Annotated in this window: 56 protein-coding genes and 2 tRNA genes (2 of these 58 running past the window's edge); 21 read left to right on the top strand and 37 right to left on the bottom strand. The window is 58.7% G+C overall.

Translation table 11 applies throughout. The annotated features are described in order from the left end of the window. From ACTJKV_RS00280 to ACTJKV_RS00300, 5 genes are all read right to left on the bottom strand, one after another. On the bottom strand, window positions 1–660 hold the beginning of the coding sequence (locus ACTJKV_RS00280; protein ID WP_111850253.1) for a type II and III secretion system protein family protein. 921 nt of this gene lie to the left of the window's left edge; the window shows 660 of its 1,581 coding nt (coding positions 1–660); the start codon lies at window positions 658–660; the stop codon falls past the left edge of the window. After that, window positions 657–1,463 carry a Flp pilus assembly protein CpaB gene (gene cpaB, locus ACTJKV_RS00285; protein WP_111850252.1) on the bottom strand — a complete coding sequence of 269 codons (807 nt, stop codon included), beginning with the start codon at window positions 1,461–1,463 and terminating at the stop codon, window positions 657–659. Before cpaB ends, ACTJKV_RS00280 begins: the two co-directional genes overlap by 4 nt. 141 nt (window positions 1,464–1,604) lie before the next feature. After that, on the bottom strand, window positions 1,605–2,117 hold the full coding sequence (locus ACTJKV_RS00290; protein ID WP_111850251.1) for an A24 family peptidase: 513 nt from the start codon (window positions 2,115–2,117) through the stop codon (window positions 1,605–1,607). Window positions 2,118–2,201: 84 nt separating this feature from the next. Further along, window positions 2,202–2,411, bottom strand: coding sequence for a Flp family type IVb pilin (locus tag ACTJKV_RS00295; RefSeq protein WP_111850250.1), 210 nt, complete (start codon window positions 2,409–2,411; stop codon window positions 2,202–2,204). Between the two features lie 340 nt (window positions 2,412–2,751). Beyond that, the gene (locus tag ACTJKV_RS00300; protein WP_274101095.1) at window positions 2,752–2,910 is read right to left on the bottom strand and encodes a hypothetical protein; all 159 of its coding nucleotides are present in this window, start codon (window positions 2,908–2,910) and stop codon (window positions 2,752–2,754) included. Here ACTJKV_RS00300 and ACTJKV_RS00305 point away from each other — a divergent pair. Then, the gene (locus tag ACTJKV_RS00305) at window positions 2,852–3,208 is read left to right on the top strand and encodes a pilus assembly protein N-terminal domain-containing protein (RefSeq protein WP_312930589.1); all 357 of its coding nucleotides are present in this window, start codon (window positions 2,852–2,854) and stop codon (window positions 3,206–3,208) included. The genes ACTJKV_RS00300 and ACTJKV_RS00305 overlap by 59 nt on opposite strands. Before the next feature lie 342 nt (window positions 3,209–3,550). Here ACTJKV_RS00305 and ACTJKV_RS00310 read toward each other — a convergent pair. Together ACTJKV_RS00310 and ACTJKV_RS00315 are read right to left on the bottom strand one after the other, a co-directional pair. Next, window positions 3,551–3,637: transfer RNA gene (locus ACTJKV_RS00310), tRNA-Leu, on the bottom strand. Between the two features lie 206 nt (window positions 3,638–3,843). Beyond that, a complete protein-coding gene (locus ACTJKV_RS00315) occupies window positions 3,844–4,152 on the bottom strand; it encodes a SelT/SelW/SelH family protein (RefSeq protein WP_062427328.1) in 309 nt (102 codons plus the stop codon). 124 nt (window positions 4,153–4,276) lie between these two features. Between ACTJKV_RS00315 and ACTJKV_RS00320 the strand changes: the two genes are divergently transcribed. The 6 genes from ACTJKV_RS00320 to dnaJ all read left to right on the top strand — a co-directional run bounded on the left by ACTJKV_RS00320 (window position 4,277) and on the right by dnaJ (window position 11,833). Next, on the top strand, window positions 4,277–4,726 hold the full coding sequence (locus ACTJKV_RS00320) for a DoxX family protein (RefSeq protein WP_274101052.1): 450 nt from the start codon (window positions 4,277–4,279) through the stop codon (window positions 4,724–4,726). Between the two features lie 159 nt (window positions 4,727–4,885). Next, the gene (locus ACTJKV_RS00325) at window positions 4,886–6,004 is read left to right on the top strand and encodes a PAS domain-containing protein (protein WP_062599113.1); all 1,119 of its coding nucleotides are present in this window, start codon (window positions 4,886–4,888) and stop codon (window positions 6,002–6,004) included. Window positions 6,005–6,006: 2 nt separating this feature from the next. Next, complete coding sequence (locus tag ACTJKV_RS00330; RefSeq protein ID WP_274101091.1) at window positions 6,007–6,417, top strand: response regulator; 411 nt, start codon at window positions 6,007–6,009, stop codon at window positions 6,415–6,417. After that, complete coding sequence (locus ACTJKV_RS00335) at window positions 6,417–8,444, top strand: PAS domain-containing protein (RefSeq protein WP_274101051.1); 2,028 nt, start codon at window positions 6,417–6,419, stop codon at window positions 8,442–8,444. The genes ACTJKV_RS00330 and ACTJKV_RS00335 overlap by 1 nt, the downstream gene beginning before the upstream one ends. 264 nt (window positions 8,445–8,708) lie before the next feature. After that, window positions 8,709–10,613 carry a molecular chaperone DnaK gene (dnaK, locus tag ACTJKV_RS00340; RefSeq protein WP_062443267.1) on the top strand — a complete coding sequence of 635 codons (1,905 nt, stop codon included), beginning with the start codon at window positions 8,709–8,711 and terminating at the stop codon, window positions 10,611–10,613. A gap of 89 nt (window positions 10,614–10,702) precedes the next feature. Then, a complete protein-coding gene (gene dnaJ / locus ACTJKV_RS00345; protein ID WP_062599114.1) occupies window positions 10,703–11,833 on the top strand; it encodes a molecular chaperone DnaJ in 1,131 nt (376 codons plus the stop codon). Between the two features lie 64 nt (window positions 11,834–11,897). On the opposite strand, the gene ACTJKV_RS00350 is transcribed toward dnaJ, so the two are convergent. The 11 genes from ACTJKV_RS00350 to ACTJKV_RS00400 all read right to left on the bottom strand — a co-directional run bounded on the left by ACTJKV_RS00350 (window position 11,898) and on the right by ACTJKV_RS00400 (window position 24,262). Continuing rightward, window positions 11,898–12,452 carry a DUF924 family protein gene (locus tag ACTJKV_RS00350; protein ID WP_274101050.1) on the bottom strand — a complete coding sequence of 185 codons (555 nt, stop codon included), beginning with the start codon at window positions 12,450–12,452 and terminating at the stop codon, window positions 11,898–11,900. Between the two features lie 46 nt (window positions 12,453–12,498). Next, the gene (locus ACTJKV_RS00355) at window positions 12,499–12,711 is read right to left on the bottom strand and encodes a SlyX family protein (protein WP_062427231.1); all 213 of its coding nucleotides are present in this window, start codon (window positions 12,709–12,711) and stop codon (window positions 12,499–12,501) included. 115 nt (window positions 12,712–12,826) lie between these two features. Beyond that, on the bottom strand, window positions 12,827–14,332 hold the full coding sequence (locus ACTJKV_RS00360; protein WP_062427230.1) for a tripartite tricarboxylate transporter permease: 1,506 nt from the start codon (window positions 14,330–14,332) through the stop codon (window positions 12,827–12,829). A 9-nt stretch (window positions 14,333–14,341) separates the two neighbouring features. Further along, a complete protein-coding gene (locus ACTJKV_RS00365; RefSeq protein ID WP_062427229.1) occupies window positions 14,342–14,803 on the bottom strand; it encodes a tripartite tricarboxylate transporter TctB family protein in 462 nt (153 codons plus the stop codon). 134 nt (window positions 14,804–14,937) lie between these two features. Beyond that, a complete protein-coding gene (locus ACTJKV_RS00370) occupies window positions 14,938–15,921 on the bottom strand; it encodes a tripartite tricarboxylate transporter substrate-binding protein (protein ID WP_274101049.1) in 984 nt (327 codons plus the stop codon). Window positions 15,922–16,138: 217 nt separating this feature from the next. Then, a complete protein-coding gene (locus tag ACTJKV_RS00375; protein WP_111850242.1) occupies window positions 16,139–17,500 on the bottom strand; it encodes a sigma-54-dependent transcriptional regulator in 1,362 nt (453 codons plus the stop codon). Next, the gene (locus ACTJKV_RS00380) at window positions 17,497–19,320 is read right to left on the bottom strand and encodes a sensor histidine kinase (RefSeq protein ID WP_274101048.1); all 1,824 of its coding nucleotides are present in this window, start codon (window positions 19,318–19,320) and stop codon (window positions 17,497–17,499) included. Before ACTJKV_RS00380 ends, ACTJKV_RS00375 begins: the two co-directional genes overlap by 4 nt. Window positions 19,321–19,539: 219 nt before the next feature. Then, window positions 19,540–19,725: a 50S ribosomal protein L32 gene (rpmF, locus tag ACTJKV_RS00385; RefSeq protein ID WP_016556742.1), complete on the bottom strand. Its 186-nt coding sequence runs from the start codon at window positions 19,723–19,725 to the stop codon at window positions 19,540–19,542. 188 nt (window positions 19,726–19,913) lie between these two features. Continuing rightward, window positions 19,914–20,636 carry a DUF1868 domain-containing protein gene (locus ACTJKV_RS00390; protein ID WP_274101047.1) on the bottom strand — a complete coding sequence of 241 codons (723 nt, stop codon included), beginning with the start codon at window positions 20,634–20,636 and terminating at the stop codon, window positions 19,914–19,916. Between the two features lie 153 nt (window positions 20,637–20,789). Then, on the bottom strand, window positions 20,790–23,783 hold the full coding sequence (gene polA / locus ACTJKV_RS00395; RefSeq protein WP_440598377.1) for a DNA polymerase I: 2,994 nt from the start codon (window positions 23,781–23,783) through the stop codon (window positions 20,790–20,792). A gap of 176 nt (window positions 23,784–23,959) precedes the next feature. Further along, on the bottom strand, window positions 23,960–24,262 hold the full coding sequence (locus ACTJKV_RS00400) for a hypothetical protein (protein ID WP_440598378.1): 303 nt from the start codon (window positions 24,260–24,262) through the stop codon (window positions 23,960–23,962). A gap of 296 nt (window positions 24,263–24,558) precedes the next feature. Here ACTJKV_RS00400 and ACTJKV_RS00405 point away from each other — a divergent pair, with 296 nt between their 5' ends. Together ACTJKV_RS00405 and ACTJKV_RS00410 are read left to right on the top strand one after the other, a co-directional pair. After that, a complete protein-coding gene (locus tag ACTJKV_RS00405) occupies window positions 24,559–24,993 on the top strand; it encodes a MarR family winged helix-turn-helix transcriptional regulator (RefSeq protein ID WP_274101045.1) in 435 nt (144 codons plus the stop codon). A 183-nt stretch (window positions 24,994–25,176) separates the two neighbouring features. Then, window positions 25,177–26,568: a M20/M25/M40 family metallo-hydrolase gene (locus ACTJKV_RS00410; RefSeq protein WP_274101044.1), complete on the top strand. Its 1,392-nt coding sequence runs from the start codon at window positions 25,177–25,179 to the stop codon at window positions 26,566–26,568. A gap of 527 nt (window positions 26,569–27,095) precedes the next feature. On the opposite strand, the gene ACTJKV_RS00415 is transcribed toward ACTJKV_RS00410, so the two are convergent. Beyond that, on the bottom strand, window positions 27,096–27,305 hold the full coding sequence (locus ACTJKV_RS00415; protein ID WP_027674583.1) for a cold-shock protein: 210 nt from the start codon (window positions 27,303–27,305) through the stop codon (window positions 27,096–27,098). Window positions 27,306–27,869: 564 nt separating this feature from the next. On the opposite strand from ACTJKV_RS00415, the gene ACTJKV_RS00420 reads away from it, so the two are divergent. The 3 genes from ACTJKV_RS00420 to ACTJKV_RS00430 all read left to right on the top strand — a co-directional run bounded on the left by ACTJKV_RS00420 (window position 27,870) and on the right by ACTJKV_RS00430 (window position 32,197). Next, a complete protein-coding gene (locus tag ACTJKV_RS00420) occupies window positions 27,870–28,328 on the top strand; it encodes a YbaK/EbsC family protein (RefSeq protein WP_274101043.1) in 459 nt (152 codons plus the stop codon). Between the two features lie 140 nt (window positions 28,329–28,468). After that, on the top strand, window positions 28,469–30,784 hold the full coding sequence (locus ACTJKV_RS00425; protein ID WP_274101042.1) for a transglycosylase domain-containing protein: 2,316 nt from the start codon (window positions 28,469–28,471) through the stop codon (window positions 30,782–30,784). Window positions 30,785–31,093: 309 nt separating this feature from the next. Continuing rightward, a complete protein-coding gene (locus ACTJKV_RS00430) occupies window positions 31,094–32,197 on the top strand; it encodes a glycoside hydrolase family 25 protein (RefSeq protein WP_062443233.1) in 1,104 nt (367 codons plus the stop codon). 9 nt (window positions 32,198–32,206) lie between these two features. Here ACTJKV_RS00430 and ACTJKV_RS00435 read toward each other — a convergent pair whose 3' ends face one another. Continuing rightward, complete coding sequence (locus tag ACTJKV_RS00435; protein ID WP_274101041.1) at window positions 32,207–33,070, bottom strand: DMT family transporter; 864 nt, start codon at window positions 33,068–33,070, stop codon at window positions 32,207–32,209. A 102-nt stretch (window positions 33,071–33,172) separates the two neighbouring features. Here ACTJKV_RS00435 and ACTJKV_RS00440 point away from each other — a divergent pair, with 102 nt between their 5' ends. After that, on the top strand, window positions 33,173–34,585 hold the full coding sequence (locus ACTJKV_RS00440) for an aminotransferase-like domain-containing protein (protein ID WP_274101040.1): 1,413 nt from the start codon (window positions 33,173–33,175) through the stop codon (window positions 34,583–34,585). A gap of 77 nt (window positions 34,586–34,662) precedes the next feature. After that, on the top strand, window positions 34,663–34,992 hold the full coding sequence (locus ACTJKV_RS00445; protein WP_062443225.1) for a hypothetical protein: 330 nt from the start codon (window positions 34,663–34,665) through the stop codon (window positions 34,990–34,992). A gap of 57 nt (window positions 34,993–35,049) precedes the next feature. Here the strand turns inward: ACTJKV_RS00445 and ACTJKV_RS00450 are convergent, their stop codons facing one another. Continuing rightward, entirely contained in the window at window positions 35,050–35,508 is a 459-nt protein-coding gene (locus tag ACTJKV_RS00450) for an Rrf2 family transcriptional regulator (RefSeq protein WP_274101039.1), read from the bottom strand. A 124-nt stretch (window positions 35,509–35,632) separates the two neighbouring features. Here ACTJKV_RS00450 and ACTJKV_RS00455 point away from each other — a divergent pair, with 124 nt between their 5' ends. Continuing rightward, window positions 35,633–36,532 carry an NAD(P)/FAD-dependent oxidoreductase gene (locus ACTJKV_RS00455; RefSeq protein ID WP_274101038.1) on the top strand — a complete coding sequence of 300 codons (900 nt, stop codon included), beginning with the start codon at window positions 35,633–35,635 and terminating at the stop codon, window positions 36,530–36,532. A 61-nt stretch (window positions 36,533–36,593) separates the two neighbouring features. On the opposite strand, the gene lepA is transcribed toward ACTJKV_RS00455, so the two are convergent. The 3 genes from lepA to ACTJKV_RS00470 all read right to left on the bottom strand — a co-directional run bounded on the left by lepA (window position 36,594) and on the right by ACTJKV_RS00470 (window position 39,957). Next, window positions 36,594–38,432: a translation elongation factor 4 gene (lepA, locus tag ACTJKV_RS00460; protein WP_062427323.1), complete on the bottom strand. Its 1,839-nt coding sequence runs from the start codon at window positions 38,430–38,432 to the stop codon at window positions 36,594–36,596. A gap of 62 nt (window positions 38,433–38,494) precedes the next feature. Beyond that, complete coding sequence (locus ACTJKV_RS00465; protein WP_274101037.1) at window positions 38,495–39,364, bottom strand: carbon-nitrogen hydrolase family protein; 870 nt, start codon at window positions 39,362–39,364, stop codon at window positions 38,495–38,497. Next, window positions 39,361–39,957 (bottom strand): GNAT family N-acetyltransferase, encoded by a 597-nt coding sequence (locus ACTJKV_RS00470; protein WP_274101089.1) that lies wholly within the window; start codon window positions 39,955–39,957, stop codon window positions 39,361–39,363. The genes ACTJKV_RS00465 and ACTJKV_RS00470 overlap by 4 nt, the downstream gene beginning before the upstream one ends. 77 nt (window positions 39,958–40,034) lie before the next feature. On the opposite strand from ACTJKV_RS00470, the gene ACTJKV_RS00475 reads away from it, so the two are divergent. Continuing rightward, the gene (locus ACTJKV_RS00475; RefSeq protein WP_274101036.1) at window positions 40,035–40,436 is read left to right on the top strand and encodes a nuclear transport factor 2 family protein; all 402 of its coding nucleotides are present in this window, start codon (window positions 40,035–40,037) and stop codon (window positions 40,434–40,436) included. A 91-nt stretch (window positions 40,437–40,527) separates the two neighbouring features. Here ACTJKV_RS00475 and ACTJKV_RS00480 read toward each other — a convergent pair whose 3' ends face one another. Genes ACTJKV_RS00480 through ACTJKV_RS00490 form a run of 3 tightly spaced genes read right to left on the bottom strand, consistent with a single transcriptional unit; the run spans window position 40,528 to window position 43,735 of the window. Beyond that, on the bottom strand, window positions 40,528–40,890 hold the full coding sequence (locus tag ACTJKV_RS00480; RefSeq protein WP_274101035.1) for an MmcQ/YjbR family DNA-binding protein: 363 nt from the start codon (window positions 40,888–40,890) through the stop codon (window positions 40,528–40,530). Continuing rightward, a complete protein-coding gene (gene coaBC / locus ACTJKV_RS00485) occupies window positions 40,887–42,092 on the bottom strand; it encodes a bifunctional phosphopantothenoylcysteine decarboxylase/phosphopantothenate--cysteine ligase CoaBC (protein ID WP_274101034.1) in 1,206 nt (401 codons plus the stop codon). Before coaBC ends, ACTJKV_RS00480 begins: the two co-directional genes overlap by 4 nt. A 59-nt stretch (window positions 42,093–42,151) precedes the next feature. After that, entirely contained in the window at window positions 42,152–43,735 is a 1,584-nt protein-coding gene (locus ACTJKV_RS00490; protein WP_274101033.1) for a peptide chain release factor 3, read from the bottom strand. A gap of 90 nt (window positions 43,736–43,825) precedes the next feature. Between ACTJKV_RS00490 and dut the strand changes: the two genes are divergently transcribed. The 3 genes from dut to cysK all read left to right on the top strand — a co-directional run bounded on the left by dut (window position 43,826) and on the right by cysK (window position 46,095). After that, window positions 43,826–44,296 (top strand): dUTP diphosphatase, encoded by a 471-nt coding sequence (gene dut / locus ACTJKV_RS00495; RefSeq protein ID WP_274101032.1) that lies wholly within the window; start codon window positions 43,826–43,828, stop codon window positions 44,294–44,296. 69 nt (window positions 44,297–44,365) lie between these two features. Beyond that, entirely contained in the window at window positions 44,366–44,983 is a 618-nt protein-coding gene (locus ACTJKV_RS00500; protein WP_274101031.1) for a LysE family translocator, read from the top strand. A 143-nt stretch (window positions 44,984–45,126) separates the two neighbouring features. Then, the gene (cysK, locus tag ACTJKV_RS00505; RefSeq protein WP_062427208.1) at window positions 45,127–46,095 is read left to right on the top strand and encodes a cysteine synthase A; all 969 of its coding nucleotides are present in this window, start codon (window positions 45,127–45,129) and stop codon (window positions 46,093–46,095) included. A gap of 40 nt (window positions 46,096–46,135) precedes the next feature. Here the strand turns inward: cysK and deoA are convergent, their stop codons facing one another. From deoA to ACTJKV_RS00555, 10 genes are all read right to left on the bottom strand, one after another. Further along, on the bottom strand, window positions 46,136–47,446 hold the full coding sequence (gene deoA / locus ACTJKV_RS00510) for a thymidine phosphorylase (RefSeq protein ID WP_274101030.1): 1,311 nt from the start codon (window positions 47,444–47,446) through the stop codon (window positions 46,136–46,138). Window positions 47,447–47,452: 6 nt separating this feature from the next. After that, window positions 47,453–48,226, bottom strand: a complete 774-nt coding sequence (gene deoC, locus ACTJKV_RS00515; RefSeq protein ID WP_274101029.1) for a deoxyribose-phosphate aldolase — start codon at window positions 48,224–48,226, stop codon at window positions 47,453–47,455. A 2-nt stretch (window positions 48,227–48,228) separates the two neighbouring features. Further along, window positions 48,229–49,029, bottom strand: a complete 801-nt coding sequence (locus ACTJKV_RS00520) for a purine-nucleoside phosphorylase (protein ID WP_274101028.1) — start codon at window positions 49,027–49,029, stop codon at window positions 48,229–48,231. A 1-nt stretch (window position 49,030) separates the two neighbouring features. After that, window positions 49,031–49,432, bottom strand: coding sequence for a cytidine deaminase (locus ACTJKV_RS00525; RefSeq protein WP_112955415.1), 402 nt, complete (start codon window positions 49,430–49,432; stop codon window positions 49,031–49,033). 3 nt (window positions 49,433–49,435) lie between these two features. Next, window positions 49,436–50,407 (bottom strand): ABC transporter permease, encoded by a 972-nt coding sequence (locus tag ACTJKV_RS00530; RefSeq protein ID WP_062427203.1) that lies wholly within the window; start codon window positions 50,405–50,407, stop codon window positions 49,436–49,438. A 4-nt stretch (window positions 50,408–50,411) separates the two neighbouring features. After that, window positions 50,412–51,515, bottom strand: a complete 1,104-nt coding sequence (locus ACTJKV_RS00535; RefSeq protein ID WP_274101027.1) for an ABC transporter permease — start codon at window positions 51,513–51,515, stop codon at window positions 50,412–50,414. Window positions 51,516–51,525: 10 nt separating this feature from the next. Then, window positions 51,526–53,031, bottom strand: a complete 1,506-nt coding sequence (locus ACTJKV_RS00540) for an ABC transporter ATP-binding protein (RefSeq protein ID WP_113266373.1) — start codon at window positions 53,029–53,031, stop codon at window positions 51,526–51,528. 82 nt (window positions 53,032–53,113) lie between these two features. Beyond that, on the bottom strand, window positions 53,114–54,106 hold the full coding sequence (locus ACTJKV_RS00545; protein WP_062443185.1) for a BMP family lipoprotein: 993 nt from the start codon (window positions 54,104–54,106) through the stop codon (window positions 53,114–53,116). 215 nt (window positions 54,107–54,321) lie between these two features. Then, the gene (gene msrA, locus ACTJKV_RS00550; protein ID WP_274101026.1) at window positions 54,322–54,972 is read right to left on the bottom strand and encodes a peptide-methionine (S)-S-oxide reductase MsrA; all 651 of its coding nucleotides are present in this window, start codon (window positions 54,970–54,972) and stop codon (window positions 54,322–54,324) included. Between the two features lie 64 nt (window positions 54,973–55,036). Continuing rightward, entirely contained in the window at window positions 55,037–55,354 is a 318-nt protein-coding gene (locus tag ACTJKV_RS00555; RefSeq protein WP_062427198.1) for a hypothetical protein, read from the bottom strand. A gap of 222 nt (window positions 55,355–55,576) precedes the next feature. Between ACTJKV_RS00555 and ACTJKV_RS00560 the strand changes: the two genes are divergently transcribed. After that, window positions 55,577–55,666 (top strand) — tRNA-Ser (locus ACTJKV_RS00560). A gap of 233 nt (window positions 55,667–55,899) precedes the next feature. Next, window positions 55,900–56,025, top strand: partial view of an efflux RND transporter periplasmic adaptor subunit gene (locus ACTJKV_RS00565; protein WP_274101025.1) — the 5' end (the start) only. The gene runs 1,161 nt beyond the window's last position; 126 of the gene's 1,287 nt are visible here — the first part of the coding sequence; it begins with the start codon at window positions 55,900–55,902; its stop codon lies off the right edge, out of view.

Raw genomic sequence — 56,025 nt, forward strand, 5'->3', positions numbered from 1 at the left:
GATCGTCAGCATATTGACGATTGACGACTTCTGGCGGTTTTCCGCGAAGATCGCCACGGCACCATCGCCGTTGCTTTCGCTGGTCGCCGTGATGTTGCGGGTTGTGGCTTCACCGCCCTGAAGGAAGGCTGTGGCAAGTTGCACTGCACGTGCGGAATCCTGAGGGGTACGGACACTGCCCGAGAGAACAATGTTGTCCGATACGATTTCAACCCGGATATCCGAATCCGGGATGAAGCGGCGTAGATTGGCCTCAAGGCCGGTGATATCGCGCTCGACCTCAAGATCAAGGCTGACGATCTCTTCGCCATGGGCGCCGAAGATGAAGATGTTGGTCTGCCCGACCGACTTGCCGAAGAGATAGATACGGCGCGACGTGCGTGTCACCGCATCTGCCATGCTCGGATCGGCAACGAGAATATCGTGGGCATCCTGCGGAAGATCCACAACGAGGGCCTTGTTCAGACCAAGCTTCACGCGCTTGCGCACGCCCGTGCCACTTTCAGAAATCCGAAGAATGCTGGCACTTTGGGCCAGCGCATCAATGGTGCCGATCCCAAAGTGGGATGCACCGGGAACGCCTGCAAAGCCAATGCTGAAGGCGATGCCACCAATGAGCGCCGCCTTCAGGCCATGTCGGATCGAGTTCGTCTTGCTCATTGTGCGGCTCCCTCATTTTCTCGCACGATCGAGCCAGACTTGATGATCTGGATCGCCGGTCTGCCGGATTCGCCGCTGAGTAGATAATCTGCAGATGCTGTGTCGCTATCCTGCACATCCGCAACGGAGCGGAGCGACAAGGTCAGGCGGTCCGCCATCTGGTGTGCGACGGTGATGATCTTGGCCTGCTCAGGCGTCAGTTCCAGTGTCGCGGTGGCGCCAATGACAGACGGCGTACCGTCAGGCCCTTCTTTGATCTGCTGGTCGATCGCCAGAACGCGGACATTGTTGAGGACGTTTTCGGTCAAGAAGCCGCCGCCCTCATTTTTGCGCACCATGATGACATCGACGCGGTCATTGGGAAGAACGAAGCCGCCAGCACCGGTGGCAACAGATATTTCGGTGGACACAGCCCGCTTTCCGGCGGGCAGAAGCGAGGACATGATGCGCGTGCTGGAATCGACCACCTTTTCGGAGCGAAGCGGCTCGCCTTCGAAAAGCGGGAGGCGAACGATCGCGCCCGTCAATTCGGCGATCGCATCAGGCCGTTTTTCCTCGGTGACATAACTGTCATTGACGCTGCCTTGCGGCCATCGCGCCCAGCGCACGGAACTTGTGTCGAGCCTGCTACCCACGGGCAAATTGACAGCCGAGACCAGAACGCTAACGGTCGGCTCTTTCTGGATAATGGCTTCTGCCTTCTCCACCACCGCTTGCGGCGCAGCAATCTGCATGGCCAGCAGGCCCGCAAGACCAGCAGCCACAACGGCAACGGAGAGGATAACGACACGTGAGGACTTCATGCTGGGCCTTTGGAGTAGAATCTCTGCCCAGAGGATGGCCTGCCATTCGTGTAATTATGGTTAATAAGAAGTGATTGTTTTGGGTTAATCAGAAATTAATATGCTGTATTAGCAAGTTTAAATAGTGCTTTTGAGCGTCTGTCACAGAACGGCGCGCATTGCGGCCTGTACGATGGGTGCTTCCGGGTAACACAACAGACCCGCGACCGCTATGGCGATACCATATGGAACCTTTTTTGCGACCAGCAACGAGTCAGGAATAGGGAGGCCGCTCGCCATTATCTCTTGAGAGCGCGAACGCAAGAGAAGTATGCCAAGGGTCAAAACGCCTCCGATAATGGCCACTGCGATCAAGAACGTCGCGAGAGAGCCGTTGAACCCGAACCAGACAGCGCAAGCTGTGAGGAGCTTTGCATCTCCCCCTCCCATGACGTTGAGGGCAAACATCGAGAAGCAAACAAGGAAAACGACTAGTCCAGCGGCAAAGCTCAGACCAAATGTCTGCCAGTCCATCCCAGATGCAAGTGCTACCACGATGAAGGTCCCCATAAGAATGACGGAGATTCTGTTCGGAATCGTCATCGAAAAGAGGTCCGTCAATGCTGCCAGCGCAAGGCAAAGCGGGAATACGAGAAAGATAGAAGCGGTGATCATGCTTTACCTCAAATGCGGCAGGTAGCTCTTCTTCTAAAGAAAATGCCGCCCGGAGGGCGGCACTTTGTTCGAATGTCGCTGCAATCAGCCGCCACCATTACCACCCGTGGCGGCGCCGGCAGCGCCGGAATTTGTCAGCTTGGTACCGATGTTCTCGAATGTTGATGTGAGTTTGCTGCCTATGGTCTGCGCACCCCCAATAATAGCCACCGAAATCAGAGCCGCGATCAGGCCATACTCAATGGCAGTGGCGCCGGACTCGTCCTTCAGGAACCGAGCGAAAATCTTTGTCATGCGGATTCTCCTAATTCGTTGTGGTCAGCACGCCGACAACTGTTTCTCGTTGTTCGGTTGAGGCAAACCTACAAAATCTCGATTGCCAAGCGTTTAAAAAACGGGCTTAACGTAACGTTAAATGAGTAATGTCGAACGTTTGGTAAACAAAGCCAAAGATTAAAAGATAAAATACGATTGATGGAGAGAACGTCTGAAGAGTATAGGATAGTGCGAGCCTATCTTGCCTGAAATTCATCGCAACATCGCTGGTATTGTGCGGTTATGCGACAGGCTGTAGCGACGTCGGATTGTATTTGATCGCGCGGCACTTTCTCATTTTGGAGCGCCGTTTAAGTCTTCATTCACCATTCCCGTTCATGGTGGTGACGATGAAATGCGCCAAGCATAACCAAAGGTCTGTTCCGCTCATGCTGTCTTCCACCATCAAAAGATTTGCAATTGCTGCAGCGGTCTTAGGTTTTGCGCCTGCTTTTGCACTCTCTGCGGATGATGACATGCTCCGCGTCTCGATGAATCAGGCGCGTGTGCTGAAACTTGATCGCGCCGTGAGCAAAGTCATTGTCGGTAATTCGAAGGTCGCAGATGCGACGGTTGCCGATGCTACGACGATCGTGCTGACCGGACGCAGTTTCGGCACCACCAATCTTGTGCTGCTGGATGCCGAGGGAAACGCAATCGTCGATGAACGCGTTCTGGTGTCGATTGATGAAGGCAACACGGTCAGGGTCTATCGCCAGACCTCACGAAGCGTTCTGTCCTGTTCGCCCTCCTGTGAAGAGCACGCGCAGAACTAAAATCGCGTATGCCAGCATGACTCGCTTCAGAGTGTTCTTCGTTCAGCCCGCGTTCGCTGAACACATCTGCTGACTTCGGCGTTTGGACGCCACACGCACTGCACTCAAAAACGGCTTTCCCTTTTGCTCAAACAGAAGTTTCGCAGGAAAAACACGGCCATCAATACGTGCGTAGAAGCGTGCCTGCATGCGAAGAGCCTCTGCCTCGCACAGCGCTCATCGACACCCAATTCGTGAGTGAGGATCGGCAATCCTAAAGCTAAAAGTACCGCCCCCTGAGGGGAGATTACAATTTCGATTTTTTTAGCTAAGTGATTGATCTGGCTAGGATCAAATAAGGAATGGTGCCCAGAAGAGGACTCGAACCTCCACACCCTTGCGAGTACCAGCACCTGAAGCTGGCGCGTCTACCAATTCCGCCATCTGGGCGACGAGGAGCCATGTACGGGGGCAGGCGGCTGGTGTCAACAGGGATTTTGAAGTTTTGTGACGATCCTTGTTTTTTCATCAAAAAACATCGTTGCTGGGCCTGGTTGGATACTGGAATGTCAGTCGATCAATCAACTATTGGGCCGTCGACCATGCACCGTCCATGCGCTGATTCCTGATAGCGGCCAGCCGGCTTGCTTGTAGTATTACGTATCCAGCCCCTCATTCTTCTGCCGGTCGAGATGGCCGAGATCCCGGTCCGGGTCGATCATGTCGCGCAGGCGCTGTTTCAACTCCTTGGGGCCCGGAAAACCGCCATCGCGTTTCCGCTCCCACAACAGTGCCCCATCCACGGTAATTTCAAAGCGGCCGCCCGTGGCCGGAACCAGCGCCACCTCTGCGAGACTGTCCGAGAAGGTGCTGAGCAGCTCTTGCGCCATCCAAGCAGAACGCAGGAGCCAATTGCACTGTGTGCAGTAGGTGATCGAAACGCGGGGTTTTACAGTGCCTTCCATCTCAGCCGTCCTCATATAAGCTCACGGAAATATTACTTAGTTTGTCATGTTTTGAACGAGCGCAACTTGCGCGAACGGCAGCTTGTTGCAGATGGTCAGGAATTGCAATCAGCGGAGTATTCTTGTGCCACATAATGAGCTTTCTCGTGAACGATTGATCGTCCCGGCTGTCGCGCCGGTCTATAACGGCACCTATGAACTTGTGGAAACGGTTCTGCGTGTCGTTGCCGGCGTGCTTCTCGTCACGCATGGCTTCGGCAAAATCACAAATCCCTTCGGCGCTGTCGGCATGGTGGAAAGCCTGGGTTTCTATCCCGGCGTCTTCTGGTCGCCGCTTCTGGCAGCGACGGAATTTTTCGGCGGCATCCTTGTCGCAATCGGTCTCCTTACGCGTCCTGCAGCTTTCGCCGCCTTCATCGTCTTGATGGTGACGGTTTATTTCCATTGGATCGTCAAGTCGGAAGGGCTCGGCGGGGCAGAGAAGTCCATCCTGTGGTCGGCAATTTTTCTGTTCTTCGCGGTCAGAGGCGGCAACAGGCACTCCATCGATGCCAAGCTGCGGAAAGTCTTTTGAAGCAGAGACAATGTGGAGGCGACACTGCGTATTAGCAGCGCGCCTCCACGCAAAATTCCGTCGTCCAACGAGCACATGACGAGGCGGTGAAAATAATCTTCAGCCGGGAACTTTCCTGCCGCAAGCGGATTACGCATGGGGTGAAGTGCGGAAAAATTCATGGTCGATTATTTGCTGCCTCTGGAAGCGCGTAGAGCCGGTGAGCGTTTGCTTGCCGATCATGCATCGGAAGACCCTTTTGCGGCAGCATTCAAGGCAACCCGCATGCCGATGATCATCACCAATCCGAAGCAGGACGACAATCCGATCATCTTCTGCAACAAGGCATTCAATGACCTCACAGGCTATAGCAGCGATGAGTTGATCGGCCGAAACTGTCGTCTTCTCCAGGGCGAGAGGACCGATCCACAGGCGGTCGCCAAAATCCGCGACGCTATCAGTGCGCAAACCTCGGTCTCCGTCGACATATTGAACTATCGAAAAGACGGAACGCAGTTCTGGAATGCTCTCTTCGTCAGCCCCGTCTGGGATGATAAGGGAGAGGTGATCTACTATTTCGCCTCGCAGCTCGATTTCACCCGCATCAAGGATAAGGAAGCTGAGCTCGCCGAAGCCCGTAACCTTGCCGAAGAAGAAGTCAGTCGCCGCACCAAGGATCTTCGCGATGCACTGGACGCAAAGACCATGCTGGTCCACGAGGTCGATCACCGCGTCAAGAACAACCTGATGACGATGGCGTCGATCGTGAAGCTTCAGGAGCGGATGACGGAGAACGAAACGGCCAGCGCGACGCTGAAATCGGTGCTGAACCGCATTGAGGCCCTCAGCACCGTTCACCGCAAGCTGTTCACGTTCGACAATATCGCCCGCTTTGATGTTGCCGATTTCGCCGAAGATCTCGTCGTCAATCTGACAAGCCAGCTGAAGCGCACCGATATCAATGTCACGCTGGATCTATCCCCGGTCTATGTGCCCGCAGACAAAGCATCGCCTTTGTCGCTCATCGTCAACGAGTTGGTGGGCGATGCCGTCAGGCGTGGGCTTGGTGATGGTGGCGGTGACATCAAGGTGACGGTGAAGAGGCTGAACGGGCATTTCCTCATTCAGGTGACCGATACGACCGATCCGGTCGAGGTCGATGAGGAAGAACAGCGTTTCAGTCAGATGTTGCTGGAAACATGCGCACGCCAAGTCAGTGCGGAAATCAAACGAGAACAAAATGGCCGGCAGACGATCGTCAGCGTGACGCTGCTGGTGGGACATGAAAAGGAATCATGAATTTGCGCATTATCATCGTGGAGGATGAGGCACTCCTGGCGCTTGAACTGGAAAGCGAAGTCGAGGCCGCCGGACATACTGTCATCGGTGTCGCGGCCGATAGCGCTTCGGCCATGACCTTGATCGAGAAGGAAAGTGCGGACTTCGCCTTTGTCGATATTCATCTCCTTGACGGTCCGACCGGCGTGGATGTCGGGCGGTTTCTTGCCAGCAAAGGCATCCCTTACGTGTTCGTCAGCGGCAATGTGAAACGCATCCCGCCGGATTTTGCCGGTGCTGTCGGCGCCATTGAAAAACCCTATACGGTCAATGGCTTACAGAACGCGCTCGAATATCTGGATGCCATGATCAGCGGCAAAGACGCTCTGATTGTGCCGCCGAACCTGATCATGCCCGCAACAACGACTCCGTAATGGCTATGACTGTGACGAGTAATACCGGCAATATCGGTCCGATTCTGACCCAGCTTTTCGAACAGGCGCCGACCTTCATTGCGCTTTTGCGCGGACCAGACCACCGCTTCGAGCTTGCCAATCCAAGCTATCTGAACCTTGTTGGACGGCACGATATTTTAGGGCGGACGGTGGCCGAAGCGCTTCCTGACGCCGCCGCGCAAGGCTTTGTCAACATTCTCGACGACGTTTACCGGACCGGCACACCCTATAAGGCTCTCGGCGCGCTCTTCGTCATTCAGACGGAAGAGGGTGGACCCGGCAGAGAATGCTATCTCGACTTCCTCTATCAGCCGATCCGCGATGAGAAGGGAGACGTCTGTGCCATCTTCGTCGAGGGCTCGGACGTCACGGAACGCACGCTCTCCGAACGTGCGAGACGCGAAAGCGAAGACCTCTACAAAGGCCTCTTCGATGCCATTGATGAGGGCTTCTGTATCATCGAGTTTATGGATGGGCCGCATGGGCCGGATAGCGACTATGTGCATATCCAGGCAAACGATGCCTATGCCCGTCACGCAGGGATCCCGAATGTGGTTGGCCAAAAGCTGCGCGAGATGGTGCCGGACGAGGCCGATGCCTGGATCGCGCGCTATGGTGCGGTTCTCAAAACAGGGGAGCCCATTCGTTTTCAGCAGGAGCTGGTGGCCACAGGCCGCTATCTCGAGCTTGCGGCCGTTCGCATCGAGCCGCAGGAGCGGCGCCAGGTCGCCGTTCTTTTTCAGGATATTACCGCGCGCAGACGTGCGGAGCTCGCGCTGGAAAAGCTGAACGTCACTTTGGAGCAGCAGGTCGAGGAGCGCACCGCCGAGCTGATGGTGGCGGAAGAAGCTCTGCGCCAAGCCCAGAAGATGGAAGCCGTTGGCCAGCTGACCGGCGGATTGGCCCATGATTTCAATAACATCCTGGCTGGCATCAGTGGCAGCCTGGAGATGATGAACACCCGGCTTGCACAGGGTCGGGTTGGAGACCTATCACGCTATATCAATGGTGCCATGGGGGCTACCAAGCGGGCCTCCGCACTGACCCAACGATTGCTTGCCTTCTCGCGCCGCCAGACGCTCGATCCGAAGCCGCTCAACATCAACACGCTGGTCGATAGCATGCTGGACTTGGTGATCCGCAGCGTCGGGCCGGAAATCAAGGTGGAGACGGTGGGGGCGGCCGGTCTCTGGCCGACATTCGTCGATACCAGCCAGCTCGAAAATGCGCTTCTCAATCTCTGCATCAATGCGCGAGACGCCATGCCGAATGGCGGCAAGCTGACGATCGAAACCGGAAATCGCTGGATGGACGAGCGCGCGGCCCGGATGCGCGGGCTGGAGCCGGGACAGTACGTGTCACTTTGCGTCTCGGACACCGGAACGGGCATGTCGCAGGACATTATCGAGCGTGCCTTCGATCCGTTCTTCACCACCAAACCGATCGGTCAGGGCACAGGGCTCGGCCTTTCCATGGTCTATGGTTTTGCCGGTCAATCGGGCGGTGCTGCGCGCATCTATTCCGAACTCGGCAAAGGCACGATGATCTGCATCTATCTGCCGCGCTATTCCGGCTCCATCGATACGGCCGATCCGGAAGCGGAGGCCAGCATCGATGCACCGCGGGCGGATGGCGACGAGACGATCCTGGTGGTGGATGATGAGCCTCTCGTCAGAATGCTTGCCGTCGAGGAGCTTCAGGATTTAGGATACTCCGTCATCGAAGCGGAAGACGCGCCGTCTGCTCTACGTCTCCTCAATTCCAATAGGCAAATCAGCCTGTTGATCACTGATGTCGGCTTGCCCGGAGGCGTGAATGGCCGACAACTGGCGGATGCCGCGCGCACCAACCGTCCGGATCTGGAAGTGCTGTTCATCACCGGTTATGCGGAGAATGCGGTGTTGAACCACGGCCATCTGGAGCATGGCATGCATGTCATGACCAAGCCCTTCCAGCTCGATGTTTTCGCCCAAAGAGTCAAGAGCCTGATCAAGCCGCAGGGTTAAGGGCTGTCCGACTGCTATAGCACGATCCCTTGTGTGGATCGTGCGCCTGTCACACCAGCTTTAGAAGCTTGATGAAGAAGTTCAGCAAATCTTTCTTTTTGCTGCCTTCGCTGACGCCATTCGCCTTGCAGCAAGAAAATTCGCTCCTTATATACGCCGCATACCAGCAGAAATGCTGACAAAAAGGCAAGACCATCCAAGTCAAGGAGTCGTCAGTGGAATGCCTCCCGGGGTTCCGATGACTCGCTTCAAGGAGAGAAGAAAATGGCAAAAGTAATCGGCATTGACCTCGGCACGACCAATTCCTGCGTCGCAGTGATGGACGGCAAGGACATCAAAGTAATCGAAAACGCGGAAGGCGCGCGCACCACCCCTTCCATGGTCGCGTTCAGCGATGATGGCGAACGTCTGGTGGGTCAGCCTGCAAAGCGCCAGGCCGTCACCAACCCGACCAATACCCTGTTTGCGGTAAAGCGCCTCATCGGCCGTCGTTACGACGATCCGACCGTTGAGAAGGACAAGGGCCTGGTCCCCTTCGACATAGTCAAGGGTGACAATGGCGACGCTTGGGTACAAGCGCAGGGCAAGGGTTATTCCCCGTCGCAGATCTCCGCGATGATCCTTCAGAAGATGAAGGAAACCGCTGAATCCTATCTCGGTGAAAAGGTCGAAAAGGCCGTCATTACCGTTCCGGCATACTTCAACGACGCCCAGCGTCAGGCCACCAAGGATGCAGGTCGCATCGCTGGCCTCGATGTGCTGCGCATCATCAACGAGCCGACAGCTGCCGCGCTTGCCTATGGTCTCGACAAGAAGGAAGGCAAGACGATTGCCGTGTACGACCTTGGTGGTGGTACCTTCGATATCTCCATCCTGGAAATCGGCGACGGCGTCTTCGAAGTGAAGTCCACCAATGGCGATACCTTCCTCGGCGGTGAAGACTTCGACATGCGTCTGGTCGAGTACCTCGCAGCCGAATTCAAGAAGGACAACGGCATCGACCTGAAGTCCGACAAGCTGGCTCTGCAGCGCCTCAAGGAAGCTGCCGAAAAGGCAAAGATCGAGCTGTCGTCTTCGCAGCAGACCGAAATCAACCTGCCCTTCATCACGGCAGATGCTTCCGGTCCGAAGCACCTGACGCTGAAGCTGACCCGCGCCAAGTTCGAAAGCCTGGTCGATGACCTGGTTCAGCGCACTGTAGCGCCGTGCAAGGCAGCGCTGAAGGATGCAGGCGTGTCCGCTTCCGAGATCGACGAAGTCGTTCTGGTCGGTGGTATGAGCCGCATGCCGAAGGTGCAGGAAGTCGTCAAGCAGCTGTTCGGCAAGGAGCCTCACAAGGGCGTCAACCCGGACGAAGTGGTTGCCATGGGCGCTGCCATTCAGGCAGGCGTTCTGCAGGGCGACGTCAAGGACGTTCTGCTTCTCGACGTAACCCCGCTTTCTCTCGGCATCGAAACACTGGGCGGCGTCTTCACCCGTCTGATCGACCGTAACACGACGATCCCGACGAAGAAGAGCCAGACCTTCTCGACCGCCGAAGACAACCAGTCTGCCGTGACCATCCGCGTCTCGCAGGGTGAGCGCGAAATGGCAGCCGACAACAAGCTGCTCGGCCAATTCGACCTCGTTGGCCTGCCGCCATCTCCCCGTGGCGTTCCGCAGATCGAAGTGACCTTCGATATCGACGCGAACGGCATTGTCCAGGTTTCGGCCAAGGACAAGGGCACCGGCAAGGAACAGCAGATCCGTATCCAGGCCTCTGGTGGTCTCTCCGACGCCGACATCGAGAAGATGGTCAAGGATGCGGAAGCCAATGCTGAAGCCGACAAGAAGCGCCGTGCGGGCGTAGAAGCCAAGAACCAGGCGGAAAGCCTGATCCACTCCACCGAGAAGTCGGTTCAGGAGTATGGTGACAAGGTTTCCGAAACCGACCGCAAGGCAATTGAAGATGCCATCGCTTCCCTCAAGACGGCTGTTGAAGCATCCGAGCCGGATGCAGACGACATCCAGGCGAAGACCCAGACCCTCATGGAAGTGTCCATGAAGCTCGGTCAGGCCATCTACGAAGCCCAGCAGGCGGAAGCCGGTGAAGGCGGCGCAGGCGGCAAGGACGATGGTGTGGTCGACGCCGACTATGAGGAAATCAAGGACGACAAGAAGTCCGCTTAAGTGTGGTTCTTGCTCTTGAACTTGGGTAAATGAGACTGACTCCGGCTGCCTCGTGCAGCCGGAAATCCATTTCGGGGTGTGTTATCTTCATGGCGAAAGCAGACTTTTACGAGACATTGGGCGTGAGCAGATCCGCCGATGAAAAGGAGCTGAAGAGCGCCTTCCGCAAACTTGCGATGAAGTATCATCCGGACAAGAATCCCGATGACGCTGAATCCGAGAAGAAATTCAAGGAAATCAACGAAGCCTACGAAACACTGAAGGATCCACAGAAGCGCGCGGCTTACGATCGCTTCGGCCACGCGGCTTTCGAGCATGGTGGCATGGGTGGCGGTGGCGGCGGCGGTGGTTTTGCCAGCGGCGGTTTCTCCGACATCTTCGAAGACATCTTCGGCGAGATGATGGGTGGCGGTCGTGCGCGCCGGTCTTCGGGCGGTCGCGAGCGCGGTGCCGATCTCCGCTACAATATGGAAATCTCGCTGGAAGAAGCCTTCACCGGCAAGACCGCGCAGATCCGGGTGCCGACATCCATAACCTGCGATGTCTGTTCCGGTTCCGGTGCGAAGCCGGGTACGAGCCCCAAGACTTGTGGCACCTGCCAGGGTTCAGGCCGCGTGCGTGCCGCGCAAGGGTTCTTCTCGGTCGAGCGTACCTGCCCGACCTGCCATGGCCGCGGCCAGACGATTACCGATCCCTGCACCAAGTGCCACGGCCAGGGCCGTGTAACGGAAGAGCGGTCGCTGTCTGTCAATATCCCGGCCGGTATCGAAGACGGAACGCGTATTCGTCTGCAGGGCGAGGGTGAAGCGGGCATGCGGGGCGGTCCTTCGGGAGATCTCTACATCTTCCTTTCGGTGCGTCCGCACGAATTCTTCCAGCGCGATGGCGCCGACCTCTATTGCGCAGTGCCGATCTCGATGACGACGGCAGCGCTCGGTGGCACCTTCGATGTCACGACACTGGACGGAACGAAGTCGCGCGTCACCGTGCCGGAAGGGACGCAGCCGGGCAAGCAGTTCCGATTGAAGGGTAAGGGAATGCCGGTTCTGCGCTCGGCGCAGACGGGTGATCTCTACATCCAGATCCAGATCGAGACGCCGCAGAAGCTGACCAAGCGTCAGCGCGAACTCTTGCAGGAGTTCGAGGAAATCTCATCGAAGGACAACAATCCGGAATCGACGGGCTTCTTTGCTCGGATGAAGGAATTTTTTGACGGCTGACGCCGCCTTCAGCTCACAAGTCTTCTAACGCCGCCATCCATCTGGATTGGCGGCGTTTTGTTGATCAGCCTGCAAACCCGCCTTCGGCAAGGAAGGCGCGCTCTTCAGCCGTCGTCTCGCGAAGCAGAATGTCGTTGCGGTGCGGGAAGCGGCCAAAGCGCGCGACGATATCGCGGTGCTCGATCGCGAAAGGCAGGTAGCGTTCGCCAAGAGGCTCGCAAAGCTCGCAGCAAAGCTCCTGGTCAGCCAGCTCTTCGGAATGCATGAAGGGCAGGTAGAAGAAAATCCGCAGTTCGGGATCGATCGTCTCATCATGACCGCGCGAAATGGCGTCGCGGGCGTAGTGAAGCGCCAGTGGATCGGTCGCATACATATGCGCCGTGCCGCGGAAACAGTTGCGGGGAAACTGGTCGAGCAGAAGCAGGAGGGCGAGGCTGCTCTCCGGCGCATTCAGCCAGTCGGTCAATTCCTGACGGGCCGCCGCGAAGTGCAGATCGTGAAAGCGGGCGTGGAAGGAACTGTCGAAATGGGCGTTCTTCTCGAACCATTTTTCCGGGCCTGCCTCGTTCCAGAAGGAAAGGACCTCGGCGGCTGGCGTCGGTATCGCGGTATCTATCATCTCAGCTCCTCAATATCTTGGTCTGCGCTGGCGCGTACCGACGCTATCAGTAATGCGGCGGCTTGGTTATGGCTGGCGCGTCGAGCGACTGCTCCTCGAGGCTCAAGAACCGCTCGGTGAGACGATCGAGCTTCGCACGGGTCTGCTCGACGACCTTCCACTGCTCAGCCAACTGATCGGACAGCTCCTCGATCGTCTTGGCCTGGTATGCCACCGTCTCTTCCAAAGCGACGATCCGCGCTTCATTGTGATCTGCCATGAAGACCTCCGTTATCACTCACGCGGCTTTCGCAGTTTTATAAAGCATAAACAAGACAAAGGCCGGACACATGGTGCCCGGCCTTTGATGGTCTGCTGAAAAGCGTGAGACTACATCAGCCTTCGTCCTGGAAAACCTCTTCGCGTTTCTTCTTGACGCTTGGCAGGAAGACGACAACGAGAACCAGCACGGCGATCAGAAGCAGCGTGGCGCTGATCGGCCGGGTGACGAAGGTGCTCGGATCGCCACGCGACAGGATCATGGCGCGGCGCAGGTTCTCTTCGAGGAGCGGTCCAAGCACGAAGCCGAGCAGCAGCGGTGCCGGTTCGCAGCGCAGTTTCACCAGGGCGTAGCCGATGAAGCCGAAGAAAGCGACGGCATAGAGATCGAAGACGTTGGAGTTGACGCTGTAAACCCCGATGGCGCAGAAGGCCATGATGATCGGGAAGAGCACGTAGTAAGGGATCGTCAGAAGCTTCACCCAGAGCCCGATGAGCGGCAGGTTCAACACCACCAGCATCAGGTTGCCGATCCACATGGAGGCGATGATGCCCCAGAAGAGCGCTGGCTGCTCGGTCGCAACATTAGGGCCGGGAACGATACCCTGGATGATCATTGCACCGACCATCAGCGCCATGACTGGGTTGGCAGGAATGCCAAGCGTCAGAAGCGGGATGAAGGAGGTCTGAGCACCGGCATTGTTGGCCGATTCGGGGCCGGCAACGCCGGCGATCGCGCCATGGCCGAATTCCTCCGGGTTCTTCGAGACGCGCTTTTCCACCGTATAGGAGGCAAAGGCTGCGAGGATGGCGCCGCCGCCCGGCAGGATGCCGAGTGCCGAGCCGATGGCCGTACCGCGCAGGACCGGCCCCACCATCTTCTTGAAGTCGTCCTTGGTCGGCAGAAGGCCGGAAACCTTGGCCATCAGCACGGTACGGGTGCGCTCGTCTTCCAGATTGCGCAGGATTTCGGCGATACCGAAAACACCGACGGCAACGGCAACGAAGTTCAGGCCATCGGCATATTCGCGAATGCCAAGGGTGAAGCGCGGCGTGCCGCTATAGATGTCGGTACCGACGAGGCCGAGCAGCAGGCCGAGCACGACCATGGCGAGAGCCTTGACGATGGAGCCATGTGCCAGTGCGATGGACGAGACGAGACCGACGACCATCAGCGAGAAATATTCCGCCGCGCCGAACTCAAGAGCAATTGACGTCAGTGGCGGAGCGAAGACCGCTACGAGGAAGGTCGCAACAGTGCCGGCAAAGAAGGAGCCGATGGCAGCGATTGCAAGAGCTGCCCCCGCCTTGCCCTTGCGCGCCATCTGGTAACCGTCGATGGCCGTTACGGCGGATGAGGACTCGCCCGGCATGTTGATCAGGATCGCCGTCGTCGAGCCGCCATATTGCGCGCCGTAATAAATACCGGCCAGCATGATCAGCGAGGAGACGGGCTCCAACTGGAAGGTGATCGGCAACAGCATGGCAATAGTGGCTGTAGCACCGATACCCGGCAAAACGCCGATCAGCGTTCCGAGAAGCACGCCGATCAGGCAGAAGAACAGATTGTGAAGCGTGGAGGCCGTATAAAAGCCGAGCGCCAGATTATCGAAGAGTTCCATGACGCGACCTCAGAAGTTGAGCCAGGGGCCAAAGCGCTGGAAAGGCAGGCCGAGACCGTAATTGAAGACGAGAACCGAAAACACCGTGATGGCAGCCGATAAAAGCACGGCCATCATTGGTTTCATCTTGTGCGATGCAAAGGACGCAATCAGCGCACTGAGAAACAGCGATGGCACGAAGCCCAGCCCACGCACCGTCAGCCCGAAGAAGATCGGTGCCGGAAGGATGAAGAAGATGCCCCGCCACGCGATGGAGGTCATCGGCTCGTTTGCAACTTTGCCGGCGCGAAGAAAAATGACGCCGCCGAGCAATATGAGGATCAAGGACAGGACGAGCGGAAAATAGCCCGGCCCCATGCGGAATGTCGTTCCCAGATCCAGATCATAGGCTTGCCAGGCAAAGAAGATGCCGAGGCAGATGAAAATTGCGCCGCAGATGGCTTCTGTGGCATCGAAACTAACTGATTTCATGGTCGTCCCCGCCTGTGCATCGGTGCCGCCTTTGGCCCGATGTCTGTAGAGTTCGATGTAAGGTCTTCAAGGATAACTGTCGTCTGCAAGGCGAAGCCGGGGACGACATACGTCATCCCCGGCCTGAAGCAGGATTAGTCAGCGTATTGGCCGGCAGATTCGATCACAGGCTTCCAGCGAGCAATTTCGCTTTCAAGCTTGGCCTTGAGCGCGGCTGGCGTCGCATCTGCTTCTGGCGAAGGCGTGGTGCCGAGTTCGGCAAAGCGTGCAGCGACGTTCTGGTCCTTCAGGGCCACCTGAAGCGCCTTGGACAAACGCTCATTCACAGCCGCAGGCGTGCCCTTCGGTGTGTAGATGCCGTGCCAGATACCGACTTCGAAGTTGGGCAGGCCGGCTTCCGTTGCGGTCGGCACGTTCGGCAGGACGCTCAGACGCTGAGGCGTGGTGACCGCGTAGGCCTTCACGGTGCCACCCTGGATCTGCTTGGTGGTGTTGGTGGTCTGGTCGCACATGATGTCGACCTGGCCGCCGAGAAGGTCGGTCATGGCCGGACCCGTTCCCTTGTACGGAACGGTGACGAGCGGCGTTTCGATGGCGCTCATGAACAGCATGCCGCACAGGTGAGAGGCAGCGCCGATGCCGGCATTGGCAACCGTCACCTTGTCCTTGTTCGCCTTGGCGTAGTCGATGAGGCCCTTGAGGTCAGTGGTTTCAAGGTTCTTGCGCGACAGGATCGTCATCGGAACTTCGGTGACGAGGCCAACATAGTCAAAGGCGTCGAGCGTCTTGTAGGCCAGCTTGCGGTAGAGAGTATCGCTGGTGGCCATGCCAATGTGATGCAGAAGGATGGTGTAACCATCCGGATCGGCAGATGCCACGCGACCTGCACCAAGCGTGCCGCCAGCGCCGCCGACATTTTCGACGATGATCTGCTGGCCGAGATCCTTGGACATGGATTCTGCAACAAGGCGTGCCACGGTGTCCGTCGGACCGCCTGCGGAGAACGGCACGACCATGGTGATGTTGCGGCCAGGATAATCCTGTGCGGCTGCAGAAAGCGCAAAGAGCGATACGGCGGCGGCAGCGACTGCACCCGTGACGGATTTCAGAAGTTTCATCTTTTCCTCCCGATGAATATGGCCTCAGCGACGAGACGCACTCCTCTGCGCTCGCCGGGGTGAGATCATTTGCAGTCGAGATCGCGCGTCACGCAATCGAGGGAAGAAAACAATTCGTTAAAAGAGTGTCGGCTAACGGCCCGAATGGGTGGAATCCGAAACATCGCCTTAATGGCGTGGGTGGATTCTTACCCATGACAAGAAAAGAAAACAGAACTCAGGAGCTTGTCATGTCCTCATCGATGGGGGCATGCTTTGTTAGTGCGTATTTTTGCATCTTTTCATAGAGCGTCTTGCGCGATATTCCGAGCGTCTCATAGACGGCTTTCAGATTGCCTTTATGGCTCGCGATTGTTCTTGCGATGATGCCCTTTTCAAACTCTGCCACCTTGGCGGAGAGGCCATGACCAGCAAGCGGATCGCTTTGCGGCCCTTCGCCGGAGCGTCCATCCAGTCCAAGAACGAACCGGTCCGCCTCGTTTCTCAGCTCGCGCACATTGCCGGGCCACTCGCGCATAGCCAGCGATGAAATGATGCTGGATGGCACCTCCATGTCGTCGCGGCCATATCGCGCTGCGGCTTCTCTTACGAGATGCAGGAAAAGCAGGGGAATATCGCTTTGCCGTTGTGCAAGCGACGGGACGTGGATCGTTGCGACGTTCAGACGATAGAGAAGATCCTGGCGGAAGCGCCCGGCAAGGGCCTCATGCGCCAGGTCCGTCTTGCTGGTGGCAATGAAGCGAACATCGAGTTCCACGGTCTCGTTGGAGCCAAGCCGCGTGATGGTGCGCTCCTGAAGCACGCGCAGCAGCTTGCCCTGCATATCGGGCGGCATGGAGCCGATCTCGTCGAGCAGGATGGTTCCACCGCGCGCATGCTCGAACTTGCCGTAGCGTGCCCTCAGTGCCCCTGGAAAGGCCCCTGCCTCGTGGCCGAAGAGTTCGCTCTCGATCAGATGCTGGGGAAGGGCGGCGCAGTTAATGGCGACGAATGGACGGTCGGCGCGCGCGCTGACATCATGCAGCGCCCGCGCCACCACTTCCTTGCCGGCCCCCGTATCGCCGATGATCAGCGTATCGGCATCCGCGGCCCCTATGGCACGGATACGGTAGCGCAGATCGACCATCACCTGCGTGCGGCCTGGCAGGCGCGTTTCCAGATCGTCACGTTTTCCGGCAACCGCGCGCAGGCGCCGATTTTCCAGCACCAGAGAACGCCGATCCATGGCGCGTTTGATGATGCCGGCTAGGTACTGGATGCTGAAGGGTTTTTCGATAAAGTCGTAAGCACCGTTGCGCATGGCACTGACCGCAAGCTGCACATCGCCATGGCCGGTCACGAGGATCACCGGAATTTCGGCATCCAGCTCCCGCACCTTCTGCAGCAGGCTCATGCCGTCGATGCCGGGCATGCGGATATCGCTGACGATCACGCCATCGAAACTGTAGCCGATCAGCTCAAAGACATGGTCGGCATTGTCGATGGTCACGACATCGAGGCCTGCAAGCTCCAGCGCCTGGGCTGTGGAAAGGCGCAAATCCTCTTCGTCATCGATCAGCAATACGCGGGACACGCTCATTCCGCGGCAATCTCCATCGGTGTTTCTGCGTCGAGTTCAATATCGAATCGCGCGCCGCCGTCCTCCAGATTGGTAACGACAAGCCGCCCGCCAAAATCCTTGACGATATTATAGGAGATCGACAAGCCAAGACCCAGGCCCTTACCGACGCCTTTCGTCGAAAAGAACGGGTCGAAGATGCGCTCCATGATCGCGGGCGGCACGCCGGGGCCACGATCGCGCACCGAAACGATCACCTTGTTGTCGCTCTTTTGCGCGGTGAGATCGATACGCCGGTCGTCCAGCCCCTCTACCGCATCTGCGGCATTGGAGATGATGTTGACGAGCACCTGCTGCAGACGCACCGGCCCGGCCTTGACGAAAAGCGTTTCCGGTCCAAGCGCCACATGCAATTGCGCATCTGCCGCTTTCAACCGGGCGCTGACGATTTCGAGCGTATCGGCCACCACCGTGTCGAGCGGAACCGGGCCGACATGTTCGTTGGGCTTGCGGGCGAAGTTGCGGAGATGCCTGCTGATCGAGGCCATTCTGTCAATCAGGGCGGAGATGCGGGAGAGATTGGAGCTCGCCTCCTCGACGCGCCCTCGTTCGATCAGCAGAGAGGCACTTTCGGCATAGGTCTTGGCAGCGGCAAGCGGCTGGTTGAACTCGTGGGAAAGGGCGGCCGACATCTGGCCAAGGGCTGCAAGCTTGCCCGCCTGGATCAAATCCTTCTGCGTTTTTCGCAGCTGCTTTTCCGTCTGGCGGCGTTCGGCAACCTCGCGTTTGATGTCGCGGTTGACCCGCGCCAGGTCTGCGGTGCGTTCCTCCACCCGCCGCTCCAGCTCTGCCTGGGCTTCCGCCTGATGCACCAGCCGGTCCTGCAGGCGCCTGCGTCTTTGAAGCATGGCCGCAAGCAGCGCGCCTGCTAGGCCAAAGCAGAGCAGGGCCGCCAGCATCGTCGTCTGCACCTGCGTGCGCACCGAGCCGGTATCCATCAGCACATTCACCGTCCAGCCCGCTTCCGGCATGGGTTGCGAAAGGACGAGATATTCCCTGTCCTGCTGCCCTTCACGGATCGTCATCAACCGATGACTGCCGAAGATGCCTTCGGTCACCGGCAACTGGCTGAGCCTGGCATCCGCATAGCGGCGCGAGGCTTCGGTTCTGGCAATTCTATCGGGCGTCAGCGGCAGGATCGCCGAATAGAGCCATTGCGGCACACCGGTCATGAAGATGATGCCTTCCGGATCGGTGACGACGATGCGGTTTTCGCCGGTACCGAAGGAGGCCTCGATGCCTTCAATATCCACCTTGAAGACGATGACGCCTTTGATGACGTCGTTGAACAGGATGGGAGAGGCGAAATAATAGCCGCGCTTATGTGAGGTGGTCCCAAGTGCGAAGAAGCGCGACTGAAGGCCCTTGGCGGCATCCTGGAAGTACGGGCGGTAACTGAAATTCTGCCCGATGAAGCTTGCCGGCCCATCATAATTGCTGGCGGCAATCGTCTCGCCGTCCAGCGTCATGATGTAGATGTCAGAGGACTTCAAAAGGTCGTTGATCGACTTCAGATAGATGTTGGCGCGCTGCCTGAGGCGCTGGTCCTCCGGATGGGCAACCAGCTCCTCGATATCGTCGTGGTCGGCCATCAGTGCGGGAAGCGGCTCGTAGCGGCTCAGATGCCCGCCAAGGGCAGAGACCGCGAGCCGTAACGTCGTTCCACCCTGTTCGGCAGCCTCGTTGAGATAACTCTCCGCCAGCAGTTCCCGACCCTTGGTGAAGGCAAAGCCGCACAGACCAAGGCAAAGCAAAAGGATGCCGACCCACCGATATCTCACTCAAACCCCTCCACCTGACGGTTTTTTCTGTCACATGTCGTTGGCGCAAAAGCGGTGACCACTTTTGCGCGACATGCTGCAAAAAACCGTCCTCCTGCTGAGGATAGTATGTGCGGGTTCGTTTTTTTCCAAGCGGCATTGCGACGGAAGCAGAAGGCAACAAAAAAGCCGACCCAAAGGCCGGCTCGTTCGTCATGCAATCGCATCAAGAAGCGCTGATTATGCGCTTTCCTTCGGCGTCAGAACCTGACGGCCGCGATACATGCCTGTCTTCAGGTCGATGTGGTGCGGGCGACGCAGTTCGCCGGAGTTCTTGTCTTCGACGTAGGTTGCTGCCTTGAGGGCGTCTGCCGAACGGCGCATACCGCGCTTGGACGGGCTCGTTTTTCTTTTAGGAACTGCCATTTGTGTTACTCCACTGAAGCGGCGAAACACGGGAACCGGCCAGAACCATAGGCCGAATGTCGCATGTCTCGATATCGGAAATTTGGCGCGCTTATACATGTCCTGCGGGGCTTTGACCAGCCCCGACGCACATTTTTTCGCGAGATACCGACGCAATCGAAAATCGGCATCCGTCCGACCCATCCATATCAGATGGGATCGAAGACAAGCAACTCCTCAAAGTGGTTCATGTCGGCAAATGCACAGAAGGCTGGCGGGCGCATTTCGATGACCGGCGCTGACGCACGCAATTCTTCAAGGCAGTCATCCAGCATCGCCTGCCAGCGTGGCAGGCACTCCGGCTCGAACCAGCGGCGGGCATAGGCAAATGTAATGTGGAATTCGTAGGTCTCGTGATCGGGATGACGATAGCCGAAGGCCTCGGCAAAGGCGTCGCGCCATGCGGCGATGATCCTGTCGTCCACCTCTGTTACCCCTTTCAGGATCAGGCCGAGCGGCGTGACGGATGTTGCCTGCATGTTGAAGGCTGGCAGCTTCGGAAATTCTGCGAGGCGCTCAAGGTAGAAGTCCGTCATCGCGTCGATCGCGCTGTCTTCCGGCATCTCCTTCGGCCAGTACGGCCAGGCGCGGCGATGCTCGATGATGCCCTGAAACACCGTCATGTGCAGGCTGGAGACGGGTGTGAAGGCGAGGTGGGTCGAAGCCTCGGGCATGTCGAGAAGCCGCTGACGGGCGGCAATGACCGCCTGTTGAGACGGCGAACCCTCGACCAGATGGCAGACGACCGTGTTGCCCGGCTCAGGCAGAAAGTCTCCCTCGGGAGAATAGCGCGTTCCCAGATGCCGGGGCGGTGCGGTGTGATGGGTGGTCGAGAAGGCGGAAAGTTGTGGCGAAACGAACGGGGCGTGCATGGGAGGGCTCCTTGATAGAAGCCTTCCCCTACGCCTCATGGGCGACAGGCACATGACATTCGAAATGTTACAGTATCGGCCCGAAAATCGGACCCGATTTTCGGTTCAAAAAGTTAGAGCGGCCTTCCTGTGTCCAATAGGACGCACGGCGCTTTAGTGCGCCTCGTCCCAGTTGCTGGCGGCCCGGGCATCCACTTGGAGCGGCACCCTCATGTCGATGGCCGGCATGGCGGCGTTTTCCATGATGGAGACGACCACAGGCAGCGTCTTTTCGATTTCGCTGTCTTCGACCTCGAAGATCAGTTCGTCATGCACCTGAAGCAGCATGCGGGCGGAGAGTTTCGCCTGCTCTAGTGCCGGTTCCATGCGGATCATCGCCCGGCGGATAATATCGGCCGCAGACCCCTGGATCGGCGCATTGATCGCTGCGCGCTCGTTGAATGCCCTTACCGACGGGTTGGACGACTTGATTTCCGGGTAGTGAATGCGGCGGCCGAAGATGGTCTCGACATAGCCATGCTCGCGGGCATAGGCCTTCGTGTTTTCCATATAGTCGCGAATGCCGGGGAAGCGCTCGAAGTATTTCTTGATATACTCACCCGCTTCAGAGCGGCCGATGCTGAGCTGATTGGCAAGACCGAAAGACGAAATGCCGTAGATGATGCCGAAATTGATCGCCTTGGCGCGGCGACGCACTTCCGATGGCATGCCTTCCACCGGCACACCGAACATCTCCGATGCTGTCATCGCATGAATATCGATGCCGTTCTCGAAGGCATTTCTCAACTGCGGGATATCGGCGACATGCGCCAGCACACGCAATTCGATCTGACTGTAGTCGGCCGAAAGAAGCTTGTTGCCGGGCGTGGAAATGAAGGCGGTCCTGATCTTGCGCCCTTCCATCGTGCGCACCGGAATGTTCTGAAGGTTCGGTTCCGACGAGGAAAGGCGACCAGTCGTGGTCGATGCCAGCGAATAGGAGGTGTGGACGCGCTTGGTATCCGCATGGATATAGCCGGGCAGCGCATCCGTATAGGTGGATTTCAGCTTGGTCAGCTGGCGCCAGTCAACGATCTTGCGCGGCAGTTCCATGCCTTCGGCAGCAAGGTCTTCCAAGACGGAGGCGGAGGTCGACCACTGTCCGGTCTTCGTCTTGGAACCGCCGGGCAGCCCCATTTTGCCAAACAGGATATCGCCCAGCTGCTTTGGCGAGCCGATATTGAATTTCTCGCCCGCCAGTTCGTAGATCTCGTCCTCGAAGGCGGCAGCCTTCTGCGCCAGCTCGCCGGAAAGCCGCGACAGGATTTGCCGGTCGACGGATATGCCGCGCTCTTCCATATGGGCGAGCACTGGCACCAGTGGTCGTTCCAGTCGCTCATAGACAGTGGTCAGACGGTCGGCGACGAGGCGGGGTTTCAGCACCATCCATAGGCGCAGCGTCACATCGGCATCTTCGGCAGCGTAAGCGGTGGCCTTGTCGATATCGACGAAGTCGAAGGTAACGCCGGATTTTCCGGAGCCCGCAACATCCTTGTAGGCGATCGGCTTGTGGCCAAGCCAGCGCTCGGAAAGCGCGTCCATACCATGCGCGCCTTTGCCGGCTTCCAGCACGTAGGAGAGCAGCATCGTGTCGTCATAGCTCTGCATCACGATGCCGAGGCGCTTGACCAGCAGGTAATCATATTTGAGGTTCTGCGCCACTTTCAAAACGGCTGGGTCTTCCAGCAGGTCTTTCAGCCGCGAAAGTGCCAGATCGAAGGTGATCTGGTCCGGCGCCAGCTTGATGCCGTCGCTGAAGAGATCGCCGCCAGAGCCGGTCTTGTGGGTGAGCGGCACATAGGCGGCGATGATGTCCGAGCCGCTGGCATTCTTGCTGTTATCGGCAATCGCAAGCGAAAAGCCGACAAGCTCCGCCGTCATCGGGTCGAGCGAAGTTGTCTCGGTATCGAAGGCGACGACGCCGGTCTCGCGCGCCATGGCGACCCAGCGATCCAGTTCCTCGATTGAGCGGATCGTCTGGTAAGCGGTCGTATCGATCTTGGCGGCGGCAAAGATCGTCTCGCGCGCGGAGGCAAGCTCCTGTGGCGTATCGCCTTCCGTCTTGGACAGCACGGCACCGACATCCGACACCGAGGCTTCGCCAAGCGGAACGGATGGAGAATCGCTGCCCTTATCGGTGCCAGCATCGAGATCTGGTCCGTGGGCTTCCGCCCCGCGCTCGACCGGAACATGAGCGGCTTCGATGGCAGACGCGTCCGCACCGGTCGCCTCTGCGACGCGGCGGGTGAGCGTGGTGAATTCCATCGCTTTCAGGAAGGCAATCAGCTTCGGTCCGTCCTGGACTTCAAGTGTCAGCGCATCCAGCGCTAACTCCAGCGGCACGTCGGTGCGGAGCGAAACGAGCTGGCGGGAGAGGCGCGCCAGCTCCGCATTGGCAATGATGTTTTCGCGGCGCTTCTGCTGCTTGATTTCGCCTGCGCGCTCCAACAGCGTATCGAGGTTGCCATATTCTTCCAGCAGCTGCGCTGCCGTTTTCGGCCCGATGCCGGGAATGCCCGGAATATTGTCGGTGGAATCGCCGGTCATCGCCTGCAGGTCGATCATCTTTTCCGGCGGTACACCCCATTTTTCGATGACGTCCGGAACGCCGATCTGCTTGTCCTTCATCGCGTCGTACATATGCACATTGGGCGTGACGAGCTGCATCAGGTCCTTGTCGGAGGAGATGATGGTGACATCCGCACCGATCGCCTCTGCCTGGCGGGCATAGGTGGCGATGATGTCGTCGGCCTCGAAACCTTCGGTCTCGATGCAGGGAAGATTGAAGGCGCGGGTCGCGTGGCGGATCAGACCGAATTGCGGAACGAGATCTTCCGGCGGCGCCGAGCGATTGGCCTTGTAGAGGTCGTACAGCTCGTTGCGGAAGGTCTTGGAGGAATAGTCGAAGATCACCGCGAAATGCGTTGGCGTCACCCCCACATCGGTGTTGCGCGCATCCTTCAACAGCTTCCACAGCATGTTGCAGAAGCCGGACACGGCGTTGACCGGCAATCCATCGGATTTGCGGTTGAGCGGAGGGATGGCATGGAAGGCGCGGAAAATGAAACCGGAGCCGTCCACGAGGAAGAGATGATCGCCTTTTTTCATGGGAAGCATGGATAGCGCGACACGGCAGAAAGGTCTATCGTTGCCCTTAAGTACCCAGCAAGTTTCTTCCATGGTCTCGCGAGGTTCTTCATGCGCAGGATGCCGCCCGCAACAGCGTGGCTCGTTTCGATCACCCTGATGGCAGGTGTGGCTGCAACGTCCTGGTACCTCGGCGATCAGGCTGCGGTGACCGTGGCAAAGTAGCCATCGTTCCCCTCTACCTTCTTGCGACAAAAGGGCTTCGGGCGCACTTCCAGGATAGCTCCCTGGAGGACGCGGATTTCAAGGCGGTTGCGAGATTTCAGTTCTCGGATGCAGCACTGCTCGCCGCCTTTGTCGTCATCGTCGCGGCGCATGCCGACAGCGCTGCGGGCCGCATGGTGATGGATTTTGTTTGGATCGCGGCGCTGACAGGCGGAACGCTGACAGTGGCAATCTGGCTTCGACAGAAGCGTCAAAATGACGCCCAGTAATCTCACCGGAACGTTACCGATTTGTAATTCGATGTTCCCTTGAAAAGCCGCATTTGCGGCCTCATTTCTTAGAGGACGGCGACTGATCACGCCGTAGTCTGATAGCTGGCTCGTCCCCCGCCGCGTCAGACCGGACAAAGGCCTTTCCCCCTCTCCGGGCCTTTGTCCCTCAATATGCCGCCATGACCGTCCCCTCCCGGTCATGGCGGTTTTCTTTTGCGCAAATGGTTCTACCCGCATGCCTCGCGAAAGCATGACCGTCTACATCGCACGATATGTAAATGATCCGGACGATGTGCCCGATGGGATTTTCTCGACAGGACTCTGCAGCCTATCTCGCGGCGCAACTGGCCAAGGGTTTTTCCCAGGCTCTGCTGAAGCGTGCCGGTGGCCTCGGCTTCTCGCCCGGCCAATTTCCTGTCCTGCTGGAACTCTGGCAGGAGGACGGGCTGACGCAGCGCCAATTGCTGGACAGGGTCGACATCGAACAGGCGACACTTGCCAACACGCTGGCGCGCATGGCGCGTGACGGGCTGATTAAGCGCCAACCTCACCCGACAGATCGCCGTTCGCAGATCATCACATTGACGGAAAAAGGTGCCGCGCTTGAAGAGGCCGCCATTGCTGCATCGAAAGAAACGGAAGAGGCGCTTCTCAAGGATCTGTTGAAGTTCGAGCGGCAATTGCTGCTGGAATATATGAGCCGCGCCATCAGCGTGGCTAAATCGGAAAAGTAAGTTTTCCGGCTCGAAACCGTCTCGTATTTGCTCTATCGTCCTGCCATCTGGCGCATTGGCGCGATGACCATTGCTGTCGTCGTCACGCCTTTGCGGAGATTTAAAGAGGTGGAACCCGCCTTGCTCAGTGAAATGATGACTGGCGCTCCACACGTGACAGGCCAGACATGACAGGATCATGCAATGACAGATATTTCCCCGGTTCTCTCGGCGGTTGACGACAATCTTCCCTCCAGCCTTGAGAGACTTTTTGAACTCGTCCGCATCAAGTCCATCTCCACCGATCCAGCCTATAAGGCGGAATGCCGCAAGGCCGCCGAGTGGCTGGTGCGCGATCTGACGAGCATCGGTTTCGACGCGTCGATCCGTGATACCGCCGGTCACCCCATGGTCGTCGCGCATCATGATGGCGCAACCGCCGACGCGCCGCATGTGCTGTTTTACGGCCATTACGACGTTCAGCCTGTCGATCCGATCGATCTGTGGCAGGACGATCCCTTCGATGCCAAGCTGAAAGATATCGGCGAGGGTCGACAGGTGATTTCGGGCCGTGGAACGTCGGATGACAAGGGCCAGTTGATGACCTTCGTCGAGGCGTGCCGGGCCTATAAGCAGGTCAGCGGATCGCTGCCGATCCGCGTCACCATCCTCTTCGAAGGCGAAGAGGAATCCGGTTCGCCGTCGCTCAAGCCATTCCTGGACGCAAACTCGAGTGAGTTGAAAGCCGATTACGCTCTGGTCTGCGACACCAGCATGTGGGATCACGAGACGCCCGCGATTGCCGCGGCACTGCGCGGCCTCGTCGGTGAGGAAATCGTCATCACCGCTGCCGATCGCGATCTGCATTCCGGCCTCTTCGGTGGTGCTGCCGCAAACCCGATCCATATTCTGACCGATATTCTCGCCGGTCTGCATGATGAGACGGGACGCGTGACCTTGCCCGGCTTCTACGATGGCGTTGAGGAAACACCCGCCAACATCAAGGCATCCTGGGACAACCTCGGCCGAACAGCCGAATCCTTCCTCGGTGAAGTCGGGCTGTCCATTCCAGCAGGTGAGAAGGGACGCTCCGTCCTCGAACTGACCTGGGCGCGCCCGACGGCGGAAGTCAACGGCATCACCGGCGGTTATACAGGCGAGGGCTTCAAGACCGTCATCGCTGCCAAAGCCTCTGCAAAGGTCTCCTTCCGCCTCGTCGGCCGCCAGGACCCGGCTGCGATCCGCGAAAGCTTCCGCGCCTATGTGCGCTCGAAGATCCCGGCGGATTGCTCGGTCGAGTTCCACGAGCACGGCGGCTCACCGGCCATCCATCTGTCGTATGATTCGCCGGCCTTGACCAAGGCAAAGTCGGCGCTCTCGGATGAATGGGCAAAGCCTGCTGTCGTCATCGGCATGGGCGGGTCGATCCCGATTGTCGGCGACTTCCAGAAGATGCTTGGCATGGATTCGCTGATGATTGGCTTCGGCCTCACCGACGACCGCATTCACTCGCCCAATGAGAAGTACGAGTTGAAGTCCTTCCACAAGGGCACGCGCTCTTGGGTGCGGGTTCTGTCGGCCTTGAGTGCGAAGTAATCGAGGTTGGGAAAAGGCGGTGCCGCGCGTTAGCGGCACTGCTCCACGGGAAACTAAGCCCAAAAAACAAAAAGGCCGGGCAAGCCCGACCTTTCATTTCCGTTTGTGCGATCAGTGCCAGTACATCCGTGGTCAAAGTGCAAAACGGTATGTGTCTCAGCACGGCGCCAGCTTTTTGGCTGTCGCTCATGTCTTCCCTTTCATCATTGCGCGCCTAGGTTAATTTTTCATTAACGAGGGTACAACGCGGCGGCTCATCAAAGCCTCATCGGGAACTGCTGTAACACTGATGAACCCTATATCGGTGCGCATCATGTCTTTTACAAGGCCAGCCCGAGATTAATTGTAACGGGCATTACAGCATCGGCCTGAAAATCGGACTCGATTTTCGGAAAGCACGATGCGTAAGTCAAAGAAGATAGAGCGCCGTGCGTCCAGTAGGACGAGGGGCGCTCTAAAAATAAAAAGCCGGAACGCGAGGTCCCGGCTTTTCAACTGACAGGCTGGACGAACCAGCCAAATCGTAATTAGGCAGCAACGATGCTGTCGGCAGACATCTTGCCAGAACGACGGTCCTGAACGAGTTCGTAGGAGATCTTCTGACCGTCCTTGAGACCGCTCATGCCAGCGCGCTCGACTGCAGAGATGTGTACGAACACGTCCTGTGCGCCGTCATCAGGCTGAATGAAGCCGTAGCCCTTGGTTGCGTTGAACCACTTAACTGTACCAGTAGCCATAACGAGTTCCTTCCGTTGGCATATTACTTTTGCGCTGAGAATCAGCGCGGTGTTGGTCGAATTTGAAGGAAAGAAAGATCGTCTGTGCGTCTTTGGAACGCCGAAGCTCTGGTCGTCAAACAAATATCGATGCGAGAGAAGTAGGGCGAGGAAGCAAATAAGTCAAGTTTCCCTCAAGCATGGTTTTGCGACAAATCTCACGGACGATTTTCAGTAGAGCCGTTCGCAGCACTCTGAATGCGCAAGGACAAAATCGCGCTCTTCAAGACGAAATTCCGGCGCGTCGAATGATGGTCTGCGTGCGGGAGGTCGCCGTTCAGGCAATAAAAAACCCGGCGCGGGAGGAGGTGCGCCGGGTTTTTAAAACTGACTGACAACTGGGAGGAGGAGTGCTGTCAGTCCAATCGGGCGACGCTGGGAGGAGGAGTGCGTCGCTTCGATGCTTGTAAGATACAGGAGTTCCCGTTCGAAAACAGACATATCATTGCAGCGCAGCATTGCGTAAAATGCATAGCTAGGGCCAGTCCCATTGCCTTCAGCATCAAGTGCGCCTAAAGATTGCGCATGAGCCTTCGTTCCGTCCAAGATTTTTTCGCCACCCATGCCCCAGAGATCAAGGTGCTGGAGACCGAGACCAGTTCCGCAACAGTGGCGCTGGCAGCCGAAGCGCATGGCGTCGATCCCGATCGGATTGCCAAGACCATTTGCCTCAAGGCGGGCGATAACATTCTGCTGGTAGTGACGGCCGGTATGAAGCGGCTCGACAATCGCAAATTCAGGGATCGATTTGCTGCAAAGCCGCGCATGCTGGGCGCCGAAGAGGTGGTTAAGGTGACGAGCCATCCCGTTGGTGGTGTCTGCCCTTTCGGCCTGCCATCCGATCTACCGGTCTATTGCGATGTGTCGCTCAAAAATTACGCCGAGGTCGTTCCTGCAGCGGGTGCCATCAATGCCGCGGTGCGCATCTCGCCCGAGCGCCTGGTGCAATTGACAAAGGCCGAATGGGTCGACGTCTGCCAATAAGCGGGGGCGCGGTGACGCCAATGTGAGGGGCTCTGCGCCTTAACGCCACCTTAAATCGCCGCATTTAAGCTTCAACGGGACATGTGTTGAATGACAGCATGTCCGTCGCGGCATCATGATCACGGAGCAGTTTCTGACAGATGGCAGGTAGTGGAAAATCACGCCAGAGAGTTGAACCTTCTTTTGGGGATTTTCACGATTCCGGCGACGACCTGCGTCTTGATGCCAGTGATCGCGTTGCCGGCACCAATGGTGGTGGCCGGAAGTCTGGTCCCTCCGATGCACCGCCGTCGAAAAAGCGCGGAAGCAAGCCTTCGAAATCGAAATCAAGACGTGAGACGCGCGAGCGCGGCGGCATTACCGGCTTTTTCCGCAGGATTTTCTACTGGTGCATCGTGCTTGGTATCTGGGGCGGCATCGCGGTGGCTGGCGTCGTCATCTATTATGGCGCACGCATGCCGAGCGCCAGCACGTGGGCCATTCCTGAACGCCCGCCGAACCTGAAGATCGTCGCCGTCGACGGCACGGTTCTGGCCAATAGAGGCACCACGGGCGGCGAGGCTTTGTCGCTTGAGGACATGTCGCCCTATATCCCGCAGGCCGTGATTGCCATCGAGGATCGGCGTTTCTACTCCCATTTCGGCGTCGATCCGTTGGGCCTCGGGCGCGCTGTGGTCACCAATCTTCTGCATGGCCGCACGGTTCAGGGCGGCTCGACCCTGACGCAGCAATTGGCCAAGAACCTGTTCCTCTCTCCGGAGCAGACGCTGGAGCGCAAGATTCAGGAAGCGCTGCTCGCCATCTGGCTGGAGCAGAAATACACCAAGGACCAGATCCTCGCGATGTATCTGAACCGCGTCTATTTCGGTTCGAACGCCTATGGCGTCGAGGCCGCCTCGCGCCGATACTTCAACAAGTCGGCACGTGACGTGAACCTTGGTGAAGCCGCGATGCTGGCAGGGCTCCTGAAGGCGCCGTCGCGCCTGTCTCCTGCGCGTGACCCGCAAGCAGCTGAAGAGCGTGCGCAGGTGGTGCTGCAGTCTATGCGCGATGTCGGCTTCATCTCGGAAGACGAAATCAAGACCGCCATGTCTCAGCCGCCCACCAAGGCGAAGCGCTTCTGGTCGGGTGCGGAGCACTACGCGGCCGACATGGTCATGGATGAGGTCAAAAGTCTGATCGGCGACGTGAAGCAGGATCTGACGATCGACACCACGATCGACCTCAATCTTGAGAAGGATGCCGAGAAGGCGCTCAACGACGTGCTGAAGAGCGAAGGCAAGAAGCTCGGAGCGTCGCAGGCCGCGCTCGTATCGATGGACGGCTCGGGTGCGGTCCGCGCCGTCGTCGGCGGTGCCGACTATGCCGAAAGCCAGTTCAACCGCGCCACCAAGGCCAAGCGCCAGCCAGGCTCCGCCTTCAAGCCCTTCGTTTATATTGCCGCTCTCGAATCCGGCCTGACACCCAACTCGGTGCGCAACGATGCGCCGGTCCGGATCGGCAACTGGACGCCGGAAAATTACGATCAGAAATATCGCGGCGAAGTGACGCTTGCCACCGCGATCGCCAATTCGCTGAACACGATTGCCGCCCAACTCGTCATGGAGGTCGGTCCCAACAAGGTCACGCAGGTGGCGCACCGGATGGGCATCGAATCCGACCTTCAGGCCAATGCCTCGATTGCGCTCGGCACGTCCGAAGTGTCGTTGCTGGAGCTGACCTCTGCCTACGCGCCGATGATGAATGGCGGTTTCAAGGCAACGCCGCATATCGTCAAGCGCATCACCGATGCCGACGGCAAGGTTCTATACGAGAATAAATACGACAACCCACCCCGCGTTCTGGATGAGGGCATCGCCGCGACGATGAACGGCATGCTGACCGGCGTCATCAATGAGGGCACCGGCAAGGCTGCGCGTCTCAAAGGTTGGCAGGCGGCGGGCAAATCCGGCACGACGCAGTCTTTCCGGGATGCGCTTTTCGTCGGCTACACCAGCCAGCTGACCACCGGTGTCTGGTTCGGCAATGATGACGGCACGTCGATGAAAAAGGTGACGGGCGGCGGCTTGCCGGCCAAGGCCTGGAAGGAATTCATGACAGCGGCGCACAGTGGCCTGTCGCCATCACCGCTCTTTGGGCTTGGGGCCTATGGCGGGCAGGAAATCGGCCAACCCATGGCGCAAAGCCCCCAGGCTCCAGCGACGATCGGCGATATCATCTCCAATGCGCTGGGCGGCGGCTCTGCCCCAACGCCGACGGATTATCCGCCCGCACCCGTGGGTGCGGAGCAAACCGCAGGCACGGTGCCGGCACCACCGTCGGAGTATCCGCAGCAAGCCTATCCGCCTCAGCAATCAGGTGGACCGGTACCGCCTGCGGATATCGGCGGAGGCGCACCACCGCGACAGAACGGGCCAAAGCAGACGACGCTTCTTGATATCCTGATGGGCAACTGACCCAGCGGAACCGGCTGTTCATCCGTTAAAGCATGGTCCACGCAAAAGCGTGCATCGGTTTTGTGACAACGACATGCTGTGGAACAAGTGCCCAAAGCGTATGAGCGCATCTGAAAGATCGCGAAACACTTTAGATGACGGACTTTTCACGCAGAGTTGAGGCATGCCGCTTTTTACCTGCATAAGGTCCGTCCTGTCGTAAAGATTGGATTCAGTCTTTTTTGATAATTTCCCGTTAGTCATACCTTTTGGTTATCAGGACCGGCGGCAGTTGCGCACGTCCCGATTTTGTTTTGCGTACGGGTTCTCATGCGTCGATCGACAGTGCCAGCTTTTGTTCTCGCCTGCCTATCTCTTACGGGCTGTACCTCCAATTCCGGGCCGGACGCCCTGGTGGCGGGTCTGCCTTCGAAGGAGGTGACGAATTCCGTTACGCCTTCCGCCCCGGTTCCGCAGGCCAGCGTGGGACAGACCGATCAGAGAGTGGCTCTCAACACCAAGCAGCATCAGGAAGTCCTGGCATGGGGCGGACCGATGCCGGCGGGCTCGCCCGCTTTCGCGGCCGTTGACAAGCAGATGTCGACGCAGCAGCGGCCAGAGCCGATCATAGCACCTCCCGTCGTTCCCCAGGCCCGCGTCAATCTTCCTCAGGACAGACCGGTCCAACTGGCTATGGCTGGCAGTGTTGCCATGAGTGCGGGATCGTCCGCGCGCTCGCGCGTGTTTCGCCCGGCGTTTTCCGACGCCAAGCCGATCAATTTCGGCAGGGTTCAGCCGAAACATTTTGAAGTTCACGGCGTCGATGTCTCGCGCTGGCAGGCCAATATCGACTGGGAGCGTTTGAGAACGCGCGGCGCCAACTTCGCCTTCATCAAGGCAACCGATGGCGGTGACCATCTGGACCCGATGTTCCGGACGAACTGGGAGCGCGCAAAGGCGGCGGGTGTTCGCCGCGGCGCTTATCACTTCTTCTATTGGTGCCGTCCGGCAAGCCATCAGGCGGACTGGTTCATTCGCAACGTGCCGAGAGATCCCGACGCGCTGCCGCCGGTGATCGACGTCGAATATAACGGCGAATCCTCCTGCAAGATGCGGCTTTCCCGCGCCCAGGTGCTGGAAAAGATGCAGGTCTTCATGGACAGGCTCGAGCGCCATTACGGCAAGCGCCCGATCATCTATACCGCACCGGATTTCTACAAGGATCACCTGTCCGGTGAGCTGCGCGACTACCCCTTCTGGCTGCGTGCAGTGGCCCAGCATCCATCGCGCGTCTACCCGGACCGCAAGTGGCTGTTCTGGCAATATTCCGGTTCCGGACTTTCGCATGGCGTCGAAGGCAAGATCGATCTCAATGTCTTTAACGGCAGAGAAGAAGACTGGCACCGCTGGATCGGTCGCGGCGGCAACGGTTGATGCTCCTGTCTATTTCGCAAACTTCCGCGCGCCCGCCACGCAGGCGACCACGCCGAGCGTGACTGCCAGCATGGCGAGACTGACGGGCTCGCCGAGCAATGTGGCAGCCAGCAACAGACCGAAAAACGGTTGCAGCAGTTGGAGTTGACCGACGGCGGCAATGCCGCCGAGCGCCAACCCGCGATACCAGAAGATGAAACCGATCAGCATGCTGAAAAGCGAGACGTAAGCCAATCCGCCCCAGGCCGGTGCGGTAATGCCGCTCCATGTGGAGGGCATGGAAAAAAGCGCCAGCGGCAACATGACCGGCAATGAAATGACCAGCGCCCAGGAAATCACCTGCCAGCCGCCAAGGCGGCGCGAAAGCGCGGCACCTTCCGCATAACCCAAGCCACAAACAAGAACCGCTGCAACCATCAGCAGGTCGCCGGTCAGATTTCCCGCGCCATTGAGGCTTACAGCAAAGCCCGCCACGAGCAGGCTGCCAAGGCAGGAGAACAGCCAGAAGGCCAGGCGGGGCCGCTCGCCGCCACGCAGCACCGCAAAGATCGCGGTGGCGAGGGGAAGAAGGCCGATAAATACAATCGAGTGAGCGGACGTGACGTGCTTCAGCGCAAGCGCGGTTAAAAGCGGAAAGCCGACGACAACGCCAAGCGAAACGATTGCGAGCGATACCAGGTCGTTTCGCGCCGGCCTTGCCTGGCGAAAAGCAAGAAGAAGTGCCGCCCCCAGCAGCCCGGCGATACTGGCGCGAGCGAGTGTCAGGAAGAGGGGATCGAAACCCGTCACCGCAAGGCGTGTGGCCGGCAGCGACCCGCTAAAAATCAATACTCCGATGAAGCCGCTCAACCAGCCGCTCGACACCTTGTTCATGTCGTCACTCCTTTTTGAGCTCTATGTCGCGAAATCCCTGGCGCCGCCAGAAACAGTCACATACAGTTCGGCAAAACTGTTATGGTTGGATGAGCAGGACAGATGGATCTGGCGCCAAGGCGAGTGGAGAGTGCATCGCCCCGCATCGATGCGGTGATGGGGGAAATCCGTCGTCGCATCGCCGCGCGTCTATTGACGCCGGGTGCGAAACTTCCCTCCGTCAGAGCGCTGGCAAAAGCGCTGACGGTCTCCACTTCCACCGTGGTGGAAGCCTATGAGAGGCTGGTGGCCGAGGGGGCAATCCGCTCACGTCCGGGGTCTGGGTTTTATGTGGCCAGTCAGCTGGCGCCGCTTTCGCTTGCGGAGATCGGGCCGAAGCTCGACAGACAGGTCGATCCCTTCTGGGTATCAAGGCTGGCACTGGAAGGCGGACAGGGTTTTGCCATGCCCGGCTGCGGATGGCTGCCGCCCTCATGGATGCCGGAAGAGGCGTTGCGCAAGGCGCTCCGCACGCTCTCGCGCGCCAATGCCGACGTTCTGACGGATTACGGGACGCCGCTCGGGCTGCTGCCGCTTCGCCAGCTTCTGGCGCGGCGGATGGCCGAATCCGGTCTGGTGGTCGGGGCCGATCAAATCCTGCTGGTGGATTCCGGAACGCAGGCGATCGACATGATCTGCCGCTTCCTGTTGGAGCCCGGCCAGACCGTGTTGGTCGACGACCCCTGCTACTTCAATTTCCATGCCTTGCTGCGCGCCCACCGGGTCAAGGTGATCGGGGTGCCCTACACGGCAGACGGGCCGGATGTCGCGCTTTTCGAGCGCGCATTGGAAGAGCATCGTCCAAGGCTCTACATCACCAATTCGGCGATCCACAACCCGACCGGCGCCGTTCTCTCACCCGTCAACGCCCACCGCCTGCTGATGCTGTCGGAGCGTGCGGGCCTCACGATTATCGAAGACGATATTTTTGCCGATTTCGAGATCACCAAAGCGCCGAGGCTTGCCGCCTTCGATGCGCTGAACCGCGTCATCCAGATCGGAAGCTTCTCAAAGGCTCTCTCGGCCTCGGCCCGATGCGGCTACATCGTCACCCGTAAGGAATGGCTGGACCCGCTGGTCGACATGAAGATCGCCTCCAATTTCGCCGGAAGCCAGATGTCCGAGGCTCTGGTGCTGGAAGTCCTGAAAGACGGAAGCTACCGGCGGCATATGGAAGCGTTGAAGGCAAGGCTTTCAAAAGCAAGAGCGAGCCTGATCCCGACATTGCGACAGCTGGGCATCGAGCCTTGGATAGAGCCGCAGGCGGGCCTATTCCTCTGGTGTCGGCTTCCTTTAGGGGTCGATGCTGCCGACGTGGCGCGCCACGCGCTTGCCGAGAATATGGTTCTTGCACCCGGCAATGTATTCAGTCAGTCGGACACCGCTTCAAGCTTCATCCGCTTTAACGTGTCGCAGTGCGATCACCCGCAATTCGGTGATATTCTCGAGAGAGCTATCAAGCTGGCGAGGCGCTGACAGTTACGTTTTTTGGCATTTTAGGAACCATTCACGCAGACGTGCATTTTCTTCGCATTGGAAGAGGAGAAAACACCATGACTTTTGATCCAAATCTGCCCCGCGACCCGAACCTTCGTCCGGACCGCCCTGAACTGCGCACAACGCCCGAAACCCATCGCAAGTCCGCTGGCTGGGCACCGTGGGCAGCCATTATCGTCGTTCTGCTCGTCGGCGGTTTCATCTGGATGCAGATGAGCAGCCCGTCCACCACAGACCCGACCACGACGTCGTCCACGACGCCGCCAGCTGTCAGCGATCAGGCTCCGGCCCCGGCACCGATGACGCCAACGGCTCCGGCTACACCGCCAGTGAATGGCGCTGCTCCGGCTTCGCCGAACACCAACGGCACGTCGACACAGCCGTAATCGTCACTGATTTGACTTAAGAGAGCCGCTTGCCGAAAGGCAGGCGGCTTTTCTTTGTTAAAAGCCCTCCATCGCCGATGGCTTGTGACCCGACTGAGCCCATCGGTTGAAGGATTCGCGGGCGAGATCGGCAAGCGTGATATTGCCAAAACGTGTAAGCAGGAGCGCTTGCGCTTCTGTCATGGCATCCGCCAGTGCGACGTTGACCGACTGTTCTATGATGCAGGCCGGATTGTCCCCCGAGAGGCCGATCGAAAACATATCGGGGTTACCGAGCGCCTTGTGGATATCGAGAAGCGTGATCTCCGCGAGCGGTCGCGCCAGAACCCAGCCGCCGCCATGGCCTTTTTCCGACGTGACATAGCCAGCATCGCGTAAGCCCGCCATGGTGCGCCGGACGACCACCGGGTTGGTCTGCAACATGGCAGCGATTGCGTCGGATGTCGCTGGTTTCTCATGCTTTTCCATATGGATCAGCACATGCAGCACTCTGGACAGGCGGGTATCTTGTCTCATCGGATCTCCATCTCAAACCGTACCACGACGATAGAAACGTAACAATCAGAGTTACATGATATTGACTTACAATTTCACGTAACAATATAAGTTACGAAATTGGTTTTGAGAGGGAGTCCATGCCATGATCTATGATGTCATCATTATCGGAGGAAGTTATGCGGGCCTTTCCGCAGCTCTCCAGCTTGGGCGCGCCCGCCGCCGCGTTCTCGTCGTCGATGCGGGCAACCGCCGCAACCGCTTTGCCAGCCACTCGCATGGCTTTCTCGGACAGGATGGAAAAGCGCCCGGGGAGATCATTGCCGAGGCTCGTCACCAGATTGAGGCCTATGAGACGATCGACTGGATCGATGGTCTCGCAACACATGTCAGCGGAGCCTTCGATGCCTTCGATGCCTTCGAGGTCAAGATTGATGGAGGAGAGCGCAAGACGGGCCGAAGGCTCGTCATCGCCGCAGGTGTCACGGACGATTTGCCACCGATCCCGGGTCTCAGCGAACGTTGGGGGAAAAGCGTGTTTCATTGCCCCTATTGCCATGGTTACGAGCTGAACCAGGGTCGGATCGGCGTGATCGCTGCATCCGCGCTCGCCATTCATCATGGATTGATGCTGCCCGATTGGGGGACGACGACCCTCTTCACCAATGGCGCCTTCGTGCCGGATCAGGAGCAGCGTGCCCAACTGGCCGCGCGCGGCACAGAGGTGGAAGAGGGTTCGATCCAGGAGATCGGCGGTACGGCGGATGTTGTTCTCACTGATGGACGAAGGCTTGCAATGGACGGGCTTTTCACTCAACCGACGCTCCGGATCTCGGCACCCTGGATCGCGCCACTGGGTTGCTCGCTGGAGGAAACGCCGATGGGCACGACCATCCGAACCGATGCGATGAAGCAGACAACGAAGCGCGGCGTCTTTGCCTGTGGCGATATCGCTCGTCCAGCCGGTTCGGTCGCACTTGCCGTGGGAGACGGGGCAATGGCTGGCACTGCGGCACATCGTTCGCTGATGTTTCCCGATCTATAGCGATCAATGAAACAAAAAATCCCGACCATAAGCCGGGATTTTAAACAGAATCGATGAGAGCTTATTCGTCATTCATCTTCAGCGCGGCAATGAAGGCTTCCTGAGGAATCTCAACCTTGCCGAACTGGCGCATGCGCTTCTTGCCTTCCTTCTGCTTGTCCAGCAGCTTGCGCTTGCGGGTGGCGTCGCCGCCGTAGCACTTGGCCGTCACGTCCTTGCGCAGAGCGCGCACGGTTTCACGCGCGATGACCTTGCCGCCGATGGCGGCCTGGATCGGGATCTGGAACATGTGCGGCGGGATGAGCTCCTTCAGCTTTTCGCACATGCCGCGCCCGCGACGGTCCGCTGCCGAGCGGTGAACCAGCATGGAAAGCGCATCGACCGGATCACCATTGACGAGGATCGACATCTTCACGAGATCGCCCTCGCGGTAATCGATGATGTTGTAGTCGAAGGAGGCATAGCCCTTGGAGATCGACTTCAGGCGGTCGTAAAAGTCGAACACCACTTCGTTGAGCGGCAGCTCATAGGTGATCATGGCGCGGTTGCCGACATAGGTCAGCTCCGTCTGGATGCCGCGACGGTCCTGGCAAAGCTTCAGAATGCCACCGAGATATTCATCCGGCGTCATGATCGTCGCCTTGATCCAGGGCTCGCGAATATCTTTGATCTTCACCACATCCGGCATGTCCGCCGGGTTGTGAAGTTCCTTCTCCGTGCCGTCCGTCAGGGTCATCTCGTAGACGACCGAAGGGGCAGTGGCGACGAGGTCGAGATTGAACTCGCGCTCAAGACGCTCCTGAATGATTTCCAGATGCAGAAGGCCAAGGAAGCCGCAACGGAAGCCGAAGCCGAGGGCTGCGGAGCTTTCCATTTCGAAAGAGAAGGATGCGTCGTTCAGGCGAAGCTTGCCGACGGCGGCGCGCAGATCTTCGAAGTCTGCCGCATCGACCGGGAAGAGACCGCAGAACACCACCGGCTGAGCCGGCTTGAAACCGGGCAGGGCCTTTTCCGTCGGACGCTTGTCATCGGTAATCGTGTCACCGACGCGCGTGTCGGCCACTTCCTTGATCGAGGCGGTGATGAAGCCGATTTCTCCAGGTCCGAGGCTATCCACGGTAAGCATCTTCGGCGTCAGAACGCCGACGCGCTCGATCGTATACTTGGCACCCGAGCCCATCATGCGGATCTGCTGGCCCTTGGTCAGCACGCCATCGATGATGCGCACCAGAACCATGACGCCGAGATAGGTGTCGTACCAGCTATCGACGAGCAGCGCCTTAAGCGCACCCTTCTCACCGGCTTCGCTCTTAGGCGCGGGCAGCTTATGGACAATGGCTTCCAGAACGTCGGGAATGCCAAGGCCGGTCTTGGCCGAAATCATCACGGCTTCGGAGGCATCGATGCCGATGACTTCCTCGATCTGTTCCTTGATGCGATCCGGCTCTGCAGCAGGCAGATCGATCTTGTTGAGCACCGTGACGATCTCGTGATTGTTGTCGATCGCCTGATAGACGTTGGCAAGCGTCTGCGCTTCCACACCCTGCGAGGCATCCACCACCAGAAGCGAGCCTTCGCAGGCCGATAGCGACCGCGATACTTCATAGGCGAAGTCGACATGGCCGGGCGTGTCGATGAGGTTCAGTACATAGATTTCGCCGTTATTCGCCTTGTAATGCAGGCGCACGGTCTGGGCCTTGATGGTGATGCCGCGCTCACGCTCGATATCCATATTGTCCAGCACCTGCTCGGACATATCGCGCTCGGCAAGACCGCCGGTCGACTGGATCAACCGGTCGGCAAGGGTGGATTTGCCATGGTCGATATGGGCGACGATGGAGAAGTTGCGGATATGGTCGAGGGGCGTACGGGTCGAATTGGTGCTCATGCCCCGCGCTATAGAGGGTTTCGCGGGCAAATGGAAGCTGTTCTATGGCGGCAAGCGGCGGCGAAATCGGCTTTTCAGCCGGGGAACTGCTCGCTCCAGTCCCGCCGCGTCGCGACCTGCCCTTGTGTGCGCAAACGCGCCACATCGGCAAGATCGATATCGACGATCAGAAGCGTGCTCTCGCTCACCGCATCGCTGTCGCTCTCCGCCACGATGCCGTTGGCGGGCATGCCATAGTCGGAAGGCACGTAAAGTGCCGCGCGTCCGCGATTTTCATCAACCGCTGGCGACCACGGCGCTTCCCCGGCGGTGGGGGAGGATAAGACCGCAAACTGGTTTTCCAGCGCTCGCGCCTGCGCGCCGATCCTTACACGATAGGAGCCTGCCAGCGTGTCCGTGCAGCTTGGCGCCAGAACCAGCTCCACGCCCATTTCGGCCAGCCTGCGGCCCAGCATTGGGAACTCATTATCGTAGCAGATCAGGATACCGAGCTTGCCGATGCTGGTCTCAAAGGCTTTGAGACCTTCCACGCCTGCATCGATGAACCATTGCTCGCGCTCGAAGCGCGTCATGATTTGCTTGTCCTGATAACCGATCAGTCCGTCAGGCCCGAAAAGCCAGGCGCGGTTGCGGAACTTGCCATCGGCATCCTTCACCGGCGCGCTGCCCGGCTGAAAAAGAACCTGATGCTGCCGCGCCAGCTCTTCGCAGAGTTCCACCCAGGGCGGGATCAGGCTTTGCATCGCCTCGATCGAGCCGTGCAGATCGGAGCGGATATCCGGGGCCAATTGCCCGGTCAGCACCATGGCGGAATATTCCGGCAGCAGAAGGAGTTCCGCGCCCTTTTGCTTGGCCTCCGCAACGATGGAGCTTAGATGCCGGGCATAGTCCTCCCAGGTTTCGATCAGCTCCATGGCGTACTGGCAGGCGGCAAGCCGGGTCATTCAGCGATCCTCTTCGTCCAGAAGGATAGAGGCTTTGCGCTCTGCTCATCTTCATCCAGATCCTGCCATGTGAAACTGGTGCGAAGCTCCGGGTGGTGTGTGTAGCCACGCTTTTCCCAAAAGTCGTTCAGCGGCACGTAGTCGGCGGGACGGCGGGGATGATCGGACGGGCGCTCGACAGCGCAGAAGGTACACCATTCGAAACCGCCAAGGCGCTTCGCATGCGCTTCCCGTTCCTCGAAGAAGCGCACACCCAGGCCATGGCCGCGGTATTCAGGCAAAAGCACGCTCTCGCCGAAATAGAAGATTTGCTCAAGCTCGTACCCGGCGTTGATGAAGGGCGTCTTCACCTCATCCGTTTCCGCCATCATCGGCATGCCCGTCGACATGCCCACGATTTTGTCGCCATCGATCGCGAGCACGAATACGGCACCCTCGGCTTTCGCATAGGTCGAGAGATAGGTGTGCTCATAATCGAACGATCCGTCATACAGGTACGGAAAGGCGCGAAAGACGGTGATACGCAGCAGCGACAGATCGTCGAAGAACGGTGCAGCATCAATGCCGGAAAGGGAACGGATTTCGACGGTCATGGGCATGTTCACATGGATTTTCCTTGGTTATACCGTCAGGGAAAAGCTGTGCAAGCCTTGAACACGGAGATTGGATCATGTCCGCACTCGAAACCATACGCGCCTATTACGATGCCTTCAACCGTCAGGATATGGATGCCTTTCTGGCGCTTCTGACCGACGATGTGGTGCATGACATCAATCAGGGCGAGCGGCAGGTCGGAAAGGACATCTTCGCCAAATTCATGCAGCACATGAACCGCTGCTATAAGGAAAACCTCACCGACATGGTGATCATGGCGAGCGAAGACGGCAAGCGCGCTTCCGCGGAGTTCATCGTCAACGGCGAGTATCTCAAGACCGATGAAGGCTTGCCGGAAGCCAATGGCCAGACCTATGTCCTGCCAGCCGGTGCCTTCTTCGAGTTGAAGGATGGCAAGGTCGCACGGGTGACCAATTACTACAATCTTAATGATTGGATCGCGCAGGTTGGCGGTTAAGAGCTGAGAGCCTCAGTTGTTGCCGTGGATCCTCGCCTCTAGGGCGAGGATAACGTCTGAGAAGGGGCGTGGTCGCGCGCGTCCTTTGCCCTCACGTCTCCAGCACGATGCCAAGTTCTGTGCGCAGCTTCTTCGTCAGCCCCGCCGCCACGAGTTCGTAGGAGCGGCGGACGTAGTGCTCCAACTCTTCGTCTTCCAGCGGAGCATGATCGCTGATCGATACCCATTTGCGCTTGGCGAAATAGGGTGCCTGGGCGATGCCCTCCATCGATGTGAGGATTTCGAAACTCTCTTCCGAGCATTTGACGACAAGCCGCCAGTCATCCCGCTCGCCGAGCACCGCAAACACCTTGTCGCCGACCTTGGCAACATGCGAATCCCATTGATCGACAAAGTTCACGCCCGGCCAGACGCCAAGCATTGCATCGAACGTCTTTCGCTCGAAGAGGCTCATTGTAGCCGTTCCGCGATCAGCGTCGCCAGCCTTTCGGCAACCTCCGCCTTTGAGAGATCGGGCCAGGCATCGACGCCGCTGTCGGAGATGATCTTCACCTGATTGCGCACTCCGCCCATGATGCCGGTTTCAGGCGAAACATCATTGGCAACGATCAAGTCGGCACCTTTTCTCTGAAGCTTGGCGCGGCCATTCTCCTCGACATTCTGCGTTTCCGCCGCAAAGCCGATCACCAGCTTGGGCCGCTTTTCGTGGTGGCCGACGGTTTTCAGAATATCGGGGTTTTCGGTCAGTTGCAGCGCTGGCGGCGCGTCACCCGGCTGCTTCTTGATTTTTTGGTCCGACAAACTCGCCACCCGCCAGTCCGCAACCGCCGCGACAAAAACGGCGATATCCGAGGGCAGCTTGCCAAGCACGGCGTCACGCATCTCCTCGGCGCGTTCCACATGCATGGTGTTCACACCCGCCGGATCGGGGATAGTCACCGGACCGGAGACGAGCGTCACCTCCGCGCCAAGCTTGGCAAGAGCGGAGGCAATGGCGTGGCCCTGCCGGCCGGATGAACGGTTGGCGATATATCGTACGGGATCGATTGGCTCGTGCGTCGGACCGGAGGTGACGATGGCCGTTTTGCCCCTGAGCGGCTTCGGAGCATCGTCCAGCAATCGTTCGACGGCTTCAGTGATCTGCAACGGCTCGGCCATGCGGCCAACACCGGCTTCACCCTTTTCCGCCATCTGGCCCGCCATCGGACCGATAAAAGCAATGCCATCGCCTTTCAGCGTTGCGATGTTCCGCTTGGTGGCCTTGGCCTCCCACATTTTCGGGTTCATTGCAGGCGCCACTAGCATGGGACGATCGGTCGCCAGCAAAACGGTGGACGCCAGATCGTCCGCCAGCCCGTTTGCCATCTTCGCCAGAAGATCGGCAGTCGCGGGTGCCACCACAACGAGGTCGCAGCCGCGCGCCAGCCGAATATGGCCGACATCCTGCTCATCCTGGCGGGAAAAAAGTTCGGTAAACACATGGGTGGCGGACAGCGCCCCGACGGCAAGCGGCGTGACGAATTCCTGCGCGCCCCTTGTCATCACCGGCGTCACCGTCGCGCCGCGCTCTTTCAGGCGGCGGATCAGATCGAGGCTCTTATAGGCGGCAATACCGCCGGAGATGATGAGCAGAATATGCTTGTTCGACAGAGCCATGCGCAAAGACCAGTTTCCCGTTTAATCGGGAAACTAAGCGGTCAGTAGGCAAAGTGCAATCACGCCGCCTTGGCGACGTGATATTCCTTGATGGCGACCATCTTGATCGCCGGGAAACGCTCGGCTTCATATCGCAGCGAAAAGGCATCCTGCGCCAGAAACACCGGATCGCCGTCGAGGTCGCGGGCGATATCGCCGCGCTTGACGTTCAAGAACTTCTCGAACTCGGCGGGCTGATCGGACGAAATCCAGCGGCAGACAGAGAAGCGCGACATCTCGAAGGACACCGGCAGGCCATATTCGCCCATCAGCCGTTCTTTCAACACATCGAGCTGCAGTGCGCCGACGACGCCGACGATGGCCGGAGACCCGTCTTCTGGCGAAAACAGCTGCACGACGCCTTCTTCGGCCATCTGCTGCAGCGCCTCCTTCAGCTTCTTCGCCTTCATCGCATCCTCAAGCCGGACACGGCGCAGGATTTCCGGCGAGAAGTTCGGCACGCCCTGGAAGACGAGGTTTTCGCCTTCCGTCAGCGTGTCACCGATACGAAGCGTGCCGTGGTTGGGAATGCCGACCACATCACCGGCATAGGCCGTGTCCGCCAGCTGGCGCTGCGAGGCGAAGAAGAATTGCGGCGCGGTGAGGCCCATCTGCTTGCCGGTGCGCGCAAGGCGCGCCTTCATGCCGCGCTCCAGCTTGCCGGAACAGATGCGGGCAAAGGCGATGCGGTCGCGGTGGTTGGGGTCCATATTGGCCTGGATCTTGAAGACGAAGGCCGTCATCTTTTCTTCAGCTGCATGGACGAGGCGGGTATCGGCCACCTGATCGCGCGGCGGCGGAGCAAAATCGCCAAGCGCGTTGATCAGATCACGCACACCGAAGTTGCGAAGAGCCGAGCCGAAGAAGACCGGTGTCATGTGGCCTTCGAGAAACGCCTGACGGTCGAAGGGACGGCAGGCTTCCATGGCCAGTTCCGTTTCTTCGATAAAGGCATCCCGCTCGTTTTCAGGCAGCCTGTCGGCAACCGCCTGCGGACCGTTGACCGGCAGACCATCGATTTGCGTGTCGTTGCCGCGGAAGGTGTTTTCGGCGAGATTGTAAGCGCCGCAGAAGGTCTTCGAACGCCCGACCGGCCAGGTGATCGGTGAAGTGTCGAGCGCCAGCTTTTCTTCCACCTCATCGAGAATCTCGAAGGCGTCGCGGCTTTCACGGTCCATCTTGTTGATGAAGGTGATGATCGGAATGTCGCGCATGCGGCAGACTTCGAAAAGCTTCAGCGTGCGCGGCTCGATACCCTTGGCAGCATCGATGACCATGATGGCAGCGTCCACGGCCGTCAGCGTGCGGTAGGTGTCGTCGGCAAAGTCCTCGTGACCGGGCGTATCGAGAATGTTGAAGACGCGGTCGTTATATTCAAAGGTCATGACCGAGGTCACGACGGAGATGCCGCGCTCGCGCTCGATCTTCATCCAGTCCGAACGGGTCTGGATGCGATCCTTCTTGGCCTTCACCTCACCGGCAAGCTGGATCGCTCCGCCGAACAGCAAGAGCTTCTCGGTCAGCGTCGTCTTACCCGCATCCGGGTGCGCGATAATAGCAAAGGTGCGGCGGCGGGAGACCGCCTCGGCAAGTGTTTCGGCCATCTAACAAATCCTGTGGAATTGCGGGCTATCTAGCGTTTCGAGCCCGCTTTTGCAATTGACCTTGACCCCGCGAGCGCAAACTAATGCCGCATGAACACGCAAAACACCCCGTCTCCCGCCCTGAAACTCATCCGTCTTCCCAATGGTGAAGGCATCGAGCTGCCGTCCTACGAGACGACAGGCGCCGCCGGCATGGACCTTCGCGCTGCCGTCGAGGCTGGCGAGACGATGACGCTCCGCCCCGGTGAGCGAGCACTGGTGCCGACCGGTTTCATCTTCGAAGTCCCCTTCGGCTATGAGGCGCAGATCCGGCCGCGCTCCGGCCTTGCCATCAAGAACGGCATCACCTGCCTCAATTCGCCGGGCACCGTGGATAGCGACTATCGCGGCGAGGTGAAGGTCATTCTCGCCAATCTCGGGCAGGCGGATTTCACCATCGAGCGTGGCATGCGCATCGCCCAGATGGTGATTGCGCCGGTAACGCAGGTGACGGTCACTGAGGTCAGCGAGTTCACGGAGACGACGCGCGGTGCCGGCGGCTTCGGCTCGACCGGTGTCTAGTCATCACGACGTTGTGAGGCGGCAAATTCTGGAGTATGTCTCAACGGATTGACGCGAGGGGACATGTCCATGACCATCACCACTATCCTTGCCTACGCCATGGCCCTGTTCATCGCTGCAGCCATTCCAGGCCCAGGAATGACGGCGATCGTCGCGCGCGCTCTGGGCTCGGGTTTCCGCGAAACCTTCTTCATGGGGCTTGGTCTGGTGCTGGGAGATATGGTCTATCTGACGGCGGTCATCCTCGGTCTTGCCTTCGTCGCGCAGACCTTTCAGGAAGCCTTCATGGTGCTGAAATTCGCCGGTGCCGCCTACCTGCTTTACATCGCCTGGAAACTCTGGACCGCCGGGCTTCTGCCGCAGGACTTGCAGGCGAAGAAAAGTACCAGCATCGGCATGTCCTTCCTGTCCGGTCTGTTCATCACGCTCGGCAATCCCAAGACCATGTTGTTCTATGTCGCGCTCGTCCCGACCCTGATCGACATCCGCGGGATCGGCCTTCCCGAATATGCGCTTCTGATCGGCTTGACCTTTACCGTTCTGATGGCGGTATTGCTGCCCTATATCCTGCTGGCTTCCAAAGCCCGCGCATTGCTGAAGCGCCCAAGCGCCTTGACGATCCTCAACCGCATCGCAGCAGGCATCCTGGCGGGAACCGCGGCGATGATTGCGACACGCGCCAGTTGAGAACGGTCTTCTACGTCAGGCCCTGAGATTGGTGATCTATCCCAGGCACCTCGCCCTATAAGCACGTTTGTTCTCTGGCTTCCCTGCCAGTATCGCCCTATCCTGCGCGCGATTGCATGAGGACATAAGGCAGGAGAGCAGGCATGTCGGAAGCGAAGAAACCCGGACGCGGACGCATCTATTCCTCGATCACCGAAACGATCGGCGACACGCCGCTGGTGCGTCTGGACAAGCTGGCGAAGGAAAAGGGTGTGCACGCGACGCTTCTGGCAAAGCTCGAATTCTTCAACCCCATCGCCTCCGTCAAGGATCGCATCGGCGTGGCGATGATCGAGTCGCTGGAAGCGCAAGGAAAGATCGCCCCCGGCAAGACGACGCTTGTCGAACCGACCTCTGGCAATACCGGCATTGCGCTCGCCTTTGCCGCTGCCGCCAAGGGCTACAAGCTGATCCTCACCATGCCGGAGACCATGTCGGTCGAGCGCCGCAAGATGCTGGCGCTGCTCGGTGCCGAGCTGGTTCTAACGGAAGGCCCAAAGGGCATGAAGGGCGCGATTGCCAAGGCGCATGAATTGGCAGAAACGCTGCCCGACGCCATCATCCCCCAGCAGTTCGAAAACCCCGCCAATCCGGAAATTCACCGCAAGACGACGGCAGAGGAGATTTGGAACGACACCAATGGCTCGGTCGATATCTTTGTGTCCGGCATCGGCACGGGTGGGACGATCACGGGCGTCGGTCAGGTGCTGAAGGGCCGCAAGCCAGATATCAAGGTCGTGGCCGTCGAGCCCACAGACAGTCCGGTTCTGTCCGGCGGTACACCCGGCCCGCACAAGATCCAGGGCATCGGTGCAGGCTTTGCGCCGAGCATTCTCGATACCAAGATCTACGACGAGATCGTCACCGTCAGCAATGACGATGCTTTCGAGACCGCACGCCTGGCGGCACGGCTGGAAGGCGTTCCGGTCGGCATTTCCTCAGGCGCGGCGCTTGCCGCTGCCATCAAGGTGGGCGCGCGGGAGGAGAACGCTGGCAAGACCATCGTGGTGATCATTCCGTCCTTCGCGGAACGGTATCTTTCCACCGCGCTGTTCGAAGGACTCGGCCTGTAAGAAACGATAATTGAGCGGCGGCAATGAATGCCGCCCGCTCTCAGGCCAGACGCTTGACGATGACCGGTGCGGACGCAATGGGTGCGTCCGAAATTGCGTAATAGCTCCGCACGGATGCAGCGATATGGTCTGCGTCTTCACGGCTTGCCGCATGCACCATGGCAATCGGCTGGCCTTCCTCCACCTTCGTGCCGAGCGGCAGGATGTCCGACAGACCGACGCGGTGGTCGATCCGGTTGCTGGGGTGACGACGTCCCCCGCCAAGCTCAACGACCGCCATTCCGACATCCCGCGCCCGGCAGGATGCAAGCCATCCACCTGTCTGGGCTTTGACAGATACGACGTGCGGTGCGGCTTTCAGATAATGTTGAGGCCGGTCGATGAAGTCGGCTGGTCCACCGAGTGCGCTGACCATCTGGCCAAAGCGCTCCATGGCGCGACCGGAAGAGAGCGACTCGCGCGCCATTGCCTCGGCATCGGTCAGCGTCGACGCCACGCCGCCCTGCACCAACATCTCTGAGGCAAAAGCAAGCACCAGCATCTCGATGCGCGTGCCGCCTTTTCGACCCTGCAGGAAATCCAGGCAGTGAACGATTTCGAGCGTATTACCAGCTGCATCCGCGAGAGGCTCGTTCATGTCGGTGATCAACGCCGACGTTTTTACGCCCGCACCATTGGCGACCTGCACCAGGGCCGCAGCCAGTAGCTCAGCTTCCTCGGCAGTCAGCATGAAGGCGCCGCTGCCGAATTTGACGTCAAGCACCAGCGTCTCGAGACCCGCTGCGAGCTTCTTCGACAAGATGGAGGCGGTAATCAGCGGTATGGAATCCACCGTCGCCGTCACGTCGCGGATGGCATAAAGCCGCTTGTCCGCAGGTGCGAGATCGCCCGTCTGGCCGATGATGGCGCAGCCGACATCCTTGACGGTGCGCCGGAACAGCGCCTCATTCGGCATCACATCATAACCGGGGATGGCTTCGAGCTTGTCCAGTGTCCCGCCGGTATGGCCAAGACCACGGCCGGATATCATCGGGACCGCCAGCCCACAGGCCGCAACGATCGGTGCAAGCATCAGCGAGACATTGTCGCCGACACCCCCGGTCGAATGCTTGTCGGAGATCGGCTTGCCAATATCGGCCCAGGAGAGCACATCGCCGCTGTCACGCATGGCGAGGGTGAGCGCCACCGTCTCCTCGCGCGTCATGCCGCGAAAGTACACCGCCATGGCGAAAGCCGCCGCCTGACCTTCGGAAATCGAACCGTCGGAGAGTGCAGCGATGAAGGCCGAAATATCGGTTGCGGCAAGCGTCTCGCCATCACGCTTGCGGCGGATGATTTCCTGCGGAAGCATGGGAGATCAATATCCGCTGGCGGCTTTGGCCGGCTCGCCACCCGCCAGAACGGTCAAGACGTCATCCAGCAGGCTGGAGGCTCCGAAGCGGAAGGTGGAGGGCATGGCCCAATTGGGCTGCATGATGGTTTCTGCCAGACGCAGGTAAAGCGTCGCATCGGCAACCGTGCCAATCCCGCCCGCGGGCTTGAAGCCGACCTTCTTCCTGCTGTCGCGGATGGCCTGCAGTATGATGTCGGCCGCTTCCAGCGTCGCATTGACCGCGACCTTGCCGGTGGAGGTCTTGATAAAGTCAGCCCCTTCGGCAATGGCAATTTCGCTGCCACGGCGGATGAGCGTCTTGTCCTTCAACTCGCCCGTTTCGAGGATGACTTTCAGCAGGATCGGTTCTGGGCAGGCCTTGCGAACGGCTGCGACCATCTCGGCGACCGATACTTCATCGCCTGCGATGAATTTACGGTAGGGGATGACGAGATCGATTTCGTCGGCGCCATCGCGGATGGCGTGCTCGGTTTCGCCAACAACGGTCGCGACATCCAGGTCGCCCGATGGAAAATTGACGACGGTGGCAATGCGGATCGAATGATTGTTGCCGAAGGCCGCGCGCGCCTGCGCGACGAAACGCGGCCAGATGCAGATGGCAGCCGTATTGCCGAACTGCGTGTGCGCTCTCTGGCAGAGGCTGACGATTTGCTCGGGCGTGCAATCGTCTTTCAGATTTGTCAGGTCCAGCAAGGACAAAGCGAGGCTGGCTGCTTCGCGCGGGCGCTGAAGTTCCATGCTTAGTTTCCTCCCGAAATCATTTCCGTTAAAACAGCGGCAAGGCGTTTACCGCCGATCGGAGCCATGTCTTTTGTCTCGTCATGGCTCAGTTCAGCACCGGTCATGCCGGCACCGTAATTGGTAATAACGGAAGCTGCGGCAACGCGCATCCCGAAAAAGCGCGCAAGGATCACTTCCGGTACGGTGGACATGCCCACAGCATCGGCACCGAGCGTGCGCGCCATGCGAATTTCCGCCGGCGTTTCAAAGCTTGGTCCGGAAAACCACATATAGACGCCGGAAAACAGCGGCACGGTTGCACGGATGGCCGCATTGCGCATGGCAAGCGTCATATCCGCATCGTAAGCGCTGGTCATGCCGACGAAGCGCTTATCGCTCTCCTCGCCGATCAGCGGGTTCATGCCGGAATAGTTGATGTGGTCGGTAATCTGCATCACCGATCCGGGCGGCATGTCCTGGCGAACCGAGCCTGCGGAATTGGTGAGGATCAGCGACTGTACGCCGATACCCGCCAGCGCCTCGATCGCGGGACGCATGGCCGAGGCATCGCCCCTTTCGTAGTAATGCACACGGCCGGACAGCATGATGACCGGCTGACCGCCCAGATACCCGGCTACCACTTCGCCAGCATGGCCGGAGACGGCGCTTTCCGGAAAGCCCGGAATGTCCGCATAAGGGATGCGGATCGGGTCCACCACCTCATCCACCAGCACGCCGAGGCCGGAGCCGAGCACGATGGCTGTGCGGGGAACAAGCCCATTCAGCCGTTCCACCAAAACGTCGATGATCGCGTGATCCATCTTACAACTCGGTCTTGAAGCTGAAGGGCAAAAGTTCGTCCATGGTCATCACCTTCTGCACGCCGCTCTCGTCACAGAGATAGACCTTGGTCTCGGGCGTGGCGAACTCGGCAATCTTCTGGCGGCAGCCGCCGCAAGGCGGGCAGAGCGCCAGCTTTTCTGCGATGACGGCGATCTCCTTGATCTGCTTGGCGCCGCCCATCACCATGGCGCTGATGGCGGAAGGCTCCGCGCACCAGCCCTGCGGGAAGGACAGGTTTTCGATATTGGCGCCCTTGTAGACTTTGCCGTCTTCGGCACGGATCGCAGCGCCAACAGGGAACTTCGAGTAGGGCGCATGGGCAAAGCCCATGGCCTCACGGGCGGCTTCGAAGAGCGCGTGGGTCGTCGGTTCGTTCAGCATCGATCAACGCTCCTTGGAGTAGGCAACACCACCGGCCTTTGGCGGCTTGGCAACGCCGATGAAACCGGCGAGCAGAATGCAGGTGAGGATATAGGGCAGCGCCTGGAAGATCTGCACCGGCACTTCGCCGATGCCGGGGATCGCCTTGCCCTGCATGAAGTTCGCCATCGCATCGAGGAAGCCGAAGAGAAGGCAGGCAAACATGACCGGGACCGGCTTCCACTTGGCGAAGATCAGAGCGGCAAGTGCAATATAGCCCTTGCCGGCAGACATGTTGGCAATGAAGGCTGCCGACTGCGCAACGGCAAGATAGGTACCGGCAAAGCCGCACAGGAAACCGGCAACGATGACGGCGCGGAAGCGCATCCATGCCACCGAAATGCCAGCCGTATCTACGGCACCTGGGTTCTCACCGACAGCGCGCAGACGAAGGCCAAAGCGCGTGCGGTAAAGCACCCACCAGGAAATCGGCACGGCCAGGAAGGCAAGATACGTCAAGATGTTGTTGCCGGAAATGACATTGGCGTAGAGAGGGCCGATGAAGGGCACCTCACGCATCATGTCTACACCCGGCAGAATGATCGGCGTGAAGCGGCCTTCGCCGGTGATCTGCGGCGTGCGTCCGCCCTGGCCGAACCAGGCTTGACCCAGAACGACGGTGAGGCCAGCGGCGACGAAGTTCAGAGCCACGCCGGAGACGATCTGGTTGCCGCGGTTGGTGATGACGGCGAAGCCATGCACCAGCGAGAAGAAGATCGAGATACCGATGCCGGCGGCAAGGCCAGCCCACGGGTCTTTGGTCAGATAGGCAACGCAGGCGGATGCGAAGGCGGCAGCCAGCATCTTGCCTTCCAGACCGATATCGAACACGCCGGCGCGTTCGGAGAATAACCCCGCAAGGGCGGTAAACAGAAGCGGAATGGTCAGGCGGACGGTCGAACCGAGAATGCTGACCAGCATGTCGAAGCTTTCCATGGCCTTACCTCTTCACGAAATTCTGGTAGATGCGCACAAGCGCGGGGCGATACATAAATTCAAGGGCACCGGCGAACAGGATCACCAGACCCTGGATGACGACGATCATCTCACGGGTGATGTTGGGCATTTCAAACGAAAGATCCGCGCCGCCCTGATAGAGAATGCCGAAGAGCAGCGCCGCAAAGACGATGCCAAGTGGATGGCTTCTGCCCATCAGCGAGACGGCAATCCCGACGAAGCCGGCACCTGCGACGAACTCCACCTGAAGACGGGCTGACGCCCCCATGACCGGGTTCAACGCCATCATGCCGGCAAGACCGCCGGAGATCAGCATGGTGATGATGACCGTGCGTGAGTAGGGCATGCCGGCATAGATAGCCGCTTGCGGGCTGAAACCGAGGGCGCGCATCTCATAGCCAAGCTTGGTACGCCAGATCAGCACCCACACCAGAAACGCCATGACGAGCGCGATGATGAAGGACACATTGAAGGGTGCGGGGCCAAGCTTGAGGCCGAACAATGCCATCAGCCAGTCGAGCTTCGGCAACTGTCCGCCGGGCAGGAATGTGCGGGTTTCCGGCGCCATCTTGCCCGGAACGATCAGCACGTTGACGAGCAGATAGACCATCAATGCCGCGGCAATGAAGTTGAACATGATCGTGGTGATGACGATGTGGCTGCCGCGCTTGGCCTGCAGCCAGCCGGGAATGAACGCCCAGGCAGCGCCGAAGACAGCGGCACCGATGACGGCGAAAGGCATCGTCACATACCAGGGAACGTAACGGTCGAGCGTGAGCGCCACGAGTGCCGCACCCAGACCACCGATATAGGCCTGTCCTTCAGAGCCGATATTGAAAAGCCCGGCATGGAAGGCGACGGCGACGGAAAGCCCGGTGAAGATGAAGCTCGTCGTGTAGAACAGGGTAAAGCCAATGGCGTCGCCACGACCGAGCGCGCCCTCGATCAAGAGCCGAAGGGCTGCGAAGGGATCTTCGCCGATCGACCAGACGACGAGGCCTGAGATGAAGAAGGCCGTCAGGATGTTCAGAAACGGCAGAACGCCGTATGTGATCCAACCGGGCAGGGGAACGGAAGCTGTACTCATGTGTGTGGCCTTATGCGGCAATGCCGGCCATCATCAGGCCCAGCGTCTGTTCTTCGGCTTCCGCCGTCTTTTCTCCAACGACCCGGCCGGCAAACATTACCAGAATGCGGTCCGAGAGCGAGCGGATTTCATCCAGTTCAACGGAGACCAGAAGTATGGCCTTGCCCGCATCGCGCATGTCGATGATGCGGCGGTGAATGAACTCGATCGCACCGATATCGACGCCACGCGTTGGCTGGCCAATGATCAGCATGCTCGGGTCGCGCTCGATTTCGCGCGCAACGACGATCTTCTGCTGGTTGCCCCCGGAAAAATTGGCGGTCTTCAGCCGGGCATTTGGCGGGCGGATATCGTATTTCTCGATCTTTTCGACCGCATCCTTGCGAATGGCTTCGGGATCGAGAAACGGACCTTTTCCATAGCGTTCGTCACGATGATAGCCGAGGATCGAATTCTCATATTCCTCGAACTTCAAGATCAGACCCATATGGTGGCGGTCTTCCGGGATATGGGCCAGACCGAGTTGGCGCAAGATGGCCGGATCGACCTTGTCCACCTGCTTGCCACCGATCAGGATTTCACCCGAATGCGGCTTGCGAATTCCGGCAATGGCTTCCAGGAGTTCGGACTGACCGTTTCCGGCAACGCCCGCAATGCCGACGATTTCGCCAGCGCGCACATCGAAGGAAACATTGTCCACCATGGTCACGCCACGGCTGTCCTTCACCGTCAGATTACGGACCGAAAAAAGAACCTCGCCAGGCTTGGCTTCACCCTTTTCGACGCGCAGCAGAACGCGGCGACCGACCATCAACTCGGCCAGTTCTTCCACCGTCGTCTCCGACGTCTTGCGCGTCGCCACCATCTCGCCGCGGCGCATGACGGAGACCTCGTCGGTAATCGCCATGATTTCGCGCAGCTTGTGGGTGATGAGGATGACCGTCTTGCCCTGGTCGCGCAACACGCTCAGTATCTTGAACAGGTGATCGGCTTCAGCAGGCGTCAAAACGCCGGTCGGCTCGTCGAGGATCAGGATTTCCGCGCCGCGATACATGGCTTTCAAGATTTCCACGCGCTGCTGCAGTCCGACCGGCAGATCCTCGATGATCGCATCCGGATTGACCTCGAGGCCATATTCATTCTCAAGGCGCTTCAGTTCCTTGCGGGTGGCCGCCGTGCCTTTGGACAGAAGAGCGCCGCCCTCCGCACCGAGCATGACATTTTCCAGCACGGAAAAATTTTCGACCAGCATGAAGTGCTGGTGCACCATGCCGATACCGGCGTCGATGGCAGCCTGGCTGTCCTTGATGGTAACGGGGTTGCCGTTGACCCGGATTTCACCGGAATCGGCCTGATAGAAGCCGTAAAGGATCGACATCAGGGTCGACTTGCCGGCACCGTTTTCCCCGATGATGCCGTGGATCGTCCCCTTGGCAACGGTCAGATTGATATTTTTATTGGCGTGAACGGCACCGAACGACTTGTCGATGCCCACGAGCTCGATTGCAGGGTTCATACTCAAACCAAAACCTCTCCGAAGGCTGGATATGAAAAGGGCGCAAGATGAAAAACATCATGCGCCCCTGTCAAATTTCATATCATTTCGGGCAGGAATTGTCCGACATGTAGTCGTGAACCTTGACGGCGCCGGAGATGATGTCTGCTTTCGCCTTGTCGGCAGCTGCCGCCATTTCAGGCGTGATCAGAGCCTTGTTGTTGTCATCGACAGCATAAGCCACGCCATCTTCCTTGACGCCGAGCGCGTTGACGCCAGCGGTGAACTTGTCGTCTTTGACGTCCTTGAACGCGTTGTAGACGGCGAGATCGACGCGCTTGACCATCGATGTCAGAACCGAGCCCGGATGCAGGTGGTTCTGGTTGGAATCGACGCCGATCGAGTACTTCTTGTTGTCGGCTGCAGTCTGGAGAACGCCGAGACCCGTCGCACCGGCTGCCGCGTAGATCACGTCCGCGCCCTGGTCGATCTGGTTCTTGGTCAGTTCACCGCCACGCACCGGGTCGTTCCAGGCTGCACCCGTCGTGCCGGTCATGTTCTGGAAGACTTCGATCTTGTCGTTGGCAGCCTTGGCGCCCTGGGCGTAGCCGCAGGCGAATTTGCGGATCAGCGGAATGTCCATGCCGCCGATGAAGCCGACCTTGCCGGTCTTGGACGCCATGCCGGCGAGCAGACCCACGAGGTAGGAGCCTTCTTCTTCCTTGTAGACGACCGAGCGCACATTCGGCAGGTCGACGACGGAGTCGACGATCACGAACTTGGTGTCGGGAAATTCTTTAGCCACTTTCTCCATGGCGGAGGTCCAGGCAAAGGACACTGCAACCACCGGATTGAAGCCGCGGCTTGCGAAGTTGCGGATCGCCTGTTCACCCTGCGTGTCGCTGGTCGGCTCGAAATCGCGGAACTCGATGCCGGTTTCAGACTTGAACTTCTCAGCGCCCGTTGCAGCAGCTTCGTTGAACGACTTGTCGAACTTGCCGCCCGTTCCGTAGACCAGTGCAGGCTTGATATCCGCGGCCAAGGCGGAAGCCGACATCGCAGCAAGCGCGAAAAGCGTCAGAAGGGATTTTTTCATTTTGCAGCCCTGTTGTTGCAGTTTAATTTTATTAAAAAGGGTCCTCCCGCAAGCCCTTATGCTGGGCATGTTCTGCGGAAAAGCCAGCCTTGTGGGCTGAGCGTGAGGAGCATCCTTGCACGGCTGCGAGAAAAATTCACCCGTTTTTTTTGCCCGGTGGAAAACCTCTTTTCTGGTGGTTTTTTAATCTCTTCCACCGGGCAGTTGCCATACAACTAGGCGATGTTGCAGGTCACGCCGGTTCCCCTCAATCCGCAATAGCCGCCCGGGTTCTTGGCGAGATATTGCTGATGGTAGTCCTCGGCATAATAGAAGATATCGAGCGGCTCGATCTCGGTGGTGATCTTCGGACGATGACCGGCCGTTTCCAGCGCTTGTTGGAAGGAATCGCGGGCGGCCTTGGCTTCGGCGAGTTGCGCATCATTGGTCGTATAGATTACCGAGCGATAGGTCGTGCCGACATCGTTCCCCTGACGCATGCCCTGGGTCGGATCATGTTCTTCAAAGAAGATCTTCAGGAGTTGAGCCAGCGTCACCTGTGACGGGTCATAGACCACCTTGACCACCTCGGCATGGCCGGTCAGCCCTGTCGTGGTTTCCTGGTAGTGCGGGTTACGGGTCATTCCACCGGAGTAGCCCACTGCGGTGACATAGACGCCGGGCGTCTTCCAGAACAGCCGTTCTGCACCCCAGAAGCAGCCCATTCCGAGATAGATCGTTTCAAACCCGTCGGGGTAGGGACCTTTCAGGCTTCTTCCATTGACGAAATGGTGTTCCGGCACGACCACCGCCTCATCCCGGCCGGGGATCGCGGTCTCTGCGGTCGGCATCACTGTCTTTTTTGAAAGGGTATCGAATCCAAACATTGCAGTCTCCCTGCGGCGATCGGCGCCGCGTTCCGCTCTCATGCAGTGTGGGATGCTGGTATCGTCAGGCCGCAAAACGACCGAGCGGTCTTGGCTTTCGGTAGCCTGCCATCCAGAAAAGCAGCGAAAGACCAAGAAGAACCGCGAAGGCAGGAACGGCATTCAGGCCGTTTTCGATCCAGCGCCACGCTTCCGGGTGAATATAGTGTGCCGTCACGCTTTCTGCCATGGCAAGCGAGGAAGGAAAAACTTCCGCCCAGCCTTCGCGAAAGCTCAAGAGATCGACGGAGGATGTGGAAACCGAGCGGATGGAATCGAAGACGCCAACGCCAATTGCGCACAGAAGAAGCAGAAAGCTAAGAAACCGGAACAAGGCTTTCATGGCAGGACTCCCCGGCGGCTTACTTAACAGGACAGTCGCCCAAGGCGACCTTCTCCTGGTTCTGGATAAAGTCCGAAGCAGCGCTTTGCAATCTCCTCATGAACAGCCTTTTCACAGACATTTAAAAAAACTGTCAGAATCGGGTTGATCGCCGCGAATTCATCGGTATATATCGCGCCGTTCCAGTGATTTGCATTTCCCAAACATGCAGATTGTAAAGAAGGACAGGTGGCCGAGTGGTTTAAGGCGCACGCCTGGAACGCGTGTGTGCGTGAAAGCGTACCGTGGGTTCGAATCCCACCCTGTCCGCCATTTTGCGCTTACAAATTCTCACGATATTTTTGAATTCACAAAGATCGAGCGCATTGCAAGTGACTCTTCTTGTAATTGCTTTGCGCACTCTTAATCCCTCCCAAAATTGAAACTTGTCCATGTTACCAAAACTTAAGGTGATTTTGGCGTGATAAGGATGTTTCCTGAGACTGGAAGGTCTCAACGATACGGTGGGCGTATCGCGGCTTTCTCCATCAAGTCGGACCCCCCGCATGAAAAAAATCTGGATACTCTTCAGCATACTGGTTGTCGTCGCTGTTGCGGCTTGGCCGTTTCGTGACGAGATCCCCTATATCAAATCGTTGCCTTTCGTCGCTTCGCAAGGGGCCGTGACGCAC

Origin of the sequence: Agrobacterium sp. 22117 (genome assembly GCF_052045735.1) — a bacterium.
Classification (GTDB): Bacteria; Pseudomonadota; Alphaproteobacteria; order Rhizobiales; family Rhizobiaceae; genus Agrobacterium; species Agrobacterium cavarae.

Bases quoted from the DNA above. Each gene is read 5' to 3' on its own strand.
- ACTJKV_RS00325 (WP_062599113.1), top strand. From the start codon at position 4,886: ATGGTCGATTATTTGCTGCCTCTGGAAGCGCGTAGAGCCGGTGAGCGT.
- ACTJKV_RS00555 (WP_062427198.1), bottom strand. From the start codon at position 55,354: ATGAAAGCCTTGTTCCGGTTTCTTAGCTTTCTGCTTCTTCTGTGCGCA.
- dnaK (WP_062443267.1), top strand. From the start codon at position 8,709: ATGGCAAAAGTAATCGGCATTGACCTCGGCACGACCAATTCCTGCGTC.
- ACTJKV_RS00425 (WP_274101042.1), top strand. From the start codon at position 28,469: ATGGCAGGTAGTGGAAAATCACGCCAGAGAGTTGAACCTTCTTTTGGG.
- ACTJKV_RS00500 (WP_274101031.1), top strand. From the start codon at position 44,366: ATGACCATCACCACTATCCTTGCCTACGCCATGGCCCTGTTCATCGCT.
- ACTJKV_RS00420 (WP_274101043.1), top strand. From the start codon at position 27,870: ATGAGCCTTCGTTCCGTCCAAGATTTTTTCGCCACCCATGCCCCAGAG.
- ACTJKV_RS00470 (WP_274101089.1), bottom strand. From the start codon at position 39,957: ATGACCGTCGAAATCCGTTCCCTTTCCGGCATTGATGCTGCACCGTTC.
- ACTJKV_RS00535 (WP_274101027.1), bottom strand. From the start codon at position 51,515: ATGAGTACAGCTTCCGTTCCCCTGCCCGGTTGGATCACATACGGCGTT.
- ACTJKV_RS00540 (WP_113266373.1), bottom strand. From the start codon at position 53,031: ATGAACCCTGCAATCGAGCTCGTGGGCATCGACAAGTCGTTCGGTGCC.
- ACTJKV_RS00350 (WP_274101050.1), bottom strand. From the start codon at position 12,452: ATGATAGATACCGCGATACCGACGCCAGCCGCCGAGGTCCTTTCCTTC.
- cysK (WP_062427208.1), top strand. From the start codon at position 45,127: ATGTCGGAAGCGAAGAAACCCGGACGCGGACGCATCTATTCCTCGATC.
- ACTJKV_RS00370 (WP_274101049.1), bottom strand. From the start codon at position 15,921: ATGAAACTTCTGAAATCCGTCACGGGTGCAGTCGCTGCCGCCGCCGTA.
- ACTJKV_RS00405 (WP_274101045.1), top strand. From the start codon at position 24,559: ATGGGATTTTCTCGACAGGACTCTGCAGCCTATCTCGCGGCGCAACTG.
- ACTJKV_RS00365 (WP_062427229.1), bottom strand. From the start codon at position 14,803: ATGAAATCAGTTAGTTTCGATGCCACAGAAGCCATCTGCGGCGCAATT.
- ACTJKV_RS00390 (WP_274101047.1), bottom strand. From the start codon at position 20,636: ATGCACGCCCCGTTCGTTTCGCCACAACTTTCCGCCTTCTCGACCACC.
- ACTJKV_RS00465 (WP_274101037.1), bottom strand. From the start codon at position 39,364: ATGACCCGGCTTGCCGCCTGCCAGTACGCCATGGAGCTGATCGAAACC.
- ACTJKV_RS00360 (WP_062427230.1), bottom strand. From the start codon at position 14,332: ATGGAACTCTTCGATAATCTGGCGCTCGGCTTTTATACGGCCTCCACG.
- ACTJKV_RS00480 (WP_274101035.1), bottom strand. From the start codon at position 40,890: ATGAGCCTCTTCGAGCGAAAGACGTTCGATGCAATGCTTGGCGTCTGG.
- ACTJKV_RS00440 (WP_274101040.1), top strand. From the start codon at position 33,173: ATGGATCTGGCGCCAAGGCGAGTGGAGAGTGCATCGCCCCGCATCGAT.
- ACTJKV_RS00315 (WP_062427328.1), bottom strand. From the start codon at position 4,152: ATGGAAGGCACTGTAAAACCCCGCGTTTCGATCACCTACTGCACACAG.
- ACTJKV_RS00455 (WP_274101038.1), top strand. From the start codon at position 35,633: ATGATCTATGATGTCATCATTATCGGAGGAAGTTATGCGGGCCTTTCC.
- ACTJKV_RS00520 (WP_274101028.1), bottom strand. From the start codon at position 49,029: ATGGATCACGCGATCATCGACGTTTTGGTGGAACGGCTGAATGGGCTT.
- ACTJKV_RS00475 (WP_274101036.1), top strand. From the start codon at position 40,035: ATGTCCGCACTCGAAACCATACGCGCCTATTACGATGCCTTCAACCGT.
- coaBC (WP_274101034.1), bottom strand. From the start codon at position 42,092: ATGGCTCTGTCGAACAAGCATATTCTGCTCATCATCTCCGGCGGTATT.
- cpaB (WP_111850252.1), bottom strand. From the start codon at position 1,463: ATGAAGTCCTCACGTGTCGTTATCCTCTCCGTTGCCGTTGTGGCTGCT.
- ACTJKV_RS00415 (WP_027674583.1), bottom strand. From the start codon at position 27,305: ATGGCTACTGGTACAGTTAAGTGGTTCAACGCAACCAAGGGCTACGGC.
- ACTJKV_RS00530 (WP_062427203.1), bottom strand. From the start codon at position 50,407: ATGGAAAGCTTCGACATGCTGGTCAGCATTCTCGGTTCGACCGTCCGC.
- ACTJKV_RS00525 (WP_112955415.1), bottom strand. From the start codon at position 49,432: ATGCTGAACGAACCGACGACCCACGCGCTCTTCGAAGCCGCCCGTGAG.
- ACTJKV_RS00300 (WP_274101095.1), bottom strand. From the start codon at position 2,910: ATGTCATCATCCGCAGAGAGTGCAAAAGCAGGCGCAAAACCTAAGACC.
- rpmF (WP_016556742.1), bottom strand. From the start codon at position 19,725: ATGGCAGTTCCTAAAAGAAAAACGAGCCCGTCCAAGCGCGGTATGCGC.
- ACTJKV_RS00410 (WP_274101044.1), top strand. From the start codon at position 25,177: ATGACAGATATTTCCCCGGTTCTCTCGGCGGTTGACGACAATCTTCCC.
- ACTJKV_RS00290 (WP_111850251.1), bottom strand. From the start codon at position 2,117: ATGATCACCGCTTCTATCTTTCTCGTATTCCCGCTTTGCCTTGCGCTG.
- msrA (WP_274101026.1), bottom strand. From the start codon at position 54,972: ATGTTTGGATTCGATACCCTTTCAAAAAAGACAGTGATGCCGACCGCA.
- ACTJKV_RS00335 (WP_274101051.1), top strand. From the start codon at position 6,417: ATGGCTATGACTGTGACGAGTAATACCGGCAATATCGGTCCGATTCTG.
- deoA (WP_274101030.1), bottom strand. From the start codon at position 47,446: ATGCTTCCGCAGGAAATCATCCGCCGCAAGCGTGATGGCGAGACGCTT.
- ACTJKV_RS00445 (WP_062443225.1), top strand. From the start codon at position 34,663: ATGACTTTTGATCCAAATCTGCCCCGCGACCCGAACCTTCGTCCGGAC.
- ACTJKV_RS00295 (WP_111850250.1), bottom strand. From the start codon at position 2,411: ATGACAAAGATTTTCGCTCGGTTCCTGAAGGACGAGTCCGGCGCCACT.
- polA (WP_440598377.1), bottom strand. From the start codon at position 23,783: ATGAAAAAAGGCGATCATCTCTTCCTCGTGGACGGCTCCGGTTTCATT.
- ACTJKV_RS00375 (WP_111850242.1), bottom strand. From the start codon at position 17,500: ATGAGCGTGTCCCGCGTATTGCTGATCGATGACGAAGAGGATTTGCGC.
- dut (WP_274101032.1), top strand. From the start codon at position 43,826: ATGAACACGCAAAACACCCCGTCTCCCGCCCTGAAACTCATCCGTCTT.
- deoC (WP_274101029.1), bottom strand. From the start codon at position 48,226: ATGGAACTTCAGCGCCCGCGCGAAGCAGCCAGCCTCGCTTTGTCCTTG.
- ACTJKV_RS00355 (WP_062427231.1), bottom strand. From the start codon at position 12,711: ATGGCAGATCACAATGAAGCGCGGATCGTCGCTTTGGAAGAGACGGTG.
- ACTJKV_RS00430 (WP_062443233.1), top strand. From the start codon at position 31,094: ATGCGTCGATCGACAGTGCCAGCTTTTGTTCTCGCCTGCCTATCTCTT.
- dnaJ (WP_062599114.1), top strand. From the start codon at position 10,703: ATGGCGAAAGCAGACTTTTACGAGACATTGGGCGTGAGCAGATCCGCC.
- ACTJKV_RS00435 (WP_274101041.1), bottom strand. From the start codon at position 33,070: ATGAACAAGGTGTCGAGCGGCTGGTTGAGCGGCTTCATCGGAGTATTG.
- ACTJKV_RS00450 (WP_274101039.1), bottom strand. From the start codon at position 35,508: ATGAGACAAGATACCCGCCTGTCCAGAGTGCTGCATGTGCTGATCCAT.
- ACTJKV_RS00490 (WP_274101033.1), bottom strand. From the start codon at position 43,735: ATGGCCGAAACACTTGCCGAGGCGGTCTCCCGCCGCCGCACCTTTGCT.
- ACTJKV_RS00545 (WP_062443185.1), bottom strand. From the start codon at position 54,106: ATGAAAAAATCCCTTCTGACGCTTTTCGCGCTTGCTGCGATGTCGGCT.